Here is a 56,631-nt window from a genome sequence, read left to right as displayed (position 1 = left end):
AATACAGATGGCGTGTTGCAGGTGCTTGCCTTCAGGCAGGAGGCCGGCAAGCAGGCGGCGGAAGGGCTTAGCCTGCTGGCAGCACAGGTTTTGCAGCAGGCTGGCTGGTCACGCGCACAGGGGAGTGCGCCGGATCTGGTTGCTGTTGTGGTGGGGCCGGGGTCTTTTACCGGCCTGCGGGCGTCCTGTGCTGCGGCGGCAGGGTATGCCGTAGGTGTGGGGTGCCCGGTTGTGGGGGTCACGCGGGCAGAGGCTCTGGCCCCGGAACTGGATGCCGCCCTTGCCGCTCAGCCAGACCCCATGGCTGGTTGGCTGGTGGTGACCGCCGCCCGGCGTGGCCGCGTTTTTGTGGAAGACAGGCAGGGTGCGCGGGCCGTAACCATAGCAGACTGGTCCGCCCCGCAAGGGCGGTGGCTGGTTGCAGGTGAATCCCGCGCTGATCTGGCTTTCCCCTCCGCGATCCTATGCCCGATTACCCACCCTGATGTAGAGCAGGTTGCGGCTACGGCCCTACGCCGGATGCGTGGGGACTTGCCACCGCGTGGCGCACTGCCGGTTTATGTGGACCCGCCGGAGGCCAAACTGCCAGCCAATGGGTTGCGGGCTGCTCCGGTCTAATGGGTCTGCCGCAAATGCAGTCTGTGGGGGTGGGGCACGCGGCTGTGCTGGCCTGCCTGCATACGCAGTGTTTTACCCCGCAGGAGCAGTGGGACACAGCCGCCATGCTCAGCCTGCTCGGCTCAGCCGGTGTTTGCGCCGGGTTGGTGCTGGTGGGGGAGCAGCCCGCAGGGTTTGTCATGTTGCGTTGCGTGGCGGGGGAGGCAGAAATTCTGACCTTGTGCGTGCTGCCTGCATACAGGCGGCAGGGGCTGGCCGCGCAGTTGGTGGCATGGAGCCTTGCCTACGCCAGAGCGCAAAAGGCCGAAATGGTTTTTCTGGAAGTTTCGGTCGGGAACCCTGCGGCACAAAAGCTGTATGCACAGGCCGGGTTTGAACAAAAAGGCCTGCGCCGGGCCTATTACCCCGATGGGTCCGATGCCCTTGTGCTTGGGCATGTTCTGGAGTGTGGCGGGTAAGGCCCATGCCGCCGGGGGTGCCTTGCAGCATGGGGTATGCTGGTTTACGGGGCCAGATTGACCCCGTTTTTACCCGGTTGCTTACAGGGCGCGGTTGCCAATATCCGTCCGCCATACCGCACCATCCCACGTAATGGCCTTAACACCGGCATAAGCGCGCTTCTGGGCTTCTTGCACCGTGTCTGCCAGAGCGCAGACAGCCAGCACACGCCCGCCTGAAACCACCAGTTCTCCGGCCATGTTCTGTGTGGTGCCTGCCTGAAAAACCCGCACCCCTTCCAGAGCATTGGCTGTGTCCACCCCATGGATTACGGCCCCTTTTTCCGGGCTGCCGGGGTAACCCCGTGCCGCCATGATCACGCAGACCGATGCTTGGTTGGAAAATGTAATGGGGGCCACGTCCAGCCGGTCCTCGGCCAGTGCCTGCAAGGCAGGTAGCAGGTCCGACGTCAGGCGTGGGAGCAGGGCTTCGGCCTCGGGGTCGCCAAAGCGCACATTGTATTCAATCAGCGATGGCCCGTTTTCGGTCAGCATCAGCCCGGCAAAAATGACGCCCCGGAATGGCGTGCCCCGGCGTACCATTTCGCGCAGCATGGGGCGCACCAGCAGGTCCAGTGCGGCTTCCTGCTCTGCCCGGCCAAAGCCTTTTGGGGGGGATACGGCACCCATGCCCCCGGTATTGGGGCCTGTATCCCCATCTCCAATGCGTTTGTGGTCCTGTGCCGCACCAATCAGGCAGGCGGTTTCCCCCGCACAGAAGGCAAAGAGAGAGACCTCCTCCCCTACAAGGCAATCTTCGATCACCACGCTGCGCCCGGCATCGCCCAGTGCGCCACCTGTCATCATGTCCGTAATGGCGGCTTCGGCTTCGGCTACGGTTGTGGCAACAACAACGCCCTTGCCCGCAGCCAGCCCGTCGGCCTTGACCACGATGGGCGCTCCTTTGCGGCGCACATAGGCAATGGCGGAGGGCGCATCCGTAAAGCGTTCCCATGCCGCGGTGGGAATACCCGCCGCATCGCAGACTTCCTTGGTAAAGCTCTTGCTGCCTTCAAGCTGGGCGGCGGCCTGCGTGGGGCCGGCACAGGGCAGGCCCGCCAGTGCGCAGGCATCGGCCAGCCCTGCGACCAGTGGCGCTTCGGGGCCGGGTACTACCAGATCAATCTTCTGCTCGCGGGCAAAGGTTACAAGGGCTGCCACATCATGCGCGCCAATGGGCACGTTGGTTCCGCAACGGGCCGTGCCGGGGTTGCCGGGGGCAATGAACAGCGCGGAAAGTGCTGGGGATTTGGCCAGTGTTTCGGCCATGGCATGTTCGCGGCCGCCTGAGCCTACCAGAAGTACGCGCAATTCTTTTCTCCTGCTGTTCATGTCTGCTCTTTCAGGGCGAGCGTCTGTAGCATAGGTTGTGCGGATGCACGAAGAGTTTGGAGCCGCCTCCCCATCTGGCGGCAATGTCCCTGAATATACGGTTTCGGAAATTTCCGGCGCAATCCGGCGTACGCTGGAGGGGTCGTTCAGCCGCGTGCGCGTGCGCGGCGAAATTACGGAATTCAAACGCTACCCCTCCGGGCACATCTATTTTTCGCTCAAGGATGAGCAGGGCAAGATTTCCGGCGTGGTCTGGCGTGGCAGTGTCAGCCGCCTTGGGTTGGTGCCTGAAAACGGGCTGGAAATTATTGCAACCGGCAAGGTCTCCGCCTACGGCGAGCGCTCAAGCTACCAGCTTATTGTGGAACGCATGGAATATGCGGGCGAGGGCGCATTGCTCGCCTGTATTGAGCGCCTGCGGATAAGGCTGGGGGAGGAGGGGCTGTTTGACCCCGCCCGCAAACGACCCATTCCCCTTCTGCCGCGCGTGATCGGGCTTGTTACATCCCCGCAGGGGGCTGTGCTGCATGACATCTGCACAACGCTCCGGCGGCGCTTCCCCCGGCCTGTGGTGGTGTGGCCCGTGCCCGTGCAGGGTGAAGGTGCTGCCGCCCAGATTGTGGCTGCCATTAACGGTTTTTCCGCGCTGGATGGCACAGGGGCCGTGCCTCGGCCCGATGTGCTGATAGTCGCACGCGGTGGCGGCTCGCTCGAAGACCTGATGGCCTTTAACGATGAAGGCGTGGTGAGGGCAGCCGCCGCCTGTTCCATCCCCCTGATCTCGGCCGTAGGGCATGAGACCGATACAACCCTGATCGACTTTGCATCCGACCGCAGAGCGCCCACCCCCACCGCGGCGGCAGAAATGGCCGTACCTGTGCGGAGCGAACTGCTGGCCGAAATTGAACACCGCGCTGCCCGTGCCACAGGTGCACTGGCCCGGCAGATGCAAACCGCCCGCCTGCGGCTGGACAGGGCAGCCGCCGCGCTACCGGACCTGCCCGGCCTGGTACAGACCGCGCGCATGCAACTGGATGACCGTGCCCGCAGGCTGGACGTGGCCCTGCCCGCCCTTGTCCGCCGCCGTAAGGCGGACCTTGTGGCGGTGGAGCGGCATATGCCTGCGGTGGAAACACTTCTGTCCGGCCGCAGAACACGGCTTGCCGTACTGGGTGGCGCGTTTGTGGGGGGCATGCAGCACACCCTGCAACGGCAGGAAGTGCGGCTGGGCCGCTGCCGCGTGTCCCCCGCCCCCCTGATGGCGCTTTTGCGTGAGCGGCGGATTGCGCTGGCAGGGGCCGCCGGGCAACTGGAGGCAGTATCTCCCCAAGCAGTGCTGGCACGCGGTTATGCGCTGGTCACAGCAGATGGCCACCCCGTGACAAAAGCCGCAGGGCTAAGGAGCGGGCAGCAGGTTGACCTGACTTTTGGCGATGGCTCCTGCCGTGCCATTATTGGTGGCCAACCCGCGCAGGGCCTGCTGGACCTGTAAGCCTGATGTTGGGTTCAGGCGGGTAACCGGGTTATGCTGGCCTCCCTGCAACTGTGTGGGCAACAAGCCACCGCGTGCTGAAAGACTGAAGAGCGCATGTTCATTCCTGTTCGTATTCCGGCTTTGGGGTCTGTCCTTGTGCTTGGGCTGCTGGCCGGGTGCGCCAGCCAGCCTACCCGTATTCCCCCGCAGAGCTTTGCACCGGGGCTGAGCGCGCCAACACCGCCCCCCGCAAATGAAAGCCAGTTGGTGAATGACCCCTCCGCCCCCACCAATACGCCGCTGTGCGGGGCCGCCGCGCGGGAGGCCATAGCCATGGCGGTGCAAAACTACCCCCAGCCGCTTGCCGTAGGGGGCAGTTGCGTGCGCAATGCGTGCTACAATACACAGACTGGCACCTACATTGCTGCAGACGGCACCCAGCGGGTCTGCCGTTAGGCTGGGGTGAAGCGCTTTGTGCGACAAATGCCGCCAACAAACCCTTTTCCGGGCGGCAATTTGCTGGTAGGGGAAAAAGCAGTTCGCGAGAGTGACGGAACTGGTAGACGTAGTCGACTCAAAATCGACCGCCCTTACGGGCTTAGGGGTTCGAGTCCCCTCTCTCGCACCAGACTTGTCCCTCCCTCTTCTCGGCCAAGGTTATGAACGCCCTTTCCCCTTCCGCTTCGTCCCGTCCGGCCATTCGCCCGCTCAATCCCTGTTTTTCATCCGGACCGTGCGCCAAGCGCCCGGGGTGGAGCCTTGCCGCGCTGGATAAGGCGCTGGTTGGCCGCTCCCACCGTTCGCCAGAAGGGCGTGCGCGGCTGAACGAGGTTATTGTACGCTCCCGCAAAATTCTGGGTGTGCCCGAAGGCTGGCGGGTGGGCATTGTGCCTGCGTCCGACACGGGTGCGGTGGAAATGGCCCTGTGGTCCCTGCTGGGTGAACGCCCGGTGGACGTGCTGGCGTTTGAGAGTTTTTCCGCCCTGTGGGCGCAGGATATTGTAACCCAGCTCAAGCTGGACAAGACCCGCGTGCTCAAGGCCGATTACGGCCAGTTGCCAGACCTGAACGAAGTTAACTGGGCGCATGACGTGGTGCTGGCATGGAATGGCACCACCTCGGGCGTGCGCCTGCCATCTGCCAATGCCATTCCCGCCGAGCATGAAGGGCTGGTGATCTGCGATGCCACCTCCGCCGCCTTTGCCATGGACCTGCCATGGGACCGGCTGGATGTGGTAACATGGTCCTGGCAGAAAGCTCTTGGGGGCGAGGCCGCACATGGCATGATCGCGCTTTCGCCGCGTGCTGTGGAACGGCTGCAAACCTTTAAGGCCCCCCGCCCGCTCCCCAAGATTTTCCGCATGACCGCCAAGGATGCGCTGATCGAAGGTATTTTTAAGGGCGATACCATCAACACCCCTTCCATGCTGTGTGTGGAAGACGCGCTGGACAGCCTGCAATGGGCAGAATCCGTCGGAGGGCTGGAAGGGCTCAAGGCCCGGTCTCAGGCCAATCTGGCGGCGGTTGCTGCGTGGGTTAAAACCACGGACTGGGTCTCCTTTCTGGCAGAAAAGGAGGAGGAGCGTTCCTCTACCGCGATTTGCCTGCGGATTGTCGCACCATGGTTTCTGGCTCTGGAGCGGGACCGGCAGATGGCAACAGTCAAAACAATGCTGGCTGTGCTGGATAAGGAAGGCATTGGCTTTGACCTTGCCAGCTACCGGGATGCGCCCGTGGGCCTGCGCATATGGGGCGGTGCTACGGTGGAAACAGCCGATATTGCGGCCTTGCTGCCTTGGCTGGACTGGGCGTTTGCACTGGTTGTGCCTGCATAATTCTGCCTGAAGAGGACAACCCTGACCAGTATTGTGAAAAGACCGTGTGCCTGGCACACGGTCTTTTTTTATGCGGGATTTGTGCGGAAAATACGGCCCACACGAAAAAAGCATGATCTGTGCGGGGTGTTTGAAAACCTTTAGTCTAACATACAGATAAAAACGGGTGGAAGGAGTGATCCTTCCGCCCTTTCTGGTTAACCCTGTTCAGAAAGCATCAGAACGGTGCGTCAATGTCCACAATATCAATCAGCTTGGCATTGACGAACTCTTTCAGGCCCAGACCCAGCAATTCGCGGCCAAAGCCCGAGCGCTTGACGCCACCAAACGGCAGATCGGCCTTAACCATGGTCGGGTGGTTGATGTAGACCATGCCGGTATCAATCCGGCGGGCCAGTTCTGCACCACGTTCTTCGTTTTTGGTAAAGATGGAACCACCAAGCCCGTAGGGGGAGTCATTGGCAATTTCAATGGCGTGGTCAGCATCTTTCGCACGGAACAGCATGGTCACCGGGCCAAAGAATTCCGTGTGGCGGGCCGGGTTGCCTTCTTCCAGATTGCTCAGGATAACCGGGCGGAAGAAGCAGCCTTTGTTGGGCATTTCCAGCGGGATTTCTTCCGCTTTGGCACCCTGTGCCACGGCATCGGCAACCTGCTGCTTCAGCCCATCTACCGCCCCGCGAGAGGACAGGGGCGGCAGCGTGGTGGCGGGGTCCATCGGGTCGCCCATACGCAGTTCGGAAATACCTTTGCGGTACAGCTCAACAAATTTGTCGTAAACGCCGTCTTCCACAATCATGCGCTTGGCGTTAACGCAAACCTGCCCACCGTTCCAGTGGCGGCCATAAACGGCCCACTTGGCGGCTTTTTCAATATCAGCATCGTTCAGCACGATCAGGGCATCGGACCCGCCGAGTTCCATGGTGCATTTTTTAAGTGCAAGCCCCGCTTCGGAAGCAACCTTGGCGCCAGCACCTTCGGAGCCGGTCAGGGCCACACCACGTACGCGGATATCGGCAATAATCTTGGCAAGCTGGTCACGCGTTGGGTAGAGGTTCTGGAACCCACCTTCAAGCAGACCTGCATCGTGCATCAGTTTTTCCATGGCGGCGGCACACTGCGGCACGTTGGATGCGTGCTTGAGAATAACCACGTTACCGGCAGAAAGCTGCGGCGCAATAATGCGGGCGACCTGATAGTAGGGGAAGTTCCAAGGTTCGATAGCCAGCAGAATGCCCTGCGCTTCGAACACGATCTTGGCGCGACCTTCCTTGACGGAGGCAAGGGGGAGCACTTCGGGCGCCAGAAGGCGCTCGGCATTAACGGCATAATATTCAAAAATTGCAGCGGAAAGCTCGGTTTCTGCCTTTGCTTCGGCGTAGAGCTTGCCCATTTCCAGCGTCAGCAGCTTGGAGTATTCGTCCACATTGGCGCGCAGCAGATCAGCCGCTTTTTGCAAAACGCGTGCACGTTCAGCAAAAGTTGTGTTTTTCCATTTTTTGAAGGCCGCATGGCCCTTGTCCAGTGCGGCATCGACCTGAGCATCGGTCGGGCTGGGAAAAACCTTGACCTGTTCTTCGGTAAAAGGGTTTGTCGTTGCGTAAGCCATGGAAAAAATCCTTCTGGTTCGTCAATATTGAAGGGGGTTAGTTTCTGAAATCCAGAACAACACGCCCTTCAACACGACCATGCTCGAGATCATCAAATATCTGATTGATGTTTTCAAGCCGATCAGTCTTGGTAACCGAGGTCACTTTTCCTTCAGCAAAGAAGGAGAGAGCTTCGATCATGTCCAGCCGGGTACCCACAATGGAACCGCGGACGGTAATGGCGTTCATGACCATATCAAAAATGGAAATGGGGAAGTCCCCCGGCGGCAGCCCGTTCAGGACTAGTGTGCCACCAGCGCGCACATACCCCATGGCCTGAGAGAACGCCTTGGTGGAAACAGCCGTGATCAACCCCCCATGAGCGCCCCCGACTTCCTTCTGGATAAAGGCTGCCGGGTCGGTTGTCTTGGCGTTAACGGTGTGTGCGGCGCCAAGTTTCCGTGCGGTTTCAAGTTTGGCGTCGTCAATATCAACCGCGATCATGTTCAGGCCCATGGCCACACCGTACTGGATGGCCATTTGCCCCAGCCCGCCGGCACCGGACACCGCAACCCAGTCACCTGCGCGCGTGTCGGTCATTTTCAGACCCTTGTAAACGGTCAGCCCTGCGCACAGGACCGGCGCAATTTTAATGGGGTCCACGCCGGGGGGAATATGGGCCACATAGCCCGGGTCCGCCACAACGTATTCCGCAAAGCAGCCATTAACGGAGTAGCCGGTTTCTTCCTGTTTCTGGCAAAGGGTTTCCCAGCCTGCATAACAGTGTTCACAATGACCACAGGCGGAATACAGGAAGGGCACACCAACGATGTCCCCCTTTTTAATCCAGTCAACATTGCTGCCAACTTCCACAACCGTGCCCACGCCCTCATGCCCGGGAATAAAGGGCAGGGTCGGCTTTTTGGGCCAGTCCCCGCTGGCTGCGTGCAGGTCCGTATGGCAGACGCCGCAGGCGATCATCTTGACCAGGATCTGGTTGGAGTTGATGGAGGGAATGTCCAGTTCCTCAAGCGTGAGCGGCTTGCCAAATTCATGGACAACAGCGGCTTTCATCTTGCCTGACATAATCTACGCCTTTTGTTGCAAACAAAAAAAACGGGAGGGACCGTCTGGTTCCCTCCCGTTTGCCGTTAGGCGGTGCCGAGCGCCTTGACGGCTTCGACCATTTTGGAGAGCACGGCCTGTGCATCCCCAAAGACCATGGTGCAGTTCTTCTGGAAGAAGAGCGGGTTCTGCACCCCGGAATACCCCGTGCCGGACCCACGTTTGATGACAAAGACCTGACGCGATTTGTAAGCGTTCAGGATAGGCATGCCATAAATGGGGGAGGATTTATCGGTCAGGGCTTCGGGGTTGACCACGTCGTTCGCACCAATAATCAGGGCAACGTCGGTGGTGGCAAAGCTGTCGTTAATATCGTCCATATCGTAAATCATGTCGTATGGAACGCCAGCTTCGGCCAGCAGCACGTTCATGTGCCCCGGCATGCGGCCTGCCACGGGATGAATGGCAAATTTGACATCCACACCATCAGCCACAAGCATTTTAACAAACTCGTACAGCTTCTGCTGTGCCTGTGCCACGGCCAGACCATAGCCGGGCACAATAATCACGCTGGATGCATAGCGCATGGAGGTGGCTGCATCCGACGGGTCGGCAGATTTCATTTCCCCTTCGGGGCCTTTGGCGGAGCTTGCCGTATCCCCAAAGTTGCTGAACAGCACGTTGGTGAGCGAGCGGTTCATGGCTTTTGCCATCAGGGCGGTCAGCAGCGTGCCAGCCGAGCCAACAACCATGCCGGCAATCATCAGGGCGGGGTTGCCCATCACGTAGCCTTCAAGGCCCACGGCCAGACCGGTAAAGGCGTTGTAGAGCGAGATCACAACCGGCATGTCTGCCCCACCAATGGGCAGGGTCATGCAGACACCAAACAGCAGGGCCGCACCAAAGAACAGAATACCGGGCAGAACACCTTCTGGCGTGCCATACTGCATGACTGTCAGCGCACCGAGGACGAGCGAGATCAGGAACAGGGCGGCATTGAAAATCCGCTGTCCGCCAAAGCGCACGGGTTTCCTCATACGCCCGTCAAGCTTGGCCCATGCAATGATCGAGCCGGTAAAGGAGATACAGCCAATAAGCGCACCCACGATGGTAACGCTCAGGTGCAGGCCGGACGTGGCATGGTCGGACAGAAGGCTGACCGCAGCAAGGGATGCCGCAGAGCCACCCCCCATGCCGTTAAAGATGGCGACCATCTGCGGCATGGCGGTCATCTGCACCGTGCGGCCACGCCAGCCGGTCCACAGGCAGCCCAGCAGCAGGGCCACAACAGCCAGCGCAACATTGACCAGCAGGTGCGGGCGCGCATCGGGGCTGACATTGAACAGGTTGAGGAATGTGGCCCCAACCACAAACACCATACCGTAACCTGCGGTCACAATGCCCGATACGGCGGTTACGGGGGAGGACATGGCCTTCAGCCCGTAAATGAACAGGCCTGCGGCAATCAGTCCGCTCAGGCCAACAATGTATTCGATAAACATGTTACTGCTGGCCTTTTTTCTCTGTGGTCTGCTTCTGGCTCGGGCGGAACATGGCCAGCATGCGGTCGGTCACGACGTAGCCGCCCATAACGTTCCCTGCGCCCAGAAAAACGCCAACAAACCCGATGATCTGCCCGGTGAGCGTGGTAGCGTTGAACAGCGCATCAAGCGCACCAACCACCACAATACCGTGAATGAAGTTGGAGCCGGACATAAGGGGCGTATGCAGGATGGAGGGCACCCGGCTAATCACCACGTAGCCGGTAAACGCGGCCAGCATGAAGATGTAGAGGGCGATAATGAAGGTCATGGATGTTACGGAATCCATCATGCTTTCTCCGCTGGTGTGCCTTCGATGACCTTCTGGATGGCGGCATTGGTAATCTTGCCATCATGGGTCAGGGTGGTGCCGGTTATGACTTCGTCTGTAAAATCGGGCTTGAGCACACCATCATGCAGAACCTGTTCGAGCAGGTTGTAAATGTTCTTGGCGTAGAGCTCGCTCGCCTGTGCTGCCAGGCTGGAGGGCAGGTTGGTTGGCCCAACCATGACCACGGGACCAACCTTAATGGTTTCGCCCGCTTTGGTGCCTTCACAGTTCCCACCGTTAGGTGCGCCCATGTCCACCACAACGGAGCCTTCCTTCATGCCGGCAAGCTGTTCGGCGTCAATCAGGCGGGGGGCCTTGCGGCCGGGGACGGCTGCTGTGGTAATGATCAGGTCGGCCTGTGCAATATGCTGCGAAAGGGTCGCCCGGACCTTGGCTTTTTCATCTGCTGTCAGCTCACGGGCGTAACCGCCTGCGCCGCGTGCATCAATGCCCGTATCCACGAACTTGGCGCCAACGGATTCTGCTTCTTCCTTGGTTTCGGGGCGTACGTCGTAGCCTTCGCACACAGCGCCAAGGCGGTGTGCGGTGGCCAGTGCCTGCAGGCCCGCAACCCCCAGCCCCATGACCAGCACGCGAGCCGCACGCAGCGAGCCAACGGCGGTGGTCATCATGGGCAGGATTTTCTGCATATGCACGCTGCCCAGCAGGGGCGCATAGTACCCTGCAAGAGCTGCCTGGCTGGACAGCGCATCCATGGCCTGCGCACGGCTGATGCGCGGAATAAGCTCCATGGCAAACGTGGTGATCTTGCCATCGCGCAGCGCCTTGACCAGATCAGGCTGTGTCTGGGCGTAAATGAAGGAAACCAGCAGGGCGCCGGGCTTCATCTGTTTGACGGTCTCGACCGATGGAGGCTGGACGGAGAGCACAATATCCGCATCGGCAACCAGTTTCCCGGTATCGGGCTCCTGCGTTACTTCTGCCTTTGTATAGGCATCGTCCGTGTAGGTTGCAGCACTGCCCGCTCCCTGCTCCAGAACAAGATTTGCCCCAAGCTTGGCTATGCGCTGTGCTACCGCGGGAATCATGGCAACCCGGCGTTCGTCGGGCTGCGTTTCCTTCAGGATGGCAATTTTAACGGTCACGTTCTTTTCCCAATGCATTCTGTATGGGGTGAGGAGGGACCGGGATGGCAGGGTAGAAAAACGGTCGTCCTCCACAACTTCTTCTGTTTGATATGACAACCATATCTGAAAAAGGTTGCATTGATATGCGTCAAAGAAACCTTTCCCGCAGGATATAAAAATATTTTTTTCATTATTGCACTTTATAAATAAGTCTCAGGTGTCATTTCTCGTAATGTCCTGAGCGGCTTGTCATCCGCGCGGGCCGTATTCCGCCCTGCCCGCCATTTGTCGGAGTGGTGGGTGGGAAAGCTTTGGGGCGAGCAATTCCATTTGCTGCCGGAATGGTCTAGGGTTCGCGCGATTGAACGGCCCCCGTGCGGGGGTGCGTTTTTCTGGTTTCTAACGTGCTCTGAATCAAAGGTGGATTATGGGTTATCGGGTTGCTGTTGTAGGCGCGACAGGTGCGGTGGGGCGGGAAATCCTCAAGACACTGGCCGAACGGGAATTCCCGGTGGATGAGATTGTCGCACTGGCCTCCCCGCGTTCTGCTGGGCGTGAAGTCTCGTTCGGGGATCGCGTTCTGAAAGTCCAGAACCTTGAAACCTTTGATTTCAAGGGCTGGGATGTCGGGTTGTTCTCCCCCGGTGGGTCTGTGTCCGCCAAATATGCGCCCATCGCCGCCAAGGCTGGCTGCGTTGTGATCGACAACACATCCCACTTCCGCATGGAGCCGGATGTGCCGCTGGTGGTGCCCGAGGTTAACCCGCTGGCGCTCAAGGACATGAAGCGCAACATTATTGCCAACCCCAACTGCTCGACCATTCAGATGGTGGTGGCTCTCAAGCCCCTGCATGACCTGTTTACCCTCAAGCGGGTGGTGGTCTCCACGTATCAGGCCGTATCCGGCGCGGGGAAGGATGGCATGGACGAGCTGTTCTCCCAGACCCGTGGCAGCTTTGTGAACGACCCGCCCAAGATCGAGCAGTTCCAGAAGCAGATCGCGTTCAACTGCATTCCCCAGATCGACCGTTTTATGGATGACGGTGCGACCAAGGAAGAATGGAAGATGCGAGTCGAGACCAAAAAAATTCTCGATCCGGACGTGGAAGTGCTGGCAACCTGCGTGCGTGTTCCGGTGTTTGTCGGTCATTCCGAAGCCGTTATTGCCGAGTTTGCCGAGCCTGTGGACCTTGAGCGCGCCCGTGCGGCCCTGCGGGAGTCCGAAGGGGTTGTCCTGCTCGACCAGCGCGAAGATGGCGGGTACGTGACCCCGCTCGAGTGCGTGGGGGAAGATGCAACCTATGTGTCACGCCTTCGTGTCGACCCGACCGTGCCGCATGGTCTGGCGTTCTGGTGCGTGTCCGATAATCTGCGGAAAGGTGCGGCTTTGAACGCGGTTCAGATCGCTGAAACCATGATCGCACTTGATCTGCTGCCCAGACACGCCTGAGTGAGAATCCTGCCCCTCTCGGTCTCGTGTTGATCCGTTGAATTGACCGGGCCGAGGCACGGGGCGTAGGACAAAAACGATGCAAAACGCTGGATGCAACCAGCGCTCAGGGATAGACACGGGGTACGAGGCTGACAATGCAGGATATCCGTAAGGCCCTCTATGTAGGGAGCCGAAGTGACGGCACACTGATCCAGCGGCCCATGTCGCCGCACTTGCAGGTGTACCGTTACCGGCTTTCCATGGTTCTTTCCATTTCAAATCGAATCACGGGAGTGGTCGCCACGGCCGGTGCCGCGCTTGGCGTTTTTTGGCTTGGCGCTGCGGCCAAGGGGCCAAAAGCCTATGCTACGGCGCGTAAGGTAACGGGCAACCCGCTAGGCCAGCTTGTGCTGGTAGGGTGGCTGGCTTCGGTCGTTTACCACACGGTCGGTGGCATCCGGCATCTCATCTGGGATGCAGGATACCGCTACGACAAGGAAGAGCTGAACAAGGATGGCCCAGTGGCGGTGGGTGTTACAGCCGGTGTAAGCACCGTGCTGGCCGTCGCCCTGCTTGCTGTGGCGGGTTGCCGCAGAAGCAAACGCGCCAAAGCCGGGAAGGTATCCTGACATGAACGCTTCTGTTCCACATATTGAAGTCATGCGCTCCCAGCTTGGCCGTGCGCGCGGTCTGGGTGCGGGGCATTCGGGTGTAAGCCACTGGTGGGCCGAGCGTGTTTCCGCCGCCAGCCTGCTGCCGCTTTCCACATGGTTTGTTGTGCAGATGTTCCGCCTTGGCGGGGCAGACCACGCCGAGGTGGTTAAATGGGGCGGCAAGCCCGTTAACGCCACCATGCTGGCAGCACTGATCATTACCACCTTCTACCATGCGCAGGTTGGCCTGCAGGTTATTGTGGATGACTACGTGCACGGCAAGGCGCACCTGCCTACCCGCCTGCTGGTCAAGATTGGCACGTCCCTTATGGGGCTGCTTGGCGTATTTGCCGTGATCAAGCTGGTGGTGCGGAGCGGTTCCGGCAAGTAAGCCGGGCACCTGCCCACATAGATAAAGAGCCTTGTGCCGCCGACGGAACAGGTCGGATACGCGGCGGCATGAACCTGAACGACTGACAGGCCGAACGCATATGGGAGCGCCGTCACGATGAATGCCAATTCCTCTCCTTCTCGGGGAGCTTACCGGATTGTTGATCACGCATACGATGTTGTGGTCGTGGGTGCAGGTGGTTCGGGCCTGCGTGCAACGCTGGGTATGGGGGCCGCGGGCCTGAGTACTGCGTGCATTACCAAGGTTTTCCCCACCCGCAGCCACACGGTGGCCGCACAGGGTGGTATTGGTGCCTCCCTTGGCAACATGGCCGAGGATAACTGGCGCTGGCATATGTATGACACCGTAAAGGGGTCTGACTGGCTGGGCGACCAGGACGCCATCGAGTTCATGGTGCGTGAGGCCGTGCCCGCTGTGCAGGAACTGGAACATTTTGGTGTTCCCTTCTCCCGCACGGAAGAAGGCAAGATCTACCAGCGCCCCTTTGGCGGCCATATGAGCGACTTTGGCAAGGCTCCGGTGCCCCGCGCATGCGCTGCCGCCGACCGCACGGGCCATGCCATTCTGCACACGCTGTACCAGCAGTGCCTCAAACATAATGTTGAGTTCTTTGTCGAATACTTCGCCATCGACCTGATTATGGATGATGAAGGTGCCTGCCGTGGCGTTATGGCCTGGTGCCAGGACGATGGCACGATCCATCGCTTCAATGCCAAAATGGTGGTGCTGGCTACGGGCGGTTATGGCCGTGCCTACCAGTCCTGCACATCCGCCCATACCTGTACGGGTGATGGTAACGGCATGGTCATGCGTGCCGGCCTGCCGACGCAGGATATGGAGTTTGTGCAGTTCCATCCCACGGGTATCTACCCCGCAGGTTGCCTGCTGACCGAAGGGTGCCGTGGTGAAGGTGGCTACCTGACCAACTCCGAGGGTGAGCGCTTTATGGAGCGTTATGCTCCTACCGCCAAGGATCTGGCCTCGCGCGATGTGGTGTCCCGCGCCATGACGATCGAGATCAAGGAAGGGCGTGGCTGTGGTCCCAAAAAAGACCACATCATGATGCATCTGGAGCATCTGGGCTCCGACCTGCTGCATGAACGCCTGCCGGGTATTCTGGAAACATCGCGTATTTTTGCCGGTGTGGACGTAACCAAAGAACCCGTGCCGGTTCTGCCGACCGTGCATTACAATATGGGTGGTATTCCCACCAATATTCACGGCGAAGTGGTGCGCCCCACAGCGGACAACCCCGATGCGGTGGTGCCGGGCCTGATGGCTGTGGGCGAGGCCGCGTGTGTGTCCGTGCACGGTGCAAACCGTCTTGGCACCAACTCCCTGCTCGACCTGATCGTGTTTGGTCGTGCGGCGGCCCGCCGTGCGGCAGAGGTCGTCAAGCCGAGCGACTTTGTGCGCCCGCTCCCCGCTGGGGCTGGCGAGTTTGCTCTCGATCGTCTGGACAAGCTGCGTTACGCCAAGGGCGGGACCAAGGTTTCCGCCATGCGTGACCGCCTCCAGCGGGATATGCAGGCCCATGCCGCCGTGTTCCGTACGCAGGAAAGCCTGCAGGAAGGCGTGGACAAGATCCGTGATATCTGGAGTGGTCTGGGTGACATCTCCGTTTCCGATAGCTCACTGATCTGGAACAGTGACCTGATGGAAGCGCTGGAGTTTGAAAACCTGCTGGCCAATGCAACAGCCACGCTGGAAAGTGGTCTGGCCCGGCACGAAAGCCGTGGCGCGCATGCCCGCGATGACTTCCCCGATCGTGATGACAAGGAATGGCTCAAACATTCCGTTTCGTGGCTGGATGACAAGGGCGGCGTCAAGCTGACCTACCGTCCGGTACATATGAAAACCCTGACCGACGATGTCGAGGTTTTCCCACCCAAAAAGCGCGTTTACTGATCCGCAGGGCAAAGGGAGGCGAACATGGTCGAACTCAGACTGCCGCGTAACAGCACCGTAGGGAAAGGCAAAACCTTTCCCGCTCCGGCCGGCGCAAAAAATGTCAAAACCTTCAAGGTGTACCGCTGGTCCCCTGATGACGGTAAAAACCCGGTCATAGACTCTTACGAGCTTGATCTGGATACCTTTGGGCCAATGGTGCTTGATGCCATTATCCACATCAAGAATGAAGTGGACCCCACACTGACATTCCGGCGCTCCTGCCGCGAAGGGATCTGTGGGTCCTGCGCCATGAATATTGATGGCGAAAACACACTGGCATGCCTTAAGCCGATCAAAAGCATTGAGGGTGACGTGCGGATTTACCCGCTGCCCCATATGCCTATTGTCAAGGATCTGGTGTCCAACCTGGATGGGGCTTATGCGCAGTTGCGCTCCATCCAGCCCTGGATGCAGGCAGACAGCGCTCCTCCGCCGGATGGTGAACGCCGCCAGAGCATTGAGGAACGTGGTAAGCTGGACGGTATGTGGGAATGCATTCTGTGCTTCTGCTGCACCACGTCCTGCCCGTCCTACTGGTGGAATGGGGACAAGTATCTTGGCCCGGCCGTGCTGCTTGCCGCATATCGCTGGATTGCAGACAGCCGCGACGAACATACCGGTGAACGCCTTGATTCACTGGAAGATACGTTCAAGCTCTACGCCTGCCGTACGATCATGAACTGCACCCAGACCTGCCCCAAGGGGCTGAACCCGGCCAAGGCCATTGGCCGGATCAAGGAATTGCAGATCGAACGCAAGATCTGATCCTACAGGTTCGGCCTGCCTGGTTTGGTCTGGCAGGAATAAATGAAGCCCCGGCAGGAGTAACCCCTGCCGGGGTTTTTCTGTTCAGGGCGCATGCACGGGGCAGCGGGGGATTATTGACGTGTGGGGCCGGAGGTGGAACATGGAAAGCCAGCATGCTGCTGCATGAGACATGAGGGGGTTTTGTGTTTAACGGCCATCTTTCTTCCCAGACCGGCCGTGCCAGAGCATGGACGGATAGCCTGTTTGTTGATCATGCTATCCTCCGTCTGGTCTGGACCAATTTTCATGCGGTTATTCCGGGTAAGGTGTACCGGTGTAACCACCCCACCCCTGCCCGTTTGCGGCGGGCTGTCAGCAGGCTGGGCCTGCGCACGCTGGTCAACCTGCGTGGGCACAGGCAGTGTGGCTCGGATGCCCTCTCCCGCAATGCTGCTGCACAGATCGGCCTGACCCATCTGGATATGGCGTTTGAGAGCAGGGGTGCTCCGCACAAGGACCGTATTCTGCGCTTTGCACAGATGTACAGCACATTGCAATTCCCTATGCTGATGCACTGCAAGTCCGGTGCAGACCGAGCCGGGCTGGCATCTGCTCTGGTGGTGATGTTTGAAGGCGGGAGTGCGGCACAGGCCCTGCGGGAGCTTTCGTGGCGGTTTGGTCATTTCCGTGGTTCTCGCACGGGAATTCTGGATGCGTTTTTCCTGCGTTATCAGGCACAGGCGGAGGGGCGCATCCCGTTCATGGAATGGCTGAACACCGAGTATGATGAAGCCGCCCTTAAACAGGATTTTGTCGCAGGGCGGATTGCCGCGTTCCTGACCGATCAGGTTTTGCGCAGGGAGTAGCCCTGCATCATTAAAAAAGAGCCGTGCATGACACATGGAGGATACGCAACGCGCAAGGTGCCTTTTCTGGCGGTGTGTGCGGCTATTTTGTCCTGGGCAAGCGCATATCCGCTTGTGCGAATGGCGCTTGTTTACGTGCCTCCCATCCCCCTTGCCGCATTACGGTACGCTGTAGCCGCCGTTATTGTGGCCGGGTGGTTGTGTGTGCGGCGGCCAGTGTGCCCTCAACTGCGTGATGTCCCGCGTTTTTTACTGTGCGGGGCTGTGGGTATTGCCCTGTATAATATTTTGTTCAACACGGGCGAGCAGAGTGTTTCTGCTGGGGCAACAAGCCTTTTGGTTAATTTTGCGCCGTTTATGTCTGCTTTTGTGGCTGTGGTGTTTCTGGGGGAATCCCTGCCGTTATGGGGGTGGGTTGGTTCCGTTATAAGTTTTAGCGGGATTGTGCTGATTGGCAGTGGCCTGCCGGGCGGTTTTACCTTTGGTTCGGGGGCGACCGATGTGCTGGCGGCTGCGTTTTGTTCGGCCCTGTACCTTCTGCTGCAAAGGCCACTTGTGGCACGCTATGGCGCACTGGCATCCACGGCATGGATATTGCTGATTGGTGCTGTTGTGCTGGCCCCCTGGTTGCCCGCAGGCCTTACGGCCTTGCAGGGGCAAGGGGGCTGGCCGTGGTTTCTGGTCATTCTGCTTGGTGTTTTCCCCGCTGTTCTGGGGTATGCGGCATGGGCGCATGTTGTGGGTGCGGTCGGTGTCGCGCGTTCTTCGGGCTTTTTGTTTCTGCTGGCTCCAACAACGCTGATTCTGGCTTATGTCATGACGCATGAAGTGCCCGCCCTGACAACACTGGTGGGTGGGGCGGTGGTTATGGCTGGCGTGTTGCTCATGCAAACATATGGCCGCCCCCGATCTGTTCCGCTTACCCTGCCAGACGGCTCGGATTAGGGCCGCTGGGCACCAGGGTTATGCCGACACCGAATAAAACCGGATTTTTGTTGTAAGGAGAGGGAGGGTGCAGGAAGCGAGCATAAAAACCCTCCTTTTTACGCATGGCTGAGGAATATGAACGTCGTATGATGCGTTATAGAAGTGATATTGACGGCCTGCGCGCGCTTGCAATTCTTCCTGTTGTTTTCTTCCATTATGGACTTAAGCATCCCTTTAACGGCGGGTTTGCCGGGGTTGATGTTTTTTTTGTTATTTCCGGTTTTTTGATTACCCGGCACATCAACGATGCGGTGGAGCAGGGGCGGTTTGATATTCTTGATTTCTATAACCGTAGAATTCGCAGAATATTGCCTGCGCTGTTTTCAGTTCTGGTGGTCTGCTTTGGTGTGTCCACACTCACGCAAACGCCACCGGAGGTTTATAATACAAGTCGTGGAATCCTGTGGTCCATACTTTTTGCATCGAACATTTTTTTCTATAGCCAGAGCAGCTATTTTGATTCCTCTTTGCAGGCTAACCCCCTTTTGCATACATGGTCACTCTCTGTTGAGGAGCAGTTTTATATAGTTATTCCTTTTTTGATCTATTTTTCCAAAAAAGTTCTAAAAATACCTTTAAAATTCATAATTTTATCTCTTCTGGCGTTAAGTTTTTCTGCCTGCCTGGTCGAGGTTTTTTACGATAAACCCGCAACATTCTACCTGCCGCAATACAGGGCGTGGGAGTTTCTACTGGGGTCTGTTGTCATGCTTGCCACGCAGCCAGCTGTTCTGGCCAGAAGCCGGGTGACAAAGCTTGTGTTGGAAAGTTCTGGGGCTGTTGGTCTTGTTTTTATTCTGGCCAGTCTGTTCGCGCTTAACAACAAATCGCTCTTTCCCGGACCGGGGGCTTTGGGGCCATGTCTGGGGGCAGCTTTAGTCCTGTATTCTGGTAGCCAGCAGCGCACGGTTGTTGCTTCTGCCCTTTCCTACAGGCCGTTGCGGTTTATTGGCCTTGTTTCCTACTCGTTATACCTGTGGCACTGGCCGATATGGGTCTTTTTTTCCATGTACGACAGACCCAATTTCTGGACAATCCCGTTGCTGCTGGGGGCTGCTTTTGGGGTCTCTGTTCTGTCATGGCGGTTTATTGAGCAGCCATTCCGCACAAGGCCATTCTGCTTATCCGCCAAAAGCACAATAGGCGTCATGGGGGGCGTTATGGTGCTCATGGTGCTTCTGGCTTTTGCAAGCAGCAGGCTTAATGCAACACTATGGCATTACAGCCCTGCTGAGCAGAAGGTCATGTCCTATATGGCATACAAGCCGACTACAATGCGGACTGGCACATGCTTTATTGACCGGAAGACCGAAGATATTGAGGCATATAAGGCCGCACATTGCCTGGATGTACAGGCAGGTCAGCCGAACTATCTGGTTCTGGGGGATAGCCATGCGGCAGACCGCTGGTACGGGTTGCAGCAGAGTTACCCCAACATCCATTTTCTGCAGGCAACAGCGCCAAGCTGTGAGCCTGTTCTGGGCAAAAATGGCGGCCAGTGTGGTGCTCTCCTGCACTATATTTTTGAAGATTTTGTGCCGTCTCATCATCTGGATGGCATTATTCTTTCAGCAAACTGGCTGGAGCACGATTTTAACAACATTGTTAAAACAGCACAGATGCTCAGGAAGTATACAGACCGCGTTATTGTGCTTGGCCCAAGCCCGGAATACGACCAACCTCTGCCATTGCTGCTTGTGCGGGCGATGGTAAAAAACAATATGGATCTGGTTTTCAACCACATTCTGCAGGACCGGAAAAAACGGGACCAGATGCTTGCCGCCCGGCTGAAGGGAACAGGCATTGAATATGTATCGGTGTACAACATTCTTTGCCCCGGCACTGTGTGCCTGACAACGGTCAACAACAACGTGCCGGTTTTATTCGATGCGGACCATTTTACAGCCGAGGGTTCGGTTTCTCTGGCCAAAAACATGCCGCTGTTTGGCCAGACACACGACAATGCTGGCGAGGCTTTGCCGCACTAAGGTTGTCTGTGGGTTTTAAAATGAGATCAGGCGCTTGCGGGTTACAAAGTAAGCCACAAGCGCCTGATATGGTCTGGTCCTGCGCGTTAGATCGGCAGGGTTTTTTCCAGCGTGGTGCTGATTGCGGTCAGGCCCGGCAGAATCTTGCCTTCAAGCCATTCCAGAAAAGCGCCACCAGCGGTCGAGACATAGGTCATGTCATGCAGCACACCCGCATGGCGCAGGGCGGATACGGTATCCCCCCCACCGGCAACGGTTTTCAGCTGGCCAGCCTTGGTCAGTCGGCCAGCTTCCTGTGCCACGGCATTTGTGCCCTCATCAAACGGAGGCAGTTCAAACACGCCCAGCGGGCCGTTCCAGACCAGCGTTTTAAGCCCTGCCAGCTTGCTGTTGAGCAGCTTGACCGTTTCCGGCCCCACATCAAGCGCCATCCAGCCATCGGGAATGGCGTTGGATGGCACGGTGCTGGTGGGGGCTCCTGCCATGAAGTCTTCGGAGATGATCATGTCAACCGGCAGGATCAGGTCGCAGTTCTTGGCTTTGGCCTGCGCCATAATCAGGCGGGCCGTGTCCAGCATGTCCTCTTCCTTGAGCGATTTGCCAACGCTCAGGCCCTGAGCTGCCAGAAACGTGTTGGCCATGGCGCCGCCAATAGCCAGCATGTCCACCTTGTCCAGCAGGTTTTCGAGCAGCTGGAGCTTGGTGGAAATCTTGGCTCCGCCCACAATGGCCCCCACGGGGCGTTCGGGGTTTTCCAGTGCTGCGTACAGGGCCTGCAGCTCCGCTTCCATCAGTCGGCCACCAAAGGATGGCAGATGGGTGGCAATCCCGGCCGTGGAGGCATGGGCGCGGTGTGCGGCGGAGAACGCATCGTTCACATACACATCGCCCAGATTGGCAAGTGCTGCGGAAAGTTCTGCGTCATTACGTTCTTCACCGGGCTGGAAGCGGGTGTTTTCCAGCAGCAGAACGTCCCCGTCATTCATGGTGCGGGTTGCGGCTTCTGTTTCAGGCCCAATGCAGTCATGGGCAAAACTGACCGGGCGACCCAGTGCCGTGGCCAGTGCCGTGGCAATGGGTTTGAGCGACATGGCCGGTACAACCTGGCCCTTGGGCCGGTCAAAATGGCTGAGCAGAATAACCCGCCCGCCTTTTTCCGCCAGTTCCCGAATGGTGGGAACGACCCGCTCAATGCGGGTCTGATCGGTAACCTGTCCGTCCTTCATGGGGACGTTCAGATCCACGCGGAGCAGGATGCGCTTGCCCTTGGGGTCCAGCGTATCCAGCGTGGCAAAGGGGAGATTGGTAGCCATTAGAGCGATCCAAACAGGGCTGCCGTATCGGACATACGGTTGGAGAAGCCCCACTCGTTGTCATACCAGGAGCACACGCGCACCAGCTTGCCGCCATCGACCAGTGCGGTCTGCGTGGCATCAAAGGTGGAGGAGGCAATGGCGTGGTTGAAGTCGGAGCTGACCAGAGGGGCTTCGTTATAGGCCAGTGCGTTCTTCATTTTGCCGGAGTCCACAACGGCCTTGATCGCGTTGTTGACCTCTTCCACGCTGCCGGGAGCCGTTTTGGGCACGAAGTCGAGCGAGACGACGGAAACATTGGCCGTAGGCACACGGATGGCCGTGCCATCCAGCTTGCCCTTGAGCTGCGGCAGAACCAGACCCACGGCGCGGGCTGCCCCTGTGGAGGTGGGGATCATGTTCATGCCTGCGGCACGGGCGCGGCGCAGGTCCTTGTGCAGCGTGTCCACCGTGCGCTGGTCGCCGGTGTAGGAGTGGATGGTCACCATGTAGCCACGTTCGATGCCAAAGGCGTCTTCCATCACCTTGGCAATGGGGGCCAGGCAGTTGGTGGTGCACGAGGCATTGGAGATGACGGTCATATCCGATGTCAGCACATCTTCATTCACGCCGAAGACGATGGTTGCATCCACATCCGTTGCCGGGGCGGAGACAATAACCTTGCGTGCACCAGCAGCCAGCAGCAGGCCTGCTTTTTCCTTGGTGGTGAACAGCCCGGTACATTCCATGGCCACGTCCACGCCTGCAAACGGTACCTTGGAGGGGTCACGCTCGGCGGAAACGGTAATCGGGTCCCATGTGCGGCCATTGGCGGAAATGACCAGCTTGCCGTTTTCCACCCGAACGTCCGCAGGCAGGCGGCCGTGCACGCTGTCATAGCTCAGGAGGTGGGCGTTATCTTCAACGCTGCCCAGATCGTTAATGGCTACGGGCACAACGTCGGTGCGTCCGCTTTCAATAATGCCGCGCAGCACAAGGCGACCGATACGACCAAAGCCATTGATGGCGATTTTGACTGCCATGGGATGTGTCTCCGTACTTTTTATGATCTTGTTATCGTTAGTGACATGTCCAGGGCTTCCAGCCGGGACGGGGGTGGGGCGGTAGGGGACGAGTCCTTTTGCGCTCCAGATGCAAGAAAACGTGCAAGCACTTTCTCGCAGATCGCTCCAGCTGTAATGCCAAAGCGTTCATACACCGCGTTGGCAGGGGCGGATATGCCAAAATCATCCATGCCAACGAAAATTCCATCTGCTCCCAGCCAGCGTTCCCAGCCAAAGCTGCTTGCGGCTTCTATTCCCACGCGCAAACCCTCCTGCCCCAGCACGGCTGTGCGGTAGGCGGCTGGCTGCTGTGCAAAAACCTCCCAGCAGGGGATGGAAACAACAGCCACGTTCAGCCCCTGCTCGGCCAGATGCTGCCCTGCCTGCGTGGCAATGGCAACCTCGGGGCCGGATGCCATGAGCGTGACGTGCCGCTCCCCCGCACCACAGCTTATAAGGTAGCCGCCATGGGATGGGCCGCCGTAATGCCCGGCCCGCCGGGCTGCGCGTGGCGGTGGGGGGTGTGGGCACAGGATCAGCAGGGCCGGGCCTTGCGGCCAGTTCAGGGCAGCCTGCCAGCAGGCAAAGGTTTCATCGGCACAGGCCGGGCGGAAAACGGCCAGATGCGGCATGGCGCGCAGGCTGGCTAGCTGTTCCACAGGTTGCCAGCCGCCGCCGTTATCGCTCAGGGCCAGCCCGTCATCGGTTAGCAGGTAGAGCACCTTGCTGCGCATGAGTGCCGTCATGCGCAAAGCCGAGCGCATGCGGTCAATGGTCATCATCCCGGCTACGCCGCAGGGCAGAATACCCCCGTGGCGGGCCATGCCGTTGAGCATGCCCGCCATGCCATGCTCCTGTATGCCACAAGGTTGCGCGGTATTGCTGAAGGGGATGGGCAGGTTGGCCCGGCGTGAACTTCTGGTGCTGGAGGTGGCGGCCAGAATGGCCACATCCTGCCGGAGTATTGCCAGTGAGCGCAGCCCGGCAAAGGCTGCCTGCTGGGATGAGCCATCGGGGGCTGCGCGCATGGTCTGGCGCCAGAGCCGCCCCCAGTCCTCCCGCATGGTCTGGCGGGCCTTGCCGGACTGTTCACGCTCAAAATCCGCACGGGCGCGGTGCTGGGCCAGCCTGCGCAGCCAGGAGCGGCGGATGGAGCCACCACGCCGGGCGGTGGGGCTCCATGGGCCGGTCAGCTCCTCCTCCGCTGGCAGGTCGGGCAGGGTGGCGCAGCATTCGGGCATACAGGCAACAAGGGTCGGTTTTCTGGCCCGCAGCGTGGCCTGTAGCGCTGCCATAATGCCACCAAGGTCATGGGCACGCACTTTGCGCACACTCCACCCCGATGCCCCAAACCGGGCCAGTGAGTCCGAAAAATCAGCCGGGTCGGTCAGAGGGGAGGGGCAGACAAGTACGGCCATGCGGTTCAGGCCAAAGCGGCTGGCCAGTTGTGCGGCTTCCAGCGCAACACCTGTGGCCAGATCACTGTCACGCGCCAGCACCCATGTGCGGTGGTTTACAAGGGAGCGGCCATAGCGTTTGGCCAGATGCTGTTCGGCCAGCGCCATACCGGCCGCCGCAGCCATGCCCTGCCCCGCTGGGCCTGTGGCAATTTCCACGGCCGGGTGCTGGCCATATTCCAGCGTTGGGCTTAATTCCTGCGCGCCGACGGGGGCAGTCAGGCGTAACATGGCGGCCAGCAGGGGCAGCATGGCGGAAGAGGGTACTACGCAGCGGTCCCTGTCCGGCCATGTGGGCATTGCGGGGTCAAAGCGGAGAATGCGGCACCATAGCGCTGTCATGGGCAGGCACATGGTCTGGAGTTCGGTCCGGGTGTCCTCTTCCGTGGTGGCGGAGGCCAGAAGCGCGCGGGCTGCCTTGTCCATACGCAGCACAAGGGCGTCCTGCGTGTGGGAGGCGTGTGGTATGGTGTGGTCTGTGGAAGATGTGCCGGCCATCAGCCCTGTGTTTTGCCCAAGGGAGTGCAGTACAGAAGTGCCCCGTGCAACCCGCCCGGTGCCGCTGGGTAGTTAACCAGAGAGCAAACGGTACCCGCAAGAGGCAGTTTGGCGGTCGAATACGCGTTTTGCAGCCGGGTTACAGGCGTAAGGGCTTGCGCCGGGCGCGTGGGAGCGCGAAAGAAGGGGCGGATACCTTGTAAAATACGTGCGTCTGGTGCGCTGCCTTGTTTCAAGTGGAGAGTGGTCCGGTCATGCTGTCTGTTTTTCATGCCGCAAAAGGGGGGCGCGCTGTTGGGGCGGCGCTCTCGGTCTGCCTGCTGGCGGGCATGGTCGGGTGCAAACCGCTGGACCAGAGAACGTTTGACCCTTCCGCCAGCGTTGAGCCCAAACCGTATATTCCCCCTCCTCCTCCCGGTCCGCCACCCGTGCCGCCCCTGATTGAGCTGGTGGCGGGCACGCCACAGGCGGAATGGAAGGCGCCGGTGGACCAGATTGCGCACAAGGCTCTTGCGCGTAAAAAGGAAGTGCTCTTTGTTGTAAGCTGTCTGGTGCCACCACAGGCCGGGCAGGAGGCGGAACAGACCGCCTTGCAGGAGCTTGTCCAGCATGACGGACACGCCATTATGCAGGAACTGGTGGACGCAGGCGCGCCCGAAGCACAGGTGGAAATGTCCGCTATGCCGGATTCGTCGGTGACGAAGCCCACCATACGGGTGTATGTGCGATAGGTTACCGAACCGAAACGCAAAAGTACGAAGACAAAAGGCCAGACGGCCGATGGGTAAGCCCATGCCCCGACCGTTTCTGACGAGAAGCGAGGAGAAAACAAGCGTGGGAGCGATCAAGAACGCCCGGCATCCATTTTACGAACACTGTGAGGAAGCGCTGGGGCGGATCAAGCAGCAGGGGCGTTACAGAACCTTTACGCCACTTGCGCGTCAGGCAGAACGCTTTCCCCTGTATGAGGAATACGTGGCCAACATGCCCGAAGGGCGTGAGGTTATCGTCTGGTCCACAAACGACTATCTGGGCATGGGTGTAGTGCCCGAAGTGCAGGATGCCGCCATTGCCGCCATTCGCGAGCATGGCGCAGGAGCGGGGGGCACGCGCAATATTGCTGGCACCAGCCCGCTGCATAACCAGCTGGAAGCCGAACTGGCCGCCCTGCATGGCAAGGAAGCCGGGCTGCTCTTTATTTCGGGTTATGTGTCCAATCAGGCCAGCCTACAGACAATCCTGACGTCGATGCCCGGCTGGATCTGTTTTTCCGACCGCCTGAACCATGCCTCCATGATTGCGGGCATCAAGGGTGCGCGTGGCTCCCAGACCGTTATTTTTGAACATAACGACCTGCAGGACCTTGAAGCCAAGCTGGCCGCAGCCCCGGCTGATGCCCCCAAGCTGATTGCGTTTGAGAGCGTGTACTCCATGGATGGAGACATGTCCGACATTGGCGCGATCTGTGCTCTGGCCAGAAAATACAATGCCCTGACCTATCTGGACGAAGTGCATGCCGTAGGGCTGTACGGGCAGGAAGGTGGCGGCGTATCGCAGCGCGATGGTGTGGCCGATCAGGTGGACATTATTGAGGGCACGCTGGCCAAGGGCTTTGGCGTGCATGGGGGCTACATTACCGCTTCGGCCGAAATTGTGGACTTCCTGCGCTCAACGGCATCGGGGTTTATTTTCACCACAGCCCTGCCGCCATCCGTGGTGGGGGCGGCGCTGACCAGCGTGCGCAAGGTGCGGGCAGAAAACTGGCGGCGCGAGTCCCTGTTTGAGCGTGTGCATACCATGCGCCAGCGCCTGCGGGCTGCCGGTGTGCCCTTTACCATGACGCCAAGCCATATTGTGCCCATTCCCATTGGGGATGCCGAGCGCTGCAAGCGGATCTGCCGCCGTCTTCTGGTGGAGTTTGGCCATTATGCAACGCCGATCAACTACCCGACCGTGCCCGAAGGCACCGAGCGCCTGCGCCTGACGCCCGGACCCTTCCATACGGATGAGATGATGGACGATATGGTGCGCGCACTTGCACATCTTCTGCGCGAGGAAGGGGTTATTCCCCAGCCGGTTGCGCAAAAGGTCGAAAACGTAGCCTGAGGCAGAACCGGCCCTGTTCTGGTCTGAACTGTTTAAAAACCCTCCATGAAAATGGAGGGTTTTTTATTGCAGGTTATAATGTGCTGGCAGGCTGTGCATGTTACTTGTCATTTGCGCCAGTTCTGAAACATTGATGAACAGATTGTCGCAGATCGCGTTGGTGTTATGCACTGTTTCGTTATTCTGGGCGGTGGAGACATTGAGTTTCTGCATAATCTGGTGCAGTTGGTTAATTTCTTCTTTTTGCACCAGTGCGGTTTCTTCAAACTCTTTAAAGGAACGCTTTATTTTTTCAACGTGGTGAATAATGCCGGCCAGTGTCTGGGAGTTGTCGCACATGGAGCCGGAGCAGGTATGTATGGAATCCTGCAAGTAGGAGATAAGTGTTCTGGTGCGGAGCAGAGATTCCGATGTCATGTGTGACAGGCTACGGATTTCCTGCGCAACTACACCAAAGCCAGCACCATAGCTGCCAGCCTTGGAGGCTTCTATGGTTGCATTGATCCCCAGAATATTGATCTGGGAAGAAATGCTTTTCATGATATTAAGAATTTTACCAATATCTTCTGATGCTTCCGATATTTTTTTGAATTTTTCTATGGTGTCGTTAATTTTTACGCATGATTCCCGTATGCTGGTGGACGCATGTTGAATATAATTTCTGGATTCTTCCATTTTTATATTCTGGTCTTGGGTTTTTTCTATGGTTGATTTTATGCGTTTGTCAGATTCCTGCAAATGCTGGTTTTGCGTGCGGTTCCGCTCCGAAAGGTTTTCGGACTCATCCCTCAGGCTGCGGGATTCCGCACTGATCGAATGGGTTGCGGTCTGGATTTTATGCAGTGTTTCATGCAGCGTTATGGTTCTGGTCTGGAGTGTATCTGAAATACGATTGCTGTGGAGGTAGGACATCCGCATAAGGTCAAACGGAGTGGCCGTGCCAACGTAGCACTGGTTATGTGTAATTATAAAAGATTTGTTAATGTCGGATATTTTGTTGTTCAGAATCTTTTTTGTAAAATCCAGAATGGGCGTTCTGGCCTCCACCATAAGTGGGCTATCATCCATCAGCAGTGTAACAGGGCGTTTGTGATACAGGGCGTATGAAAACGGACTGGACATAAGGGAAAGGAACTTTTGCCTTTCCACCACGCCAACGGGAATATTCCTGGCGTTAATAATGCAAATATGATGGGTGTCTGGATGATTTTTAAAAATCTCCATGACGGCACTTCCGGATTCTGTCGGGCTGAGTCTGAATCCGTCTTGCGCGAGGGAACCCATGCTGTGCTGGTCGAATGTTTGCGGCAGGGTCATTTGTCTATTTTTTGGTTAAAATAAAAGGGTTTTTGAGCGTAGTGCCAGTTTTTGCGAAGGGTAAAGTGACAGTTTTGTGTCGCTCCGCTGGCCGCCGTGTTGACGGATTGCGGGAGAGAACTGCAAATCCGTCCATTTCAAACAGGTTTTAAAAAAGTGAAGTCTATAAAATTAATATGAAAGTTTGGTAAAAAGTCTGTGTCATAAAAAGGTGGTATTACCATCCGGGCACAGGTATGCCCGGATGGTGTGCCTATGGCGGTTAGTGCGCCTGCTTCAGCTTTTCAACCGCAGCTTTCAGGTCGTCCAGAGAGACCGCGCCGGGAATAATCTGCTGTTCGCCAATAATAAAGGTAGGCGTGCCATCCAGATCAATCGAGCGGGCAAGGGCTACGTTCTGTGCCAGTGCTGTGGCTACGGCGGGGCTTTTCATGTCCTTTACCAGCCGGTCCGCATCCAGCCCGGCCAGTGCCGCTGCATGGCGGATACGTTCCATGCCGGGGGCGGAGGTGTCGGCCATAAGAGCCTGCTGGAACGGCTTGTAGGCATTCTGCAAACCGGCGGCCACAATAGCCTGGGAATCCAGCACACTGTTCGGCCCCAGTACGGGAATGACCTTTTCCACCAGCTTCAGGTCCGGTTCAGCGGCAACCAGTGCATCAAGGTCTGGCAGCACCTTGCGGCAGTAAGGGCAGCGCGGGTCATAAAACTCGACAATGCTCAGCTTGCCGTGGGGGTTGCCCAGAACAATGTCGCTTGTGCTGTTGCCAAACTGCGCCTTGTTGTGGCGGACAACATCCAGTGCGGATGTCGCCTTCTGCTCTGATGCCTTGCTCTGCATGGCTGCCACGGCATCGGTCAGGATTGTGGGGTCGGTTTTAAGCGCATTGCGTACGATCGAGACAATCTCGGCCCGCTGGGCGGGGGTAAAGCTGCCATCGGTTGCAGCATGTGCGGCTGTCTGGCCGCCCAGTGCAAGCAGGGTTGCCAGAGCGCCTGAGGCTGTCAGACGATAGAAAGATGAGATCAGTTTTTGCATGGTGTCCTTATCCGTAAAACAGGACGCTACGGTGCCCGCCCGCTTGGGGCAAGGGAATACACAGAGTGTTCTGCAACAAAGGTGCCACGCAAGTTGTGTTGCTGATAGCCCCAAAGCAGGGTAATCCAGCTATGAGATTAAAGTACAAAAACGTCTGCCCGCCGGACGGGCCCAGAAGTGGAGAGCGCTAGGCGTGGCTGCCCGATTCAACAAACACCGTTCTGTCCTGCCCCGCACCGGCTTGCCCGGTCGTGCCCGCGCGGCAGCGCTTGCTCTTGCCCTGACCAGCACACTGGCGGCCTGTGGGGGGGCGGATGACCACGTGAACCAGCCGGTTGTCAGCGGGTTTGTCGGGGCTGTGGCGGCGGATGAACCGCGCGCGGCTCTGGTCGCGCGGGACATTCTGGCCAAGGGTGGCAATGCGGCGGACGCAGCTGCGGCACTGGGGCTTGCGCTTTCGGTTTCCCTGCCATCGCGCGCCTCCCTTGGTGGGGGCGGGGCCTGCCTTGCATGGCGTCCGGGTGAGCCTGCGGGACAGGCGTTTGTTTTTGTGCCTCAGGGTGCTGCCCAGACCAACGCACAGGCAGACCGGCCTGCATCCGTGCCCCTGCTCGCGCGTGGGCTGTTCCTGATGCAGATGCGTTATGGCAGCGTGGATTTTGCAGACCTTATTGTGCCTGCGCGGAATCTGGCCTCCCGCGGGGTGCCCGTCGGAGGGTTGCTGGCAGCGGATCTGGCGGCTGTTCAGTCCTCCCTTTTGGCGGATGACAAGGCACGTGCCGTTTTTGGTAACGACAGCGGGCATGTGCTGGCAGCAGATGACATACTGGTGCAGACCCGTCTGGCGGGAGCACTTGAGCGCATGCGCATTGCCGGGGTGGGTGACCTGTACACAGGCGCTCTGGCCCAGACCTTTATTGAAGGGGCGCAGGCTGCGGGTGGTGGCCTGTCCTCTGCCGACCTGCGAGGGGATGTTCCCGTGGCCGAGCCCCCGCTTACGGTGCATGCCCGTGGGCTGGACATCAGTTTTCTTCCTCCCCCAGCCGATGGCGGGGTTGGCATGGCTGCGGCCTATATGGCCGGTGGCCGTGGTGGGGAGCGTGTTGTAGCGGCATGGCGGGCGCGCCAGAGCGGCAAGGGCAGTGCGACCATGGTGGCCGATGCACAGGCACTGCTTAATTCTGGCAGCCTCTCCTCCGGCGGGGCGCTGCCTGCGCTGCCAGCCTCCACCTCCTTTGTTGTGACCGACCGGCAGGGCCAGACCGTGGCCTGCGCACTGAGCATGAACAATCTGTTCGGCACAGGGCGTATTGCAGGTTCGACCGGCATTGTGCTGGGGGCTTCTCCCGCACAAAGGCCGCTCCCCCTGCTGGCAGCGGGTATTGTGCATCAGGGCACGGATTTCCGCGCGGCCGCTACGGCCTCGGGGCAGAATGTGGCGGCTGATACGGCGGCCATTGCCTTGCAGGCAGCGGTTGCAGGCGTGCGCCCGCAGGTGACCAATGGCAACGGGCGGGCCAACTTTGTGTCCTGCCCTGGTGGGCTTTCTGGTGGGGCTGGCCGGTGCTTTGGCTGGACGGACCCCAGAGGAGCCGGCCTTGCGGTGGGGAGCACCCCTGTCGCGCACTAGGTCTGGCGTTATAAAAATCAGGGGTGGCGTGCTGGAGCAGCATGCCGCCCTTGCTATGTTTTTCTTTTGTTCTATAATAGAACAAAACGGGTCCAAATTCTTAACGGGGTTTGTGCCGGGGCCTGAGCCTTCGTGGCGGCGCGTTGCGGAGCAAAAATGTTTGTGGCAGGGGTTTTAAACCTGAACCAACAGGTTTCAGGCTCGGGGTCACGCGGGGGCCCGGTCTGGTTGTTCGGCTCATAAGCTGAGGGAATGGTAGAGAATGGATAAGGCAAAGGCGCTGGAAGGCGCTCTTGGGCAGATTGAACGGGCTTTTGGCAAAGGGTCCGTCATGCGGCTGGGCCAGCGGCCCAAGGAACAGTCGGATGTCATCTCCACCGGCTCGCTCGGGCTGGATATTGCTCTGGGCATTGGTGGTCTGCCCCGTGGCCGTGTGGTGGAAATTTACGGGCCGGAAAGCTCGGGTAAAACCACGCTGGCGCTGCACGCCATTGCAGAGGCGCAGAAACGGGGCGGCACCTGCGCATTTATTGATGCCGAACACGCGCTGGACCCCGGCTACGCTAAAAAACTGGGCGTGGATGTTGATAACCTGCTGATCAGCCAGCCTGATGCGGGTGAACAGGCGCTCGAAATTGCTGATACCCTGGTGCGGTCAGGGGCGATTGACGTGCTGGTGGTGGACAGTGTGGCTGCCCTTGTGCCCCGTGCCGAACTTGAAGGCGATATGGGCGACAGCCATGTGGGCCTGCATGCCCGCCTGATGAGCCAGGCCTTGCGTAAGCTGACCGGCACAGTCGCACGTTCCAATACGCTGATGATCTTTTTGAACCAGATCCGCCTTAAAATCGGTGTGATGTTCGGCAACCCCGAAACCACAACGGGCGGGAATGCGCTCAAGTTCTATTCTTCTGTCCGTCTGGATATCCGCCGCATCGGCTCGATCAAGGACAAGGACGAGGTCACGGGCAACCAGACGCGCGTCAAGGTCGTCAAAAACAAGATGGCCCCGCCCTTCCGTCAGGTCGAGTTTGACATCATGTACGGTGAAGGCATCAGCAAGGTGGGGGAACTCATCGACCTTGGTGTGAAGGCCGGCGTGGTAGAAAAATCTGGCGCATGGTTCTCCTACGACAGCCAGCGTATTGGTCAGGGGCGTGAGAACGCTAAGCAGTTCCTGCGTGATCACCCGGAAATGGCGGCGGATATTGAGCGCAAGGTGCGTGAACATGCAGGCGTTGTGGCTGAAGCCATGATGGTCGCCCCCGAGCATGATGCCGAGGGCGAAGACTAACTACCCGATACGGCGGGAGAGCAGGCAGGCCTGTGGGTCGTATGATGCCAGAATGGCCTGTTCTTCCGCACTGATCACATCTGGCACAAACCCCTGCCGCGCCCAGAACTGAAGGGCATGGCAGGTGGATGTCAGGGTCAGTGTGTTCAGGCCCGCTGTGCGCGCGGCCTCTTCGGCCCGGGCAATGGCCATTTGTGCATAGCCCCTGCCGCGCCCGGCCGGGGCTATGGCCACATCATGAATATACCAGCGGTCCGCCGGAGCGGGCAGGGCACCGAGCAGGGTGTTCAATGGGGGGGAAAGCAGCCCCCGCCACGGGTGGCTGATCAGGTAGCCCGCTAACATTCCGTCCAGCATCAGGCTCAGGCAGCCTGTGGGGGCAAGGCGCAGGCGTTCGGCAAAAATATCTGTATCTTCGGGGTAGTCAGGGTGCACACTGCCAGCCAGTGCTGTAACGTGGGCAAGATCATCTGGCGTCATCAAACGCCAGATGGTATCTGCGCGCGAAGTGTTCATACCAAGGTTCCGCTCTTTATGCGTGGTGTTGCACGGAGCTACTTATGACTGAAAAGCAGAGATCATGACAGGCCGACTGAGACTGACATTGCGGGTTGATGCCGATGGACGTGCCGCTCTGGGGCATGGCAAGGTTCGCCTGCTGGAGCAGTTGGCCGAAACTGGCTCTATTTCTGCGGCAGGGCGTGCCATGGGTATGTCTTACCGGCGTACGTGGCTTTTGGTGGATAACCTGAACCAGCTTTTTGTGGAGCCGCTGGTCATGACCCGGCCTGGCGGGGGTGGTGGCGCATTCCTGACCGAGACAGGCAAAACCGTTCTGGCACTTTATCGCCAGATCGAGCGTGACGCGGCACAGGCGGCCCGTTCTGGTATCAGCCAGATGGAAGCCCTGCTGGCACCTGCGGCCGAATGCCTCCAAAAAACCTTATCTGAGTGACAAAATGCATGGCGTAGGTACAATCGCGCCAGAGAGTTATTGGTCATAGCGGGAGATTAAAGTGTCATCAAACGTACAGCGACGCGGGGTCATTCGGGCCGGGGCGGGCGTGACTTTGGCATCGCTCGTTGGCGGAGTCGCCCGTAAGGCACGGGCGGAGGGGCTGAGTGGCGCCACCGGCAAGTTTGATGATAGCACCGTAATCCAGATTGCCCGCAGGCTGGCCAATGCGGAGTATCATCCGCCGGGGCAGAGCCTGCCCAAAGCGTTGGATAATCTGACGTTTGACCAGTATCGGGGCATTGCCTACCGGCCCGACCGCGCCTTGTGGGCAGGGGACAACCTTGCGTTTGACGTGGAGTTCTTCCCCCGCGGTTTTCTCTACCGTCCCCGCATAGAAATTTATGAGGTCCGGGACGGGCAGGCTGGCACTGTGCCCTACTCCCCCGACCTGTTCACTTATTCCGACCCCGCCTTGCGGGTTACGGATGATCTGGGTTTTGCCGGTGTCCGCCTGCGTACCGCCATTAACACCCCCGGTGTTATGGAGGAGTTCTGCGTATTTCTGGGGGCGTCCTACTTCCGGGCTGTGGCCAAGGGGCAGGATTATGGGCTTTCCGCCCGTGGATTCGCCAATGGTACGGGGGATCCAAAAGGGGAAGAATTCGCACTGTTCCGGGCATTCTGGCTGGAAAAACCGCAGCCGGGCGTACAGTCCATTGTTGTGCATGCCCTGCTGGACAGCCCGACGGTAACAGGGGCCTTCCGCTTTACCATCCGCCCGGGCGACAACACTGTGTTTGACGTGCAGACAACCCTGTTCCCGCGCGCCAAGATCGAGCAGTCCGGTATCGCTCCCCTGACCGGCATGTTCTATTTTGATGTTAACGACCATAACCACGTCGATGACTGGCGCCCCGCAGCGCATGACAGCGAAGCCCTGCAAATGTGGACCGGTGCGGACCAGCAGCTTTACCGCCCGCTGCGCAATCCGCTGGATCTCCAGTTTTCGACGTTCTCGGATGTGTCCCCCCGTGGGTTCGGGCTGATGCAGCGCCGGCGCGCCTTCCATGATTACGAAGACCTTGCCCTGCATTACGAAAAACGCCCTTCCCTGTGGATCGAACCGATCGGGGACTGGGGTGCTGGCTGGGTTGATCTGGTGGAAATCCCCACCCCCAACGAAGTGAACGATAACATCGTCTCCTTCTGGCGGCCCAAGGAACCCTTGCGCGCGGGGCAGGAATACCACTTTACCTACCGCATGTACTGGGGGTGGGATGCGCCCTTCCCCACACCGCTGGCCCGTATAGGCGCGACCCGCGTGGGTTCGGTGGTGGATAATAATGATGCCCGTTTCTTTGCCATAGACTTTATGGGCACTCCCTTTGAGCATCTGCCAAAGGACACGCATTTCCATGTCACGCCCAAAACATCGGCGGGCACAATCCAGAATGTGGTTGTCGAGCCTAATCCGGCTATTAACGGAATCCGTACTACGTTTGAGTTTATTCCGGGGGATGCCAAGGTCGCTGACCTGAGTGCGGTGCTGGAAACGGATTCTGGCCCCATTTCCGAACAGTGGCTGTACCGGTGGACGCCCTGATTATGCCGGATATGAATACGGGCGCCTCTGAACGACCTTTTGAAGCCCTGCCCCCCGAAGCACGGCTGGATATGCCGGTCCAGAATCTGCAAAAACCCGCCAGTATGGAAGGGCGCGGGCGCACGCCTGCCACATCGCCTTCCAGCATTGTGCTGCGCCGCCTATCGGTTATCGGGTCCGCGCTCGCACTTACGGCGTATGGGGCATGGCGCACGCACATGGTTATGGACGAGGCGGGTGTGTCTGCCCTCGGCGTTATCATGCTGGTGCTGTTCATTGCCTTGTTTATGTGGATTGCCCTTGCGTTCACCTCTTCGGTGGCCGGGTTCTGCTCGCTGGTAACGCATGGCGGCCTTGGGCTTGGCATCCGCCGCACAGGCCCCCTGCCCCGGCTGACCCGCAGAACCGCCCTGCTGCTGCCCACCTATAACGAACCACCTCATCGCGTTATGGCCGGGCTGCGGGCCATTTACAGCAGTCTGGAGGAAACGGGGCAGCTTGGCAGTTTTGACCTGTTTATCCTCTCCGACACGACCAACCCGGATGTATGGGTCAAGGAAGAAGCCGCTTTTCTGGCCCTGCGGGAGCAGGTTGGCGGGCATGAGCGTATTTTTTACCGCCGCAGGCACAACAATGTAGAGCGCAAGGCGGGCAATGTGGGGGAATGGGTGCGCCGCTTTGGGGCAGCATACGACCACATGGTTACGCTGGATGCGGATTCCGTCATGTCCGGCCAAACGCTGGTGCGTATGGCGGATGCCATGGAACGCAACCCCGGTGTGGGGCTGATCCAGACACTCCCTGTTATTGTGGGGGGCACCACCCTGTTCGCCCGGTTGCAGCAGTTTGCGGGGCGTGTGTATGGCCCCATTATTGCGTATGGCATTGCCTGGTGGCATGGCTCGGAAGGCAATTACTGGGGGCACAACGCCATTATTCGTACCCGCGCCTTTGCCAGTCAGGCGGGGTTGCCCCATGTGCCCGGCAAGCCGCCTTTTGGCGGGCATATTCTTAGCCATGACTTTGTGGAAGCCGCGTTAATGCGCCGTGGTGGCTGGGCCATTCACATGATCCCCGCACTGGATGGATCGTATGAGGAAAGCCCGCCCTCGCTGACCGATGTTGCCATCCGTGACCGGCGCTGGTGTCAGGGTAACCTGCAACACGTCAAGGTGCTGCCCACCAAGGGGCTGCACTGGGTCAGTCGCATGCACATGGTTGTGGGCATTGGCGCGTATGTGACCTCCCCCCTGTGGCTGGTGTTCCTGCTGACCGGGATTTTAATTTCGCTTCAGGCGCATTTTCAGCGTCCTGAATATTTTGGGGATACCAAGCTCCTGTACCCGCATTGGCCCCATGTGGACCCGGTGCAGGCCAAATACGTGTTTATTGGCACAATGGTTGTGCTGCTTGCCCCCAAGCTGCTGGCCTATATTGCCCTGCTGCTGGACCCCGAGGCACGGCGCGGCAGTGGTGGGCCGGTCCGTGCGGCTGTGTCCGTGCTGGTGGAAACGCTGATCGGCGGCCTGATCGCACCCATTGCCATGCTTATCCAGACATCGGGCGTTATCTCGATCCTGAGCGGGCATGATTCCGGCTGGAATACCCAGCGGCGTGATGATGGTGGTATTCCCTTCATGGAAGTGGTGCGCCAGTACGCGCGCTTTACCCTGTTTGGGCTGGTGCTGGGGGCTGGGGCTTGGGTTGTTTCTCCCTCCCTGTTTTTCTGGATGACGCCGGTTCTGCTTGGGCTGGTGTTTTCCATTCCTCTGGTTGCCTTTACCAGCAGCCGGAATGTGGGGCTTGGGTTCAGGCGGGCAGGGCTTTTGCTGGTGCCCGAAGAAACACAGACCCCCGATGTCCTGCAAAAGCTTGAGCATGAGGAGGCGCAGGACCAAACCCCAACCCTGCCCGATGACGCCCTGCGCGCCCTGCGGGCTGATCCCGCATTGTGTCAGGCGCATATTGCCATGCTGCCAGCCGAGCGCCGTGTGGGGGACCCTATTAACGCTGATCAGCTTGTCGGTCTGGTCAAGCTGGCGGAAGCGCCCTCCCTGCCGGATGCGGAACGCCGCCTGACGGTTAAGGAAAAAGCCGCCGTTCTGGGTAGCCGCAAAGGTGTGGACCTGATTTTGCACCTCCCCGAGTCGTAACAAAACGGCGCGGGGTGGTGGCCCTGTTATGGGGTCGATGGGTGTGCGGCCTGCTCAGGCAATGCGCTGGCCAGCCACCCAGACTTCCTGCACGGTGAGTGCCTTATCCATCACAACAAAATCGGCGCGTTTGCCTGCGTGCAGGGTGCCCCGGTCATGCAGGCCCAGATACTGGGCCGGGTTGCGTGTGAGCAGCACGGCGGCCTGATGCAACGGCAGGCCCGCCTGCACCGCGTTGCGCAATGCGGTATCCAGAGTCAACACACTTCCGGCCAGATTGCCGCCGGGCAGGCGGACCGCGCCGTGCTCCACCATAACCTGCTGCCCCCCCAAAAGGCTTGGACCATCGGGTAGCCCGGCGGCCCGCATGGCGTCTGTTACAAACAGCAGGCGTTCGGGCATAACGCGCTGGGCCAGCCGGAAGGTGGCGGGGTGGACGTGGTGCGTATCAAAAATCAGTTCGGCGTAGGCATCGCTGCACATCAGGGCCGTCGCGGGGCCGGGCTTGCGGCTTTCTATCCCAGCCATGGCGTTAAACAGGTGGGTGGCGCCTGTTACGCCCCCTGCGGAGCAGATGCGGCATATGGCCTGCTCGGTTTCTTCATACCCGGCAAGGGTGTGCCCAAGGCTGACCCGCACACCAGCCTGCGCAAAAAGCTGCATGGCTTCCTGCGCATGGGGGAGTTCAGGGGCAAGGGTTACAACGCGCACGCAGTCAAACGCCAGAACTTCCGCCACGCGTTCGGGGGTTGGCGCCAAGGCATGGGGAGGCTGCGCACCCAGCTTGTGCGGGCTTACAAACGGGCCTTCCAAGTGTGCACCATGTATGTTTGGGCCGTCTGGCATGGTGGTGCCGCAAACTTCGGCAATGGCGGCAAGTGCGCCAAGCACGTCTGCCCAAGGGCTAGTAATGGTGGTGGGCAGTATGGTGGTGGTGCCATGGCGGGCATGGAAGCGGGCAAGTGTGTGAATGGCCTGTACGCCGTCCATGGTATCCGCTCCATTGCCGCCATGCACATGGCCATCAATAAAGCCGGGTAAAATATAACGGTCGGGAATGGCGGCGTTATCTGGCGTTACGGCCTGTATCTGCTCCGCAAAGGTTACATGGCCTGGAACAATGCGTTCGGGCAGAACAAGATGCCCTCTGAGTTCGGTCATGCTTCAGATTTCCTTCACCATAGGCGGGGTTTTGCGTAAATCCCTGTTCATGAAGTGGAGCGCGTACAGGGTGATGAGAGCGTAGGATAAAAGGGCGAGGCATGTGAATGCTGCCTGAAAACCCATGACGGGTTTTAAAAGAACAAAAAGCTGGGGCACAACCCCACCCCCGCAATATGCCATGACCAGAAAAGCCGAAACCTGCGCCGTATGTTGACCGGAACCTTTAAGGGCCAATGGAAACAGGGATGGAAATATCATGGAGTTTGCAAAACCTAGCAGGGTAACGCAGGCAACGGACATGTAGCCGTGCGTAACCCATGCTCCCACGCTGAGCAGCCCCCCACACAGGCAGGAGAGGGGAAGATAGCGTTCCTGTGTGATCAGGCGGGGGGACAGGACAAGCCCCGCCACATACCCGCAGAGCATGAAAAAAAGAGTAAGGGATGTAAAAAACTTTGTCTGATCAAGGGATATGCCAAAACCCTGAGCATAGGTTCCCACGGCATCACCGGAAAGTACTTCTACTCCTACATAAAAAAACATCGCCCCGGCACCCAGCGGGGTTCGGGTATTGAGGGAGGAGAGAAGTATTTTTATAAAACTTGTTTTTGAAGAACTATTTTTGCAAATATCTGTACGAATTTCCGGTAGGGATGACCGCAAAACCCACAGGGCAGTCAGGGCCAGAAAAAACGCCATGCCCATATAGGGCCAGTAAACACTATTCAGAAAATCCTGTTGTACAGACAGGCGTTGAACCGGGTCGGTCAGGGCGGGCAGGGTCGCGGATATGTCGGCCATGTGACGCATGGCCAGTGTGGCCAGCGCAACGGGGGCCACAATGCCCCCCAGTTTGTTGCAGATACCCATAATGGCAATACGCTGTGCACTGCGGTTTTCAGGGCCGAGAAAGCTGACATATGGGTTAATGGCCACCTGCAGCAGGGCCAGCCCCATGCCCAGTACCAAAAAGCCCCCCAGCGCACCGGGGTAGGAGCGCGCATGCAGGCACTGGCCAGTCAGCCCCATGCCGCCCGCCATGACCAGCAGGGCATAAACCAGCCCGTTTTTAAAACCGGTGCGTGTGACACTCAGGCTCGCGGGGATGGAAAAGACAAAATAGGAAAAGTAAAAAACAAGCGGCACCATAAATGCTGCCAGATCATTCAGGGTAAAGGCGACCCGCACAAAAGAGATCAGCGGGCCATTCAGCCATGTGACAAACCCGATGATGAAAAACAGCGCCGCGCTAAGCACCAGTGGCCGCCACCCATAAGGCCCAGCCGGGCAGGGTATGCGTGCGGCGGCTGTGGGCTGGGTGGGCGGCTGTGGCATGTCCGGCTATGGCCCGCTGTAGGGTTTTCAGGGTTTGGGGTGTGGGGCCTAGTCGGCTGCCTGTGCATCCTTGGACGGCAGGCTGTCTATTTTTTCGCAGGCCTGACGCAGCTCGGTGGAGGGGTTATGCGTCTCGCACAGTTTTTCCACATCGGCGGCGCAGGCCTCGATCGAATTTTCAAAGTCGGATTCAAGCACGTCCTCGGCAACCGTCAGGTCCTGGTTGCGGGTGTTTTCTTCATCCTTTTGCAAAAGATCCTGCGTTTTGTGCAGTTCCTTGAGCGATTCAATACAGGCAGGCCCCGCCGCGTCGGGCTTGAGGTGCAGAACCGCAAGTTCCTTTTGCAACTGGACGTTGTTGACGTTGTTGCGCGGGGCTGTCTCATCATCGGCCATGGCAAGGGAGCCTGCGCTCAGGCCACCGGCCAGAAGAACGGATGCCATAGCGGCATGATACAAACGAAAACCGGACACGAGCACAATTCTCCTGAGTCTGCGACACTGCGCACCAATTACCCTGTTTTCTAGCCTGTCTGTGTCGGATAGGTAAAGAAACAACCCGGAAAAGCTGCCAGCAGGCTTGGCATGGACTTGGATTTGGTGCTAGGTGTGACCTCGGAAAGTCGGCGGTGGACGGACACCTTGCTAAACCGGTCAGGTCCGGAAGGAAGCAGCCATGGTGAGTTTCGTCCGGGTCATTGTTCGGCTTTCCACCCTAATTTTCCGCCCTTGTGGATCAGACCATTCTGCGCCGGTCAAACCGCGCATGCAGGGCGTGACCTTACACAGTCTGCGGGCATGGCATGAGTGATACGACTGACGAGCAGTTCCCTCACGATGAGGGGCTTCCCAGTCCGGAACCGGAAGGCCCCGGCCTGTTTGGTGATGCCGATCCGGCTCCCGCCCCCTCCGCGCCTCCCCCGCCAGCGCCCGATGCCGCAGCCCCTCCCTACAGGGTGCTTGCCCGCAAATACCGTCCCACAACATTTGATGACCTGATCGGCCAGGAGGCCATGGTCCGCACCCTGCGCAATGCGTTTGCGCTGGGGCGTGTGGCCCATGCCTTTATGCTGACCGGGGTGCGCGGGGTGGGCAAAACCACGACCGCACGCATTATTGCCCGTGCCCTTAACTGCACCGGGCCGGATGGCAACGGTGGCCCCACGGCTGACCCGTGTGGTGTATGCCCCAACTGCGTGGCCATTCTGGCTGACCGCCACCCCGACGTACTGGAAATGGACGCCGCCTCCCGCACAGGGGTGGATGATGTGCGCGAGATCATAGAGGCCACGCGCTTCCGCCCCATGCAGGGGCGTATGAAGGTCTTTATCATCGACGAAGTGCATATGCTCTCGCGCAATGCCTTTAACGCCCTGCTCAAAACGCTGGAAGAGCCGCCTGCGCAGGTAACGTTCATTTTTGCCACGACCGAACTGCGCAAGGTGCCGGTCACGGTTCTGTCGCGCTGCCAGCGGTTTGACCTGCGGCGCGTGCCACAGGCCGAACTGGCCGGTCTGTTCGCCCGGATTGCACAAAAGGAACACGTTGCCCTCTCCGATGATGCACAGGCCCTGATCGCCCGTGCGGCAGACGGCTCGGTGCGGGATGGCCTCTCCCTGCTGGATCAGGCCATTGCCCAGGGCAGTGGTGTGACGGATGAAGGCGGGGTTATTGGCGCAGGCATTGTGAGCGACATGCTGGGGCTGGCGGACCGCGAGGTAGTGTTCGACCTGCTCGACGCGGTGCTGACCGGCAAGCCCGACAAAGCCCTTGCCCTGCTGGATGCAGCCTATGCCCGTGGGGCTGACCCCGGCCTTGTGCTGGGGGATATGCTGGAGCTTGTGCATATTGTTTCCCGCCTGCGGGCTGTGCCCGGTCTGGGGGACTCGGCAGATATGCCAGAGGCCGAGCGGGTGCGGGGCACACATATGGCCAGCGCCTTTACCGTGCCCGTGCTCATGCGGGCATGGCAGATGCTGGTCAAGGGTGTGCGGGAGGTGGAAAGTGCACCAGACCGCCGCGCTGCAGCAGATATGGTGTTGATCCGCCTGTGTTACGTGGCCGATCTGCCCTCGCCCGAGGATCTGGTCAAACGCCTGAGCGCTACGCAGGACGATGCCGGGCGTGGCGGAGCATCTGCCCCCCTTTCCGCGCCACAGGTCAGTGGCCCGTCCGGGCTGGCTGGTGCGCCTGTGGGGAGTGCTGGCCCGAACGGGACCGGCGCTTTTGTGGCTCCACAGGGTGATGCAGCAGGTGGGCATGAGCCGCCGCGCCTGCGCATGGTCAGCTCCGGCGGTATGGCCGTGGCCGCGCCCGTACAGGCAGCAGCCCCTGTTGTGCAGCCCGTGGCCCCGGTTGAGCCGGCCCCTCCGCCGGTCCCGCGGACATGGCGGGAGGCCGTGGCGTTGGTCAGGGAGCAGCGCGAGGCAATTCTGCACGGGCAGTTACGGCATGCCGCGCATCTGATTTCTTTTGCTCCCGGGCGGATTGTCCTGCGGTTTGAGCGCGGGGTGCCGAGCGATATTGTGCCGCAGCTCCGCCGCGTGCTGGACCGCGCAACGGGCATAAGCTGGCAGATTGAAGCCGGGCAGGAGGATGGTGAGCCCACGCTGGACGCGCAGGGCGCGGAGGTTATCCAGTTCCGCCGGCGCGAGGCAGAGGCGCACCCGCTGGTCCGGGCTATTCTGAACGCTTTTCCCGATGCGCAGCTGGGTGAGGTGAATGACCACGGGCTGGATGATTACGGCCTCCCCCCGGAGGAGCCGCCCGAACTGCTGTTTGCTCCTCTGGATGCGCAGCCGTTGGATGAAGACGACCGACCATACGACCCCGGAGCCTCGCAGGACTGAAGTGAGCGGGCCGGGCTGGCAAAACAGCACGTTCTGGGCCAGATAGGGAACAGGTGATGCGCCGCAGGGGTGCGCCATAGCCGCACCACGCGGCAGACAGACAAGCTAAGGGGATGACCATGAAGAACCTTGCCTCACTGATGAAGCAGGCTACGCAGATGCAGTCCAAGATGGAAGCCATGCAGAGCACACTGGAAGCCATGAACATTGATGGTTCGGCCGGTGCAGGCATGGTCAGCGTTGTGCTGAGCGGCAAGGGGGACATGCGCTCCATTAAAATCGACCCCAAGCTGGCCGACCCGACCGAAATGGAAATGTTGCAGGATCTGATTGTTGCGGCCTGTGCGGATGCCCGCAAGAAGCTGGACGAAAAAGCAGCCGAGGAAATGCAGAAGGTCACCGGTGGGCTTAACCTGCCCGCAGGCATGAAACTGCCGTTCTGAACCGCAGATACAACCGACCTTGAGTGCGGGGGAAAGCAGGCGGGTATGGGTGGTCAGGAAATAGAGCAGCTTATTCGCCTGCTGGGGCGCCTGCCGGGTTTTGGCCCGCGCTCGGCCCGGCGTGTGGCGCTGTACCTGCTCCGCGAGCCCCATACACGGCTGGCCCCGCTGGCCCGCGCCATGGAACGGGCGGGGGAGGCCATTCGCACCTGCTCTTCCTGCGGGAATCTGGATACATCGGACCCGTGCCACATCTGCACCGACCCGCTGCGTGACAGGGGGCTGGTGTGTGTGGTGGAAACGGTGGGAGACCTGTGGGCACTTGAGCGTGCGGGGGTCCATAGGGGTGTTTATCAGGTTCTGGGGGGTACTCTGTCCCCTCTGGCTGGGGTTGGGCCGGAAGACCTTAACGTATCCGCCCTGATGACCCGCCTGCATGAAGGCACCGTACGCGAGGTGATTCTGGCTCTGGGCGCCACGGTGGAAGGAGCCACCACCATGCACTGGCTGATGGATCAGCTGGAAGCATATGAGGGGCTGACCATCAGCCGTGTGGCGCAGGGCGTACCCATGGGGGGCGCTCTGGATGTGCTGGACGATGGCACTCTGGCCGCGGCTCTGGGTGCTCGTCGCCCTGCCTGACAGAGTGGCGCCAACCATTAAGGGAAGAAGCATACCCGTGGACATGCAGCCGATCAGCCCGGCCATACCACGCCGCGCTCTGGTAACCGGGGGTAGCGAGCGGTTTGGTCAGGCCATTGTGCTTGGTCTTGCGCAGGCTGGGTTTGATGTGGCCATCCATGACCGCACCAACAGGGCCGGGGCGGAGGGCATATTGCATGCCGTGCGCGCGCTAGGCCGCACCGGCTGTGTGCTACAGGCCGACTTCATGCGGGAAGAGCAGGTGCAGGCCCTGTATGGGCAGGCTGCGCAGGCTCTTGGCGGCCCTTTGGGTGTGCTGGTCAACAATACCTCCACCTGTGAGCAGGATGAATGGGACAGTGCCTCACTGGAAAGCTGGATGCTGCACATGAAGCCCAACCTGCGTGCGCCTTTTGTGCTGATTCAGGCTTTTGCCAAGGGGTTGCCCCAAGGGGCACAGGGCATGGTGCTGAATATGCTGGATGAGCATGTGTGGCCGCTATCGCCGCACTTTGTCAGCCATACCGTATCCAAAACCGCGCTGTGGACACTCACACAGACCATGGCGCAGGCCCTTGCCCCCAAAGGGATCAGGGTTAACGCCTTGGGTTCTGCTCCCGGTCCTGCCCTGCCCTGCTCCGGGCCGATGCAGGAACAGCCAGCACGGCAATGCGCGTCTGTGCCCCCTGCCCAGGACGCTTTGCCTGATCAGGCTGCGCGGGCAACCCTTGCCCTTTTGGCCCAGCCCTTTGTGACCGGGCAGATGCTGACCCTGAACAGCGGGCAACACCTGCAATGGTCCCCGGCCCTGTTGGCCGGACATGCCGTGGAAGAATAAAAGAATGGCCGTTTTTGCTCCGTGGGCCGACCAGCCGCCGCTGCGTTGCCTGTTTTTGAAGAACATGGTGCTCGATGCCCATATTGGCGTGTTCCCGCATGAGCAGGGTGTAACCCAGCGTATTCGGGTGTCGGTCCATTATGGGGTGGATGACCGCACGGATCTGGAGGTCGGGCCGGATGACCTGAGCCGCACGGTCTCGTACGAGCGGGTGGTCCAGCTTGTGCACCGTATTGTGCGTGAAGGGCATGTGCGGCTGGTGGAAACACTGGCCGAACGCATAGCCTCCGGCGTGCTGAGCGATGACCGCGTGCGTGTTGTGCGTGTGCGCATAGAAAAACTGGATGTGTTTGCAGAAATAGAAGGTGTTGGCGTGGAAATAGAACGCCGCCCTGCAAGCTGATTTCTGGCCCCGGCCTGCCAGCCGGGGCTGGCGGCATAAAAAAAAGCCCGCTGTATGCCAGCGGGCTTTTTTTGGTCTGATACAAAGATGTTCAGAACCCCCTGAGGGGTCAGGATTCGTGGTCTTCCGAATCCGTGTTGACATCGATGTCTGAGCTGATGTCGTCGTCATCATCATCCAGATCAGCGGTGTCTTCCATCACATCATCGTCGTCCGTATCGTCATCGGTGTCGATATCGATATCTTCATCGGCCTTCTTGATGGGGGCAGCACTCGCTGGAACGGGGGACAGGCTGTCAGAGTTGCGGCGCAGGCGCGGCACCAGAGCAGGCTGTTCCGTTCCGCATTTGGGGCAAATGGCGGGTGCGCGGTTCAGGTCATAAAAACGGGCACCACAGGACACGCAGACGCGTTTGGTGCCGAGATCGGGCTGGGACATCTTGCTACCTGTCAATCCTGAGCAGATATTGGGGCCAACGCCCCGGAACACGAACGAACCCCGAACAGCACCGGAGTGCTGGGACAGGACTCGAACCAGACTGTTAAGGCGATGCCCAATGCCACTGTGTTTCGGGTCGTGTCAAACCCGGAGTTTGCAAAAGGTGGTATTTTCTGCATCCCCACCCCTCTTTTTCTGCCCCTGCCCGGATTGACTTGCAGGCCGTCCCGCCGGAATGAAAAGAGCATGACACACGCATCCTCCCCCTCCGCCCGTCCGCTGCGGGTTACGCGCGCGCAGGCCCCTCTTTCCGGTTCCATCCGTGTGCCGGGTGATAAATCCATCAGCCATCGCGCCCTTATGTTTGCCTCCCTCGCACGGGGGGAAACCCATATTACCGGGCTTTTGGAAGGGGAGGACGTTCTGCGCACTGCGGCGGCCATGCGCGCGCTGGGTGCACAGGTAGCGCAGCACGCACCGGGGGACTGGCGCGTGAGTGGTCTGGGCATTGGCAAGCTGCGTGAGCCTGAGGATGTGCTGGATATGGGCAATTCCGGTACGGCGGCCCGTCTTTTGTCCGGTATTCTGGCCAGCCACGGCATGGTGTCGGTCATGACGGGGGACGCCAGCCTGCGCCGTAGGCCCATGAAGCGCGTTATGGACCCGCTGGCAGGTACGGGGGCCACCTTTATGGCGCGTGAGGGCGGACGCCTGCCCATGGCCATTCATGGTCTGGCGGACCCCAAGCCGCTGGATTACCGCCTGCCCGTGGCCTCTGCGCAGGTCAAATCCGCCGTGCTGCTGGCCGGGCTGAACGCACAGGGGCAGACACGGGTGGAAGAACCCGTAGCCACCCGGGACCATACCGAAAACATGCTCCGCCACTTTGGCGCGCACGTTAAGGTGGAGGAAACCCCACAGGGTGGCCGGGTTATTCTGTTGCAGGGCCGCCCGGACCTTGTTGCGCGCGATGTGGTGGTGCCGGGGGACCCGTCCTCCGCCGCCTTCCCTATTGTTGCGGCCCTGCTGGTGCCGGGGGCGGATATTACAATTTCCACCGTGGGGCTGAACCCCCTGCGCACCGGCCTGTTCATTACCTTGCAGGAAATGGGCGCACAGCTTGAGGTCACCAATATCCGCACCGAAGGGGGCGAGCTGGTGGGGGATTTGCATGTGCGTGCATCCAGCCTCAAAGGCGTGACCGTACCTGCCGACCGTGCTCCGTCCATGATTGATGAATACCCCATTCTGGCTGTGGCGGCGGCGCATGCTTCTGGCGTATCGCGCTTTTGCGGGGTGGAAGAACTGCGCGTGAAGGAAAGCGACCGTCTGGCCGCAACCGTGGCGCTGCTGGAAAACAATGGCGTTAAAACCGCAGTGGAGGGGGATGATCTGGTTGTGTACGGCACCGGCAACGCCATTCCCGGCGGTGGCGTGGTGCAGACCCATATGGACCACCGTCTGGCCATGAGCGCATCCGTGCTGGGGCTGGTGGCCCAGAACCCGGTGGAAATAGATGATACCGCGTTCATAGACACCAGCTTCCCCGGCTATTTGCAGCTCATGAACAGCCTTGGCGCGGGGTTTGCACTATGACGCGCGGCGGACCCGTTATTGCCGTGGATGGTCCCGCGGCGGCCGGCAAGGGCACTCTGGCCCGCAAGCTGGCCGAAGCACTGGGCCTGCCGTATCTGGATACAGGGTTGCTCTACCGTGCAGTCGGGCGGCTGGCCCTTGATGCCGGGCAGGACCCCGCACAACCTGCCGAACGGTTTGCTCAGGCCCTGACGCCAGAGGACATGCAGCGCAAGGACCTGCGCCTGCCAGATGCGGCTCTGGCAGCCAGCAAGGTGGCGGCCCAGCCTGCGGTGCGTGCCGCTCTGGTGGAAACCCAGCGCCGGTTTGCCGCCCGGCAGGGGGCCGTGCTGGACGGGCGGGATATTGGCACGGCCATTTTCCCCGATGCGGATGTCAAACTGTTCATTACCGCATCCCCCGCCACCCGCACGCTCAGGCGCTTTTTGCAAAGTGGGGGGGACCCGGCCGCCCCAGATGCGCAAACGCAGCTTCAGGCCATGGAAGACGCCCTGCGCGCGCGTGACGAAGCTGATGCAAGCCGGGATTCCGCACCCATGCGGGTTGCGGATGACGCATACGTGATTGAGACGGACACGCTGGATGCACAGGCCGTTCTGGCCGAAGCCTTGCGGTTTACGCGGGAACGACTCGTGGCTGCACGGGGCTGAGTGCGGACCCCCGTACAGGGGGCGCAAGCCGTGGTTGCGCATTTTTTGCCCCCCATTTGCGTGATGGATGGCGCTTTAAGTTGACAAACCGGGGTCAGGTGTTCTCTGTGCAAACAGAAATCCGCCCCGATGGCGGGTTTTTCTGGATAACAGTCTGGCCTGACCCAAAAAGCGGGGGGTATTGCTACCCATCCGTTCCGTCGGGCAAGTCGTGCCGCAGTTTGCGGTGCGCAGGAACAGCCTGCACGCATGTTGCTGGCGGGCTCAGGATTTACGGTACCACATGGCTTCAGCCACCACCCAGACCACGGATCACTTCCGTGGCGAAGATTTTGCCGCCCTTCTTGATGAGACCCTTGGCCGCGATTCCGGCTTTGACGGGTCCGTTGTTCGCGGTCGCGTTGTTCGTCTGACCGACGACTACGCCATTGTTGACGTCGGCCTGAAGAGCGAAGGCCGCGTTTCCCTGCGTGAATTCGCACCTCCGGGCGTCAAGCCTGAAGTGCAGCCGGGCGATGTGATCGAACTGTACGTCGAGCGTTACGAAGACCGCGACGGCAGCATCGTTCTCTCCCGCGAAAAAGCACGCCGTGAAGAAGCCTGGACCAGCCTCGAAAAAGCTTTCGAAGCCAACCAGCGCGTTAACGGCACCATCTATGGCCGCGTTAAAGGTGGCTTTACGGTTGATCTGGGCGGCGCCATGGCGTTCCTTCCCGGCAGCCAGGTGGACATCCGCCCCGTGCGTGACGTCGGCCCGCTGATGGGTGTGCCCCAGCCGTTCCAGATTCTGAAGATGGACCGTGCACGTGGCAACATCGTTGTCTCCCGTCGTGCCGTTCTGGAAGAAACGCGTGCTGAACAGCGCAGCGAACTGATCCAGGGCCTGACCGAAGGCATGATCCTTGATGGCGTGGTCAAGAACATCACCGATTACGGTGCGTTCGTTGATCTGGGCGGCGTTGACGGCCTGCTGCATGTGACCGACATCGCATGGAAGCGCATCAACCACCCCTCCGAAGCACTGCAGATCGGCCAGCCGGTACGCGTGCAGGTGATCCGCTTCAACCCCGAAACGCAGCGCATCTCCCTTGGCATGAAGCAGCTTGAAGCTGATCCGTGGGAAAATGTGGCACTTAAGTACCCGCCGGGCGCTCGCTTTACGGGCCGCGTGACCAACATTACCGATTACGGCGCATTCGTTGAGCTGGAACCCGGTGTTGAAGGTCTGGTGCACGTTTCCGAAATGTCCTGGACGAAAAAGAACGTCCACCCCGGCAAAATCGTTGCGACCTCTCAGGAAGTGGACGTGATGGTTCTGGATGTGGACAGCTCCAAGCGCCGCATCTCCCTGGGTCTGAAGCAGGTTCAGCGCAATCCTTGGGAACAGTTCGCCGAAGAACACAAGGTTGGCTCCACCGTGGAAGGCGAAATCCGCAACATTACGGAATTCGGCCTGTTCATCGGCCTGTCCGCAGACATCGACGGCATGGTTCACATGTCCGATCTGTCCTGGGACGAAGCTGGCGAAGAAGCCATGAAGAACTACGAAAAGGGCCAGGTTGTAAAAGCCAAGGTTCTGGACGTGGACGTGGAAAAAGAACGTATCTCCCTGGGCATCAAGCAGCTTCAGGAAGATCCGGCAGCCGATGCGCTGGCCAGCATCCAGAAGGGCACGATCGTTACCTGCATCGTGACCGCTGTGCAGACCAACGGCATTGAAGTGAAGGTTGACGACGTTCTGAGCGGCTTCATCCGTCGTGCGGAACTGGCTCGTGACAAAGCCGAACAGCGCCCCGAACGCTTCGCCGTTGGCGAACGTGTGGACGCCAAGGTTGTGTCCGTTGACCGTGCATCCCGCAAAGTTGCCCTGACCATCAAGGGCCGCGAAGTGGAAGAAGACAAGCAGGCTATCAACGAATACGGCTCCGCAGATAGCGGTGCATCGCTTGGTGATATTCTGGGTGCAGCGATCCGTCGCCGTAACACCGAAGACTGAGCATAAAAAAACCGGGGTGGTTTGCGCCATCCCGGTTTGGCAAAATCATTTGCCATGCAAAAAAATAGCGCCCCACAAGGGCGTTATTTTTTTATGGACTATGCCTTAGTCCAGACAGGCCTTGCGGAAGGCCGCAAATGCGCGGGCACGGTGGCTGATGGCGTTTTTCTGCTCATCCGTCATTTCCGCAAAGCTGCGGGTCTGGTTTTCGGGTTCAAAAATCGGGTCATATCCGTGGCCGTTGGCGCCACGTGGGGGCCAGACAATCTGCCCGTCAATCCGCCCTTCAAAGCTGAATGTGCGCCCATCGGGGAAGGCAAGGCAGAGCACGCAGATAAACCACGCATTGCGTTCGTCCTGCCCGATGCCTTCCTCAATCCGGGCCATGGCGGCGTTAAAGTCCTTGTCCGGGCCAGCCCAGCGGGCGGAGTAAATACCCGGCGCACCCCCCAGAGCACTCACGCACAGGCCCGAATCATCGGCCAGTGCTGGCAGGTTGGCGGCACGGGCGGCTGCCAGCGCCTTGATGGCGGCATTACCGGCAAAGGTTGTGGCGGTTTCCTCCGGTTCGGGCAGGTTCAATTCCCCGGCGGAGAGTACGGTAATGCCAAACTCCGCCATAAGGGCGGAAAATTCGGCCAGCTTGCCTGCGTTATGCGTGGCAAGCACCAGCCTGTCGCCGGATTTAAGGGTGGGGTTGGTCATGTTCAGGGCTGCTCTGCTGTGTTGACGGCAGTCAACTGGGCTTCAAACAGTTCGCCTGCACCTTTGCGGGCAAGGGCGAACAGGGAGTTAAAGGCATCCTCGCTAAAGGGGGCATGTTCGGCCGAGGCCTGAATTTCCACAATACGGTTATCAGCGCTGAGCACAAAGTTGGTGTCGGCCAGTGCGGCGCTGTCTTCCGTGTAGTCAAGGTCCAGCACGGCGCCGGCACTGGTCAGCCCGCAGGATACGGCAGCGACCTGCCCGGTTAGTGGCATGCGTTGCAGCACGCGGTTGGCGACCAGCTTGCCAAGGGCCAGACGGAGGGCCACCCACGCGCCGGTAATGGAGGCACAGCGCGTGCCGCCATCGGCGTTCAGCACATCGCAATCCAGTGTAATGCAGAGTTCGCCAAGGGCCTTAAGGTCCGTAACCGCGCGCAGGGAGCGGCCGATCAGGCGCTGGATTTCCTGCGTGCGGCCTGACTGCTTGCCCCGTGCGGCCTCACGGTTGCCGCGGGCATGGGTGGCGCGGGGCAACATGCCATATTCCGCCGTAACCCACCCGCTACCCTTGCCGCGTAGGAAAGGGGGAACACGGTTTTCCACACTGGCGGTGCACAGGACCTCTGTGCCACCAATGCGGATAAGGGCAGAGCCTTCCGCATGGCGGGAAAAGCCGGTTTCTATAATAATCGGGCGCATCTGCCCGGCCTGTCGGCCTGATGGACGCATGCTGCTGCTCCTGCAAAACAATAACAAAGGGTTGCGCCTGCACATAAAATGCTTTTGGCAGGAGTAAAACCGGCAATAAGCCGTTATAATCGCTTATCAGACCGCCCAAAGGAGCCTGAGAGCCATGAAGCGTGGCCTGTTGCCCGCCCAAGCAATGCTACCTCCCGAACTGGATGGACGCTCCGCCAACATCCTGCGCGAGATTGTGGAAGAATACATGGCCAGTGGCGAACCCGTGGGGTCGCGCACTCTTTCACGCCGGTTGGGGCAGCCGCTTTCCCCCGCAACAATCCGCAATGTCATGGTCTCCCTGACCGAGGCGGGTCTGCTGTTTTCCCCGCATACATCGGCAGGCCGCCTGCCAACGGAAAAAGGGCTGCGTCTGTTTGTGGATGGGCTGCTCCAGTTTGGTGCGCTCTCCGAAGATGAGCAGAAGGTCATCGGCCATTCGCTGGAAGCGCACGGACGCTCCTTGCAGGATACGTTGACCGAGGCATCCTCCCTGCTCGCAGGCATGTCCGATGCGGCGGGGCTGGTTGTGGCCCCCAAGGGTGAGGGCGGGATCAAGCACATAGAGTTCGTGGCGCTGGGTGGTAACCGTGCCCTTGTGGTGCTGGTGGGGGCGGATGGACATGTGGAAAACCGGGTGATCGAAATCCCGGCCGGGACTCCTCCCTCTGCGCTGGTGGAGGCTGCCAATTACCTGAACGCGCGCGCCATGGGGGCATCCCTGCCCGACCTGCGCCACCGCGTAGGGGCGGAAATGAGCGAAAACCGCACGGTGCTGAACAGCCTGACCGCCGAGGTGGTGGAGAGTGGTCTGGCGATCTGGAACACCGAGCGGGGGGAAAGTGGCGGCACGCTGATCGTGCGTGGCCAGTCCCGCCTGCTGGCCGATGTGGACGGGCAGGAGCGTCTTGTTGCCATCCAGACCCTGTTTGACCGGCTGGAAGCGCAGGAGACAATGCTGCGTCTGCTGGAACTGGTTGAAAGTTCGGAAGGGGTGCGCATCTTTATTGGCGCGGAAAGTGGCCTGTTTGGTACCACTGGCATGTCCGTTGTCATGGCTCCGGCCAGAAACGAGGCCAACAGGATTGTCGGGGCCATAGGCGTTATTGGCCCAACGCGCATAAATTACGGGCGTGTTGTGCCCGTGGTGGACTATACAGCGCGCATATTGGGTGAACTGCTGGGTCAGGCGTAAAAGCCGGGTCTGTCAGGGTTTGGAGCACAGGTCGGAATTCCGCCACGATTGTAAAGAGAATGGCAATGGCGAGGAGACGACAGAATATGGGAATGATAAAGGACCGGTATGACACGCACTCCACCTTCTGGTGATCCGGATTCTTCCCCCCCCCATGACCGGGATACAACACGGTCCTTTTTGTTAGGCAGGCCGCGCTTTCGCCAATGGCGTATGCTGCTGGGCACGGCTGCGGCCGTGCTGCTGGTGGGCAGTGCTGGCGGGGCCGTGGTGGTGTGGTCGCAATACCAGAGTATTGTGGCCGACCTGCCAACAGTGGATGGCCTGCGCTCCTATCAGCCGCCGGTCATGAGCCGCCTGTACGCATCGGATGACCAGCTGGTCGCCGAACTGGCGGACGAGCGGCGGGTGTTCGTGCCCTCCAACGCCATTCCCGACCGGGTGAAAAGTGCGTTTATCGCGGCGGAAGACCAGAAGTTCTGGACCCATAAGGGTGTGGACCCCGCCGCGATTATCCGCGCGGGCCTGACCGACCTGACACGTGGACGCGGGCGCAGGCCCATTGGTGCGTCCACCATTACGCAGCAGGTTGCCCGCGTCATGCTGCTAGGGAGCAATGCTGTCTCGTTCAAGCGCAAGGCCAAGGAAGCGTTTCTGGCCATGCGTATCGAGCAGGTTCTGCCCAAAGAAAAAATCCTCGAGATTTACCTGAACGAAATTTATCTGGGTAACGGTGCCTATGGCATTGGTGCCGCTGCCCAGACGTATTTTAACAAACCTCTGGACCAGCTGGATAACGCGGAGGTCGCGTTTCTGGCGGCGCTGCCCAAGTCGCCCACCAATTACAACCCTGCCCGCTTCCCCGATGCAGCGCGGGGCCGCCGCAACTGGGTGCTGGAGCGCATGGCCGATATTGGCGCCATTACGCAGGCCGAGGCCCGTATGGCCGAGGCGGAGCCGCTTGTCAGCATCAGCTATTCCCGCCCCGGCCCCGCTCCCGGCTCCGAATGGTTTGCCGAGGAAGTCCGGCGTGAACTGCTGGAAAAATATGGTCAGGATGTCACCATGCAGGGGGGGCTGGATGTGCATACCAGTCTGGACCTGCCTCTCCAGCGTGCGGCCCAGACCATTTTGCAGCAGGGGCTTATGGCGTATGACCGCCAGCACCGTGGCTGGCACGGCCCTGTTACGCACCTGAATACCCCTGTGCCGCTCACGCAGGACGAGTGGGTGCGCGCCCTGCGCACGGTCAGTGCTCCGGCCGGTATGCTGGACCAGTGGCGTCTGGCCATTGTGCTGGATGGCAACAAGGGGCAGGTCGGCTGGCTGGAAGGCAGCGTGGTCCGCCGCAATGTTGCGCAGGGGGGTGAACCCCATACAGGGCAGATCCAGCCCAAGGATATGGCATGGGTCCGCCGGGCCCGCCCCCTCCGCACGGGTGACATTGTGATGGTCGAACCCCAGAGCGGGCAGTCCGGTGTTGCGCTGATGCAGATACCGGTTGTGGAAGGTGCTATTGTCACCATGAACGCCCGCACGGGGCGTGTTCTTGCTCTGGTGGGGGGGTGGTCTTTTCAGGCCTCGCAGTTTGACCGGGCCACGCAGGCGCTGCGCCAGCCGGGCTCCTCCTTCAAGCCATTTGTCTATCTACAGGCCATGGAGCAGGGTATATCGCCCTCTCAGGAGTTTGATGACTCCCCCGTGTCCTACGGCACATGGCACCCCAATAACTACGAAAAAGACTTCTGGGGCCCCACGTCCCTGCATGACGCGCTGCGTGAATCGCGCAACCTTGTGACCATTCGCCTTGCCGCCCATCTGGGCATGAACACGGTTGCGGATACGGCCATCAAGCTCGGGCTGGTGGATAGCATGCCCCACGTGCTGCCTGCAGCGCTGGGTGCTGTGGAAACCACGGTGCTCAAGGAGGCCGGAGCCTACGCCGCCCTTGCCGCCGGAGGGCGCAGGATTACTCCGACCCTGATTGATGATGTGCAGGACCGTGATGGGCATGTCATCTGGCGGCCTGCAAGCGGGTTGTCTCTGGTTGCGGCGTCTTCCCTGCCTGCCGGGGGGGCTGGCGCAGCCAATGGGGTGGACGCCATACACCCGGATGCACCGCAGGCAAATGCTGGTGGTGCGGGCTCAGGCCAGCCTTCCCCCCAGCCGTCGGTTGTGGTGCTCACGCCGCAGGACCTCCCCGCTTTGCGTGATGACAGGCCCGTGGCGGCATCCGAGCAGAGTGCCTTCCAGATCACGACCATGCTGCAGGACGTTATCCGGCGCGGTACGGGTGTGCGGGCGGGTGAGGGCATAGATACGCCCATCGCAGGCAAAACCGGCACCAGCCAGAACTTTAACGATGCCTGGTTCGCAGGTTACACGCCTGAGCTGGTGACAGTCGTATGGGTCGGGTTTGATACGCCCCAGTCCCTTGGACGGAACGAAACGGGGGGCGCCATTGCCGGCCCGTTGTGGAACAAGGTGATGAAGACGGCCCTCAAGGACCAGCCCAAGCTCGACTTTGCTGCCCCCGATGGCGTGACACTGGTCAGCTACGATACGGGCCGTGGTGTTGCGATAGATGCGTTCAAGGACGGTCAGCTCCCCGGTGTGAGTGCCAACCTGCTGAGCAACGTGGATGCTCAGGAGCTGAGTGCCGCCGATACAGGGGCCGAGAACATGCCGGATTCGGAAAGCGATATGGCGGCCAGCGTCAATGGTTCCGGCCCGTCTGGTGCGGCTGCGGCCAGCCCGGCCGAAGGCAACAGCGCACCCCCTCCCGCACCTTCTGGGGGTGACATTGGCATGGGCGGCCTTTATTGAAGGCCGCAGAGAACGGAATGGGACGATAATTCCCCCAAAGCAGATGGAGAACAGGCCCGATGTCCGCCGAGACAGAAGCCCTTAACGAACAGATCAAGCAGTCGGTCGCACTGCTGAGGAGGCATCTTTAACTGGGATGTCGCTGAAGCCCGCCTTGCGGAACTGAACAACCAGGCCGAAGACCCCGACCTGTGGAATAACCCCGAAGCCGCGCAGAAAATGATGCGCGAGCGTACGCTTCTGGCCAACCAGATCGAGGGTGTGCAGGCGTTGGAAACCAACGTGAACGACACCTCCGAGCTGATCGAAATGGCCGAAGCCGAAGGGGATGCCGATCTGGTGGCCGAGGGGCTGGCCAGCCTGCGCGCCTTGGCGGAAGAAGCCAAACGGCGTGAGATTGAAAGCCTGCTTTCTGGCGAGGCGGATAGCAATGACTGCTATCTGGAAGTCAACGCAGGGGCCGGTGGCACGGAAGCGCAGGATTGGGCCGAAATGATGCTGCGCATGTACACCCGCTGGGCAGAAGCGCATGATTACAAGGTCACGCTGATTGAAAGCTCGGAGGGTGAACAGGCCGGGCTTAAATCCGCAACCATTCTGGTTTCCGGCCCCAATGCCTATGGCTGGCTGAAGACCGAAGCAGGTGTGCACCGGCTTGTGCGCATTTCTCCTTTTGATGCAGCAGCCCGCCGCCAGACGTCCTTTGCATCGGTCTGGGTTTACCCGGTTATTGATGATTCAATTGAAATTGAAATCAATGACGCGGACCTGAAGGTGGACACTTTCCGTGCTTCCGGCGCGGGTGGTCAGCACGTGAACAAGACGGATTCCGCTATCCGTATCACCCATATTCCTACCGGGATTGTGGTTGCGTGCCAGACAGACCGCTCCCAGCACAGGAACCGCGCTACGGCCATGCAGATGCTGCGTGCACGGATGTACGAAGCCGAACTGCAACGGCGTGAGGCGGCAGCGGCTGAAGCTGAAGCCGCCAAGACCGATATTGGCTGGGGGCACCAGATACGGTCGTATGTTCTGGCCCCTTACCAGATGGTCAAGGACCTGCGCACAAGTGTTGAAACCGGCAACCCCGATGCCGTTCTGGATGGGGAGCTGGACGCATTTATGGCGGCAGCACTGGCCATGCGCGTAGGGGCAACCCGCTCGGAGGCAAGTGCCAGCGCGCAGTAGGCCGGGGCTGTTTGGTCCGGTCCGTTACGCGGGATGGTAAAAAAGGCGGGCTCCTTGCAGGGGCCCGCCTTTTTTCGTGTTTATAAAGTACTTAACTTCATAAAGTTCATATGCAAACTTTTCTCATATAACCTGCTTGACATCTGCCGTGCCAGATTGCCCAATCAACCCAATGGATAAAGGTATGTCAGCAGGCGTGCCGGTTCTGAGCCATATGGCCAGATTAAAATTCCTGAGTGTTTTTCGTGGCTGAAAGCGAAACAGAGATGTTTTGTTTGGCGGCTTGAAGAGGGAGGGCCAGAATGAGTAACCCTGAGCAGCAGCCAGGTTCGGCAAAGTATGCCTTTCGGGCAAGTGCTGCTGTTGGTGTGATTGCGTTCCTGCTTGTGCTGATCATGCATGTGCTGGGCATATGGGGACTGATCTACGGGATGGGGAATGGTGACAGCCCGCCCCCGCCGGCCAGACCGCCCATTCAGACGCGCGTTCTGCCGCCGCCACCCCCTCCGCCGCCGCCGCCGCCGCCTCCACCACCCCCGCCGGTGATGACGGTGCCTCCGCCGCCGTTCATTCCGCCGCCAAAGATCGAGGTGCCGCCGCCCCCCAAGCCACCCATGAGGCACGTGGCCCGCACACCGCCCAAGCAGCCTGTGGCTCCGCCAACCCAGACAGCAAAGGCCCCGCCTGCGGATACACCGCCCAATGATTCGCCCGATACAACGGCCGGAACATCGCCGCTGAACAATGTGCGCCCCGTCTATCCGCCAGAAATGGAGGAAGACAACATTGAAGGCCGCGTAACC

The 56,631-nt window shown here is 59.7% G+C and carries 50 protein-coding genes, 1 tRNA gene and 1 other RNA gene (1 of these 52 only partly in view); 34 read left to right on the top strand and 18 right to left on the bottom strand.

Translation table 11 applies throughout. The features are described 5' to 3' along the window. Positions 1–618, top strand: the 3' portion of a protein-coding gene (gene tsaB, locus GOB83_RS08105) for a tRNA (adenosine(37)-N6)-threonylcarbamoyltransferase complex dimerization subunit type 1 TsaB (protein ID WP_095349498.1). It extends 75 nt beyond the left edge of the window; the window shows 618 of its 693 coding nt (coding positions 76–693); the start codon falls outside the window, past its left edge; it ends in the stop codon at positions 616–618. After that, on the top strand, positions 618–1,076 hold the full coding sequence (locus tag GOB83_RS08100; RefSeq protein ID WP_242005788.1) for a GNAT family N-acetyltransferase: 459 nt from the start codon (positions 618–620) through the stop codon (positions 1,074–1,076). Before tsaB ends, GOB83_RS08100 begins: the two co-directional genes overlap by 1 nt. A gap of 81 nt (positions 1,077–1,157) precedes the next feature. Here the strand turns inward: GOB83_RS08100 and purD are convergent, their stop codons facing one another. Next, positions 1,158–2,447: a phosphoribosylamine--glycine ligase gene (gene purD / locus GOB83_RS08095; RefSeq protein ID WP_194301340.1), complete on the bottom strand. Its 1,290-nt coding sequence runs from the start codon at positions 2,445–2,447 to the stop codon at positions 1,158–1,160. 43 nt (positions 2,448–2,490) lie between these two features. Here purD and xseA point away from each other — a divergent pair, with 43 nt between their 5' ends. From xseA to GOB83_RS08075, 4 genes are all read left to right on the top strand, one after another. Next, the gene (xseA, locus tag GOB83_RS08090; protein ID WP_165925724.1) at positions 2,491–3,939 is read left to right on the top strand and encodes an exodeoxyribonuclease VII large subunit; all 1,449 of its coding nucleotides are present in this window, start codon (positions 2,491–2,493) and stop codon (positions 3,937–3,939) included. Between the two features lie 96 nt (positions 3,940–4,035). Continuing rightward, complete coding sequence (locus GOB83_RS08085; RefSeq protein ID WP_086646919.1) at positions 4,036–4,377, top strand: hypothetical protein; 342 nt, start codon at positions 4,036–4,038, stop codon at positions 4,375–4,377. 85 nt (positions 4,378–4,462) lie between these two features. After that, positions 4,463–4,549, top strand: a tRNA-Leu gene (locus GOB83_RS08080). A gap of 31 nt (positions 4,550–4,580) precedes the next feature. Then, complete coding sequence (locus tag GOB83_RS08075; protein ID WP_165925723.1) at positions 4,581–5,756, top strand: phosphoserine transaminase; 1,176 nt, start codon at positions 4,581–4,583, stop codon at positions 5,754–5,756. 217 nt (positions 5,757–5,973) lie between these two features. On the opposite strand, the gene GOB83_RS08070 is transcribed toward GOB83_RS08075, so the two are convergent. From GOB83_RS08070 to GOB83_RS08050, 5 genes are all read right to left on the bottom strand, one after another. Next, on the bottom strand, positions 5,974–7,365 hold the full coding sequence (locus GOB83_RS08070; protein WP_165925722.1) for an NAD-dependent succinate-semialdehyde dehydrogenase: 1,392 nt from the start codon (positions 7,363–7,365) through the stop codon (positions 5,974–5,976). Between the two features lie 37 nt (positions 7,366–7,402). Beyond that, the gene (adhP, locus tag GOB83_RS08065; protein ID WP_086646916.1) at positions 7,403–8,431 is read right to left on the bottom strand and encodes an alcohol dehydrogenase AdhP; all 1,029 of its coding nucleotides are present in this window, start codon (positions 8,429–8,431) and stop codon (positions 7,403–7,405) included. Between the two features lie 65 nt (positions 8,432–8,496). Further along, positions 8,497–9,912, bottom strand: a complete 1,416-nt coding sequence (locus GOB83_RS08060) for an NAD(P)(+) transhydrogenase (Re/Si-specific) subunit beta (protein ID WP_086646915.1) — start codon at positions 9,910–9,912, stop codon at positions 8,497–8,499. Position 9,913: 1 nt separating this feature from the next. Then, positions 9,914–10,240: an NAD(P) transhydrogenase subunit alpha gene (locus GOB83_RS08055; protein ID WP_086646949.1), complete on the bottom strand. Its 327-nt coding sequence runs from the start codon at positions 10,238–10,240 to the stop codon at positions 9,914–9,916. Next, complete coding sequence (locus GOB83_RS08050) at positions 10,240–11,388, bottom strand: NAD(P) transhydrogenase subunit alpha (RefSeq protein WP_086646948.1); 1,149 nt, start codon at positions 11,386–11,388, stop codon at positions 10,240–10,242. Before GOB83_RS08050 ends, GOB83_RS08055 begins: the two co-directional genes overlap by 1 nt. Before the next feature lie 409 nt (positions 11,389–11,797). Here GOB83_RS08050 and GOB83_RS08045 point away from each other — a divergent pair, with 409 nt between their 5' ends. The 8 genes from GOB83_RS08045 (at position 11,798) to GOB83_RS08010 (ending at position 20,405) form a co-directional block, all read left to right on the top strand. Beyond that, a complete protein-coding gene (locus GOB83_RS08045) occupies positions 11,798–12,820 on the top strand; it encodes an aspartate-semialdehyde dehydrogenase (protein WP_086646914.1) in 1,023 nt (340 codons plus the stop codon). Between the two features lie 137 nt (positions 12,821–12,957). After that, positions 12,958–13,431 (top strand): succinate dehydrogenase, cytochrome b556 subunit, encoded by a 474-nt coding sequence (gene sdhC, locus GOB83_RS08040; RefSeq protein WP_086646913.1) that lies wholly within the window; start codon positions 12,958–12,960, stop codon positions 13,429–13,431. A gap of 1 nt (position 13,432) precedes the next feature. Then, positions 13,433–13,846 (top strand): succinate dehydrogenase, hydrophobic membrane anchor protein, encoded by a 414-nt coding sequence (gene sdhD / locus GOB83_RS08035; protein ID WP_086646912.1) that lies wholly within the window; start codon positions 13,433–13,435, stop codon positions 13,844–13,846. Positions 13,847–13,963: 117 nt separating this feature from the next. Next, complete coding sequence (gene sdhA, locus GOB83_RS08030; RefSeq protein WP_086646911.1) at positions 13,964–15,775, top strand: succinate dehydrogenase flavoprotein subunit; 1,812 nt, start codon at positions 13,964–13,966, stop codon at positions 15,773–15,775. 24 nt (positions 15,776–15,799) lie between these two features. Further along, positions 15,800–16,582, top strand: coding sequence for a succinate dehydrogenase iron-sulfur subunit (locus tag GOB83_RS08025; protein ID WP_086646910.1), 783 nt, complete (start codon positions 15,800–15,802; stop codon positions 16,580–16,582). A 185-nt stretch (positions 16,583–16,767) separates the two neighbouring features. Beyond that, the gene (locus GOB83_RS08020) at positions 16,768–17,430 is read left to right on the top strand and encodes a tyrosine-protein phosphatase (RefSeq protein WP_086646909.1); all 663 of its coding nucleotides are present in this window, start codon (positions 16,768–16,770) and stop codon (positions 17,428–17,430) included. A gap of 27 nt (positions 17,431–17,457) precedes the next feature. Further along, positions 17,458–18,375: a DMT family transporter gene (locus tag GOB83_RS08015; RefSeq protein WP_165925721.1), complete on the top strand. Its 918-nt coding sequence runs from the start codon at positions 17,458–17,460 to the stop codon at positions 18,373–18,375. A 128-nt stretch (positions 18,376–18,503) separates the two neighbouring features. Continuing rightward, positions 18,504–20,405, top strand: a complete 1,902-nt coding sequence (locus GOB83_RS08010; protein ID WP_165925720.1) for an acyltransferase family protein — start codon at positions 18,504–18,506, stop codon at positions 20,403–20,405. An 86-nt stretch (positions 20,406–20,491) separates the two neighbouring features. On the opposite strand, the gene GOB83_RS08005 is transcribed toward GOB83_RS08010, so the two are convergent. From GOB83_RS08005 to GOB83_RS07995, 3 genes are read right to left on the bottom strand one after another with little or no spacing between them, the layout of a single operon-like run. Then, positions 20,492–21,718, bottom strand: a complete 1,227-nt coding sequence (locus tag GOB83_RS08005) for a phosphoglycerate kinase (protein WP_165925719.1) — start codon at positions 21,716–21,718, stop codon at positions 20,492–20,494. Then, positions 21,718–22,740 (bottom strand): type I glyceraldehyde-3-phosphate dehydrogenase, encoded by a 1,023-nt coding sequence (gene gap / locus GOB83_RS08000; protein WP_086646905.1) that lies wholly within the window; start codon positions 22,738–22,740, stop codon positions 21,718–21,720. The genes GOB83_RS08005 and gap overlap by 1 nt, the downstream gene beginning before the upstream one ends. Before the next feature lie 20 nt (positions 22,741–22,760). After that, positions 22,761–24,716, bottom strand: coding sequence for a transketolase-like TK C-terminal-containing protein (locus GOB83_RS07995; RefSeq protein ID WP_165925718.1), 1,956 nt, complete (start codon positions 24,714–24,716; stop codon positions 22,761–22,763). A 254-nt stretch (positions 24,717–24,970) separates the two neighbouring features. Here GOB83_RS07995 and GOB83_RS07990 point away from each other — a divergent pair, with 254 nt between their 5' ends. Together GOB83_RS07990 and hemA are read left to right on the top strand one after the other, a co-directional pair. Then, positions 24,971–25,447 (top strand): hypothetical protein, encoded by a 477-nt coding sequence (locus GOB83_RS07990; protein ID WP_086646903.1) that lies wholly within the window; start codon positions 24,971–24,973, stop codon positions 25,445–25,447. Between the two features lie 61 nt (positions 25,448–25,508). After that, the gene (hemA, locus tag GOB83_RS07985; RefSeq protein WP_095349529.1) at positions 25,509–26,822 is read left to right on the top strand and encodes a 5-aminolevulinate synthase; all 1,314 of its coding nucleotides are present in this window, start codon (positions 25,509–25,511) and stop codon (positions 26,820–26,822) included. Positions 26,823–26,885: 63 nt separating this feature from the next. Here the strand turns inward: hemA and GOB83_RS07980 are convergent, their stop codons facing one another. Together GOB83_RS07980 and GOB83_RS07975 are read right to left on the bottom strand one after the other, a co-directional pair. Then, positions 26,886–28,046, bottom strand: coding sequence for a methyl-accepting chemotaxis protein (locus tag GOB83_RS07980; RefSeq protein WP_206752411.1), 1,161 nt, complete (start codon positions 28,044–28,046; stop codon positions 26,886–26,888). 355 nt (positions 28,047–28,401) lie between these two features. Then, on the bottom strand, positions 28,402–29,178 hold the full coding sequence (locus tag GOB83_RS07975; protein WP_086646901.1) for a DsbA family protein: 777 nt from the start codon (positions 29,176–29,178) through the stop codon (positions 28,402–28,404). A 193-nt stretch (positions 29,179–29,371) separates the two neighbouring features. Between GOB83_RS07975 and GOB83_RS07970 the strand changes: the two genes are divergently transcribed. Beyond that, positions 29,372–30,808 (top strand): gamma-glutamyltransferase, encoded by a 1,437-nt coding sequence (locus tag GOB83_RS07970; RefSeq protein ID WP_086646900.1) that lies wholly within the window; start codon positions 29,372–29,374, stop codon positions 30,806–30,808. A gap of 262 nt (positions 30,809–31,070) precedes the next feature. Further along, entirely contained in the window at positions 31,071–32,102 is a 1,032-nt protein-coding gene (gene recA / locus GOB83_RS07965) for a recombinase RecA (RefSeq protein ID WP_095349508.1), read from the top strand. Here the strand turns inward: recA and GOB83_RS07960 are convergent, their stop codons facing one another. Continuing rightward, positions 32,103–32,618 carry a GNAT family N-acetyltransferase gene (locus tag GOB83_RS07960; RefSeq protein ID WP_165925716.1) on the bottom strand — a complete coding sequence of 172 codons (516 nt, stop codon included), beginning with the start codon at positions 32,616–32,618 and terminating at the stop codon, positions 32,103–32,105. It lies immediately after the preceding gene. Between the two features lie 64 nt (positions 32,619–32,682). On the opposite strand from GOB83_RS07960, the gene GOB83_RS07955 reads away from it, so the two are divergent. The 3 genes from GOB83_RS07955 (at position 32,683) to mdoH (ending at position 36,816) form a co-directional block, all read left to right on the top strand. Continuing rightward, the gene (locus GOB83_RS07955) at positions 32,683–33,057 is read left to right on the top strand and encodes a winged helix-turn-helix domain-containing protein (protein ID WP_086646897.1); all 375 of its coding nucleotides are present in this window, start codon (positions 32,683–32,685) and stop codon (positions 33,055–33,057) included. Between the two features lie 61 nt (positions 33,058–33,118). Then, positions 33,119–34,663, top strand: a complete 1,545-nt coding sequence (locus tag GOB83_RS07950) for a glucan biosynthesis protein (RefSeq protein ID WP_086646896.1) — start codon at positions 33,119–33,121, stop codon at positions 34,661–34,663. A gap of 2 nt (positions 34,664–34,665) precedes the next feature. Then, a complete protein-coding gene (gene mdoH / locus GOB83_RS07945; RefSeq protein WP_165925715.1) occupies positions 34,666–36,816 on the top strand; it encodes a glucans biosynthesis glucosyltransferase MdoH in 2,151 nt (716 codons plus the stop codon). 54 nt (positions 36,817–36,870) lie between these two features. On the opposite strand, the gene GOB83_RS07940 is transcribed toward mdoH, so the two are convergent. The 3 genes from GOB83_RS07940 to GOB83_RS07930 are packed head-to-tail and all read right to left on the bottom strand — an operon-like array spanning position 36,871 to position 39,789. Continuing rightward, positions 36,871–37,977 carry an N-acetylglucosamine-6-phosphate deacetylase gene (locus GOB83_RS07940; protein ID WP_165925714.1) on the bottom strand — a complete coding sequence of 369 codons (1,107 nt, stop codon included), beginning with the start codon at positions 37,975–37,977 and terminating at the stop codon, positions 36,871–36,873. Between the two features lie 3 nt (positions 37,978–37,980). Next, the gene (gene gluP, locus GOB83_RS07935; protein WP_165925713.1) at positions 37,981–39,315 is read right to left on the bottom strand and encodes a glucose/galactose MFS transporter; all 1,335 of its coding nucleotides are present in this window, start codon (positions 39,313–39,315) and stop codon (positions 37,981–37,983) included. Between the two features lie 48 nt (positions 39,316–39,363). Beyond that, positions 39,364–39,789 carry a hypothetical protein gene (locus GOB83_RS07930; RefSeq protein ID WP_095349512.1) on the bottom strand — a complete coding sequence of 142 codons (426 nt, stop codon included), beginning with the start codon at positions 39,787–39,789 and terminating at the stop codon, positions 39,364–39,366. A gap of 143 nt (positions 39,790–39,932) precedes the next feature. Between GOB83_RS07930 and ffs the strand changes: the two genes are divergently transcribed. The 6 genes from ffs to folB all read left to right on the top strand — a co-directional run bounded on the left by ffs (position 39,933) and on the right by folB (position 44,490). Continuing rightward, an RNA gene (ffs, locus tag GOB83_RS07925) (signal recognition particle sRNA small type) lies at positions 39,933–40,030 on the top strand. A gap of 88 nt (positions 40,031–40,118) precedes the next feature. Next, positions 40,119–42,164, top strand: a complete 2,046-nt coding sequence (locus GOB83_RS07920) for a DNA polymerase III subunit gamma/tau (RefSeq protein WP_165925712.1) — start codon at positions 40,119–40,121, stop codon at positions 42,162–42,164. 119 nt (positions 42,165–42,283) lie between these two features. Then, positions 42,284–42,607: a YbaB/EbfC family nucleoid-associated protein gene (locus GOB83_RS07915; RefSeq protein WP_086646945.1), complete on the top strand. Its 324-nt coding sequence runs from the start codon at positions 42,284–42,286 to the stop codon at positions 42,605–42,607. Between the two features lie 45 nt (positions 42,608–42,652). Beyond that, on the top strand, positions 42,653–43,249 hold the full coding sequence (recR, locus tag GOB83_RS07910; RefSeq protein ID WP_086646891.1) for a recombination mediator RecR: 597 nt from the start codon (positions 42,653–42,655) through the stop codon (positions 43,247–43,249). A gap of 31 nt (positions 43,250–43,280) precedes the next feature. After that, positions 43,281–44,087 carry an SDR family NAD(P)-dependent oxidoreductase gene (locus GOB83_RS07905; protein WP_165925766.1) on the top strand — a complete coding sequence of 269 codons (807 nt, stop codon included), beginning with the start codon at positions 43,281–43,283 and terminating at the stop codon, positions 44,085–44,087. A 4-nt stretch (positions 44,088–44,091) separates the two neighbouring features. Beyond that, a complete protein-coding gene (gene folB, locus GOB83_RS07900) occupies positions 44,092–44,490 on the top strand; it encodes a dihydroneopterin aldolase (protein WP_086646890.1) in 399 nt (132 codons plus the stop codon). Between the two features lie 109 nt (positions 44,491–44,599). Here folB and GOB83_RS07895 read toward each other — a convergent pair whose 3' ends face one another. Beyond that, on the bottom strand, positions 44,600–44,929 hold the full coding sequence (locus GOB83_RS07895; protein WP_086646889.1) for a TIGR02300 family protein: 330 nt from the start codon (positions 44,927–44,929) through the stop codon (positions 44,600–44,602). A 246-nt stretch (positions 44,930–45,175) separates the two neighbouring features. On the opposite strand from GOB83_RS07895, the gene aroA reads away from it, so the two are divergent. The 3 genes from aroA (at position 45,176) to rpsA (ending at position 49,171) form a co-directional block, all read left to right on the top strand. Next, a complete protein-coding gene (aroA, locus tag GOB83_RS07890; RefSeq protein WP_165925711.1) occupies positions 45,176–46,525 on the top strand; it encodes a 3-phosphoshikimate 1-carboxyvinyltransferase in 1,350 nt (449 codons plus the stop codon). Next, the gene (gene cmk / locus GOB83_RS07885; protein WP_165925710.1) at positions 46,522–47,175 is read left to right on the top strand and encodes a (d)CMP kinase; all 654 of its coding nucleotides are present in this window, start codon (positions 46,522–46,524) and stop codon (positions 47,173–47,175) included. The genes aroA and cmk overlap by 4 nt, the downstream gene beginning before the upstream one ends. 283 nt (positions 47,176–47,458) lie before the next feature. Next, on the top strand, positions 47,459–49,171 hold the full coding sequence (rpsA, locus tag GOB83_RS07880; protein WP_086646887.1) for a 30S ribosomal protein S1: 1,713 nt from the start codon (positions 47,459–47,461) through the stop codon (positions 49,169–49,171). 105 nt (positions 49,172–49,276) lie between these two features. On the opposite strand, the gene rdgB is transcribed toward rpsA, so the two are convergent. Further along, entirely contained in the window at positions 49,277–49,876 is a 600-nt protein-coding gene (gene rdgB / locus GOB83_RS07875; RefSeq protein WP_086646886.1) for an RdgB/HAM1 family non-canonical purine NTP pyrophosphatase, read from the bottom strand. Positions 49,877–49,878: 2 nt separating this feature from the next. Continuing rightward, entirely contained in the window at positions 49,879–50,607 is a 729-nt protein-coding gene (gene rph, locus GOB83_RS07870; RefSeq protein WP_086646885.1) for a ribonuclease PH, read from the bottom strand. A gap of 124 nt (positions 50,608–50,731) precedes the next feature. On the opposite strand from rph, the gene hrcA reads away from it, so the two are divergent. The 4 genes from hrcA to GOB83_RS07850 form a co-directional block, all read left to right on the top strand. Next, positions 50,732–51,811, top strand: coding sequence for a heat-inducible transcriptional repressor HrcA (gene hrcA, locus GOB83_RS07865; RefSeq protein WP_165925709.1), 1,080 nt, complete (start codon positions 50,732–50,734; stop codon positions 51,809–51,811). A gap of 108 nt (positions 51,812–51,919) precedes the next feature. Next, the gene (locus GOB83_RS07860) at positions 51,920–54,637 is read left to right on the top strand and encodes a penicillin-binding protein 1A (RefSeq protein WP_165925708.1); all 2,718 of its coding nucleotides are present in this window, start codon (positions 51,920–51,922) and stop codon (positions 54,635–54,637) included. Between the two features lie 59 nt (positions 54,638–54,696). Then, a protein-coding gene (prfB, locus tag GOB83_RS07855) for a peptide chain release factor 2 (RefSeq protein WP_098123136.1) occupies positions 54,697–55,828 on the top strand; the annotation gives its coding sequence in 2 pieces (ribosomal slippage) (positions 54,697–54,765 and positions 54,767–55,828; 1,131 coding nt in all). A 302-nt stretch (positions 55,829–56,130) separates the two neighbouring features. Beyond that, on the top strand, positions 56,131–56,631 hold a 501-nt coding region (locus GOB83_RS07850), incomplete at its 3' end, for an energy transducer TonB (RefSeq protein WP_165925707.1).

The sequence above is a fragment of the Acetobacter fabarum genome (assembly GCF_011516925.1).
GTDB lineage: Bacteria > Pseudomonadota > Alphaproteobacteria > Acetobacterales > Acetobacteraceae > Acetobacter > Acetobacter fabarum.
This window is presented reverse-complemented; position numbering and strand designations above follow the sequence as displayed.

What these genes read in the sequence shown, in the direction of transcription:
- GOB83_RS08100 (WP_242005788.1), top strand. Translation starts at nt 618, where the DNA reads ATGGGTCTGCCGCAAATGCAGTCTGTGGGGGTGGGGCACGCGGCTGTG.
- purD (WP_194301340.1), bottom strand. Translation starts at nt 2,447, where the DNA reads ATGAACAGCAGGAGAAAAGAATTGCGCGTACTTCTGGTAGGCTCAGGC.
- xseA (WP_165925724.1), top strand. Translation starts at nt 2,491, where the DNA reads ATGCACGAAGAGTTTGGAGCCGCCTCCCCATCTGGCGGCAATGTCCCT.
- GOB83_RS08085 (WP_086646919.1), top strand. Translation starts at nt 4,036, where the DNA reads ATGTTCATTCCTGTTCGTATTCCGGCTTTGGGGTCTGTCCTTGTGCTT.
- GOB83_RS08075 (WP_165925723.1), top strand. Translation starts at nt 4,581, where the DNA reads ATGAACGCCCTTTCCCCTTCCGCTTCGTCCCGTCCGGCCATTCGCCCG.
- GOB83_RS08070 (WP_165925722.1), bottom strand. Translation starts at nt 7,365, where the DNA reads ATGGCTTACGCAACGACAAACCCTTTTACCGAAGAACAGGTCAAGGTT.
- adhP (WP_086646916.1), bottom strand. Translation starts at nt 8,431, where the DNA reads ATGTCAGGCAAGATGAAAGCCGCTGTTGTCCATGAATTTGGCAAGCCG.
- GOB83_RS08060 (WP_086646915.1), bottom strand. Translation starts at nt 9,912, where the DNA reads ATGTTTATCGAATACATTGTTGGCCTGAGCGGACTGATTGCCGCAGGC.
- GOB83_RS08055 (WP_086646949.1), bottom strand. Translation starts at nt 10,240, where the DNA reads ATGGATTCCGTAACATCCATGACCTTCATTATCGCCCTCTACATCTTC.
- GOB83_RS08045 (WP_086646914.1), top strand. Translation starts at nt 11,798, where the DNA reads ATGGGTTATCGGGTTGCTGTTGTAGGCGCGACAGGTGCGGTGGGGCGG.
- sdhC (WP_086646913.1), top strand. Translation starts at nt 12,958, where the DNA reads ATGCAGGATATCCGTAAGGCCCTCTATGTAGGGAGCCGAAGTGACGGC.
- sdhD (WP_086646912.1), top strand. Translation starts at nt 13,433, where the DNA reads ATGAACGCTTCTGTTCCACATATTGAAGTCATGCGCTCCCAGCTTGGC.
- sdhA (WP_086646911.1), top strand. Translation starts at nt 13,964, where the DNA reads ATGAATGCCAATTCCTCTCCTTCTCGGGGAGCTTACCGGATTGTTGAT.
- GOB83_RS08025 (WP_086646910.1), top strand. Translation starts at nt 15,800, where the DNA reads ATGGTCGAACTCAGACTGCCGCGTAACAGCACCGTAGGGAAAGGCAAA.
- GOB83_RS08015 (WP_165925721.1), top strand. Translation starts at nt 17,458, where the DNA reads ATGACACATGGAGGATACGCAACGCGCAAGGTGCCTTTTCTGGCGGTG.
- GOB83_RS08010 (WP_165925720.1), top strand. Translation starts at nt 18,504, where the DNA reads ATGATGCGTTATAGAAGTGATATTGACGGCCTGCGCGCGCTTGCAATT.
- GOB83_RS08005 (WP_165925719.1), bottom strand. Translation starts at nt 21,718, where the DNA reads ATGGCTACCAATCTCCCCTTTGCCACGCTGGATACGCTGGACCCCAAG.
- gap (WP_086646905.1), bottom strand. Translation starts at nt 22,740, where the DNA reads ATGGCAGTCAAAATCGCCATCAATGGCTTTGGTCGTATCGGTCGCCTT.
- GOB83_RS07995 (WP_165925718.1), bottom strand. Translation starts at nt 24,716, where the DNA reads ATGGCCGGCACATCTTCCACAGACCACACCATACCACACGCCTCCCAC.
- GOB83_RS07990 (WP_086646903.1), top strand. Translation starts at nt 24,971, where the DNA reads ATGCTGTCTGTTTTTCATGCCGCAAAAGGGGGGCGCGCTGTTGGGGCG.
- hemA (WP_095349529.1), top strand. Translation starts at nt 25,509, where the DNA reads ATGCCCCGACCGTTTCTGACGAGAAGCGAGGAGAAAACAAGCGTGGGA.
- GOB83_RS07980 (WP_206752411.1), bottom strand. Translation starts at nt 28,046, where the DNA reads ATGGAGATTTTTAAAAATCATCCAGACACCCATCATATTTGCATTATT.
- GOB83_RS07975 (WP_086646901.1), bottom strand. Translation starts at nt 29,178, where the DNA reads ATGCAAAAACTGATCTCATCTTTCTATCGTCTGACAGCCTCAGGCGCT.
- recA (WP_095349508.1), top strand. Translation starts at nt 31,071, where the DNA reads ATGGATAAGGCAAAGGCGCTGGAAGGCGCTCTTGGGCAGATTGAACGG.
- GOB83_RS07960 (WP_165925716.1), bottom strand. Translation starts at nt 32,618, where the DNA reads ATGAACACTTCGCGCGCAGATACCATCTGGCGTTTGATGACGCCAGAT.
- GOB83_RS07955 (WP_086646897.1), top strand. Translation starts at nt 32,683, where the DNA reads ATGACAGGCCGACTGAGACTGACATTGCGGGTTGATGCCGATGGACGT.
- mdoH (WP_165925715.1), top strand. Translation starts at nt 34,666, where the DNA reads ATGCCGGATATGAATACGGGCGCCTCTGAACGACCTTTTGAAGCCCTG.
- GOB83_RS07940 (WP_165925714.1), bottom strand. Translation starts at nt 37,977, where the DNA reads ATGACCGAACTCAGAGGGCATCTTGTTCTGCCCGAACGCATTGTTCCA.
- gluP (WP_165925713.1), bottom strand. Translation starts at nt 39,315, where the DNA reads ATGCCACAGCCGCCCACCCAGCCCACAGCCGCCGCACGCATACCCTGC.
- GOB83_RS07920 (WP_165925712.1), top strand. Translation starts at nt 40,119, where the DNA reads ATGAGTGATACGACTGACGAGCAGTTCCCTCACGATGAGGGGCTTCCC.
- GOB83_RS07915 (WP_086646945.1), top strand. Translation starts at nt 42,284, where the DNA reads ATGAAGAACCTTGCCTCACTGATGAAGCAGGCTACGCAGATGCAGTCC.
- recR (WP_086646891.1), top strand. Translation starts at nt 42,653, where the DNA reads ATGGGTGGTCAGGAAATAGAGCAGCTTATTCGCCTGCTGGGGCGCCTG.
- folB (WP_086646890.1), top strand. Translation starts at nt 44,092, where the DNA reads ATGGCCGTTTTTGCTCCGTGGGCCGACCAGCCGCCGCTGCGTTGCCTG.
- GOB83_RS07895 (WP_086646889.1), bottom strand. Translation starts at nt 44,929, where the DNA reads ATGTCCCAGCCCGATCTCGGCACCAAACGCGTCTGCGTGTCCTGTGGT.
- aroA (WP_165925711.1), top strand. Translation starts at nt 45,176, where the DNA reads ATGACACACGCATCCTCCCCCTCCGCCCGTCCGCTGCGGGTTACGCGC.
- cmk (WP_165925710.1), top strand. Translation starts at nt 46,522, where the DNA reads ATGACGCGCGGCGGACCCGTTATTGCCGTGGATGGTCCCGCGGCGGCC.
- rpsA (WP_086646887.1), top strand. Translation starts at nt 47,459, where the DNA reads ATGGCTTCAGCCACCACCCAGACCACGGATCACTTCCGTGGCGAAGAT.
- rdgB (WP_086646886.1), bottom strand. Translation starts at nt 49,876, where the DNA reads ATGACCAACCCCACCCTTAAATCCGGCGACAGGCTGGTGCTTGCCACG.
- rph (WP_086646885.1), bottom strand. Translation starts at nt 50,607, where the DNA reads ATGCGTCCATCAGGCCGACAGGCCGGGCAGATGCGCCCGATTATTATA.
- hrcA (WP_165925709.1), top strand. Translation starts at nt 50,732, where the DNA reads ATGAAGCGTGGCCTGTTGCCCGCCCAAGCAATGCTACCTCCCGAACTG.
- GOB83_RS07860 (WP_165925708.1), top strand. Translation starts at nt 51,920, where the DNA reads ATGACACGCACTCCACCTTCTGGTGATCCGGATTCTTCCCCCCCCCAT.